Source organism: Streptomyces sp. NPDC006458, assembly GCF_040612135.1.
Lineage (GTDB): Bacteria > Actinomycetota > Actinomycetes > Streptomycetales > Streptomycetaceae > Streptomyces.
The window spans coordinates 1-41,698 of record NZ_JBEXPR010000046.1; the positions used below are offsets into that span (position 1 = coordinate 1).

The 41,698-nt window shown below is 70.0% G+C and carries 38 protein-coding genes; 25 read left to right on the plus strand and 13 right to left on the minus strand.

Annotated features, from left to right (window positions below; genetic code table 11):
- Positions 1–684: 684 nt before the first annotated feature.
- Positions 685–849, plus strand: coding sequence for a hypothetical protein (locus tag ABZZ79_RS36745; RefSeq protein ID WP_319657333.1), 165 nt, complete (start codon positions 685–687; stop codon positions 847–849).
- 115 nt (positions 850–964) lie between these two features.
- Here the strand turns inward: ABZZ79_RS36745 and ABZZ79_RS36750 are convergent, their stop codons facing one another.
- The 12 genes from ABZZ79_RS36750 to ABZZ79_RS36805 all read right to left on the minus strand — a co-directional run bounded on the left by ABZZ79_RS36750 (position 965) and on the right by ABZZ79_RS36805 (position 10,534).
- Entirely contained in the window at positions 965–1,513 is a 549-nt protein-coding gene (locus ABZZ79_RS36750) for a hypothetical protein (protein WP_356696525.1), read from the minus strand.
- Between the two features lie 351 nt (positions 1,514–1,864).
- On the minus strand, positions 1,865–2,854 hold the full coding sequence (locus ABZZ79_RS36755; RefSeq protein ID WP_356696527.1) for a hypothetical protein: 990 nt from the start codon (positions 2,852–2,854) through the stop codon (positions 1,865–1,867).
- A gap of 831 nt (positions 2,855–3,685) precedes the next feature.
- Entirely contained in the window at positions 3,686–4,210 is a 525-nt protein-coding gene (locus ABZZ79_RS36760) for a hypothetical protein (RefSeq protein ID WP_356696529.1), read from the minus strand.
- A gap of 40 nt (positions 4,211–4,250) precedes the next feature.
- Complete coding sequence (locus ABZZ79_RS36765; RefSeq protein WP_356696531.1) at positions 4,251–4,829, minus strand: hypothetical protein; 579 nt, start codon at positions 4,827–4,829, stop codon at positions 4,251–4,253.
- A 220-nt stretch (positions 4,830–5,049) separates the two neighbouring features.
- Positions 5,050–5,286: a hypothetical protein gene (locus tag ABZZ79_RS36770; RefSeq protein ID WP_319657258.1), complete on the minus strand. Its 237-nt coding sequence runs from the start codon at positions 5,284–5,286 to the stop codon at positions 5,050–5,052.
- Positions 5,287–5,564: 278 nt separating this feature from the next.
- Positions 5,565–6,392, minus strand: coding sequence for a hypothetical protein (locus tag ABZZ79_RS36775; RefSeq protein ID WP_356696533.1), 828 nt, complete (start codon positions 6,390–6,392; stop codon positions 5,565–5,567).
- Complete coding sequence (locus tag ABZZ79_RS36780; RefSeq protein ID WP_030841872.1) at positions 6,389–6,829, minus strand: hypothetical protein; 441 nt, start codon at positions 6,827–6,829, stop codon at positions 6,389–6,391. The genes ABZZ79_RS36775 and ABZZ79_RS36780 overlap by 4 nt, the downstream gene beginning before the upstream one ends.
- Before the next feature lie 8 nt (positions 6,830–6,837).
- Complete coding sequence (locus ABZZ79_RS36785; protein ID WP_356696536.1) at positions 6,838–7,848, minus strand: hypothetical protein; 1,011 nt, start codon at positions 7,846–7,848, stop codon at positions 6,838–6,840.
- Positions 7,845–8,015: a hypothetical protein gene (locus tag ABZZ79_RS36790; protein WP_356696537.1), complete on the minus strand. Its 171-nt coding sequence runs from the start codon at positions 8,013–8,015 to the stop codon at positions 7,845–7,847. Before ABZZ79_RS36790 ends, ABZZ79_RS36785 begins: the two co-directional genes overlap by 4 nt.
- 61 nt (positions 8,016–8,076) lie before the next feature.
- On the minus strand, positions 8,077–9,618 hold the full coding sequence (locus tag ABZZ79_RS36795) for a DUF2637 domain-containing protein (RefSeq protein ID WP_356696539.1): 1,542 nt from the start codon (positions 9,616–9,618) through the stop codon (positions 8,077–8,079).
- Positions 9,615–9,899, minus strand: coding sequence for a hypothetical protein (locus ABZZ79_RS36800; protein WP_356696541.1), 285 nt, complete (start codon positions 9,897–9,899; stop codon positions 9,615–9,617). The genes ABZZ79_RS36795 and ABZZ79_RS36800 overlap by 4 nt, the downstream gene beginning before the upstream one ends.
- On the minus strand, positions 9,896–10,534 hold the full coding sequence (locus ABZZ79_RS36805; RefSeq protein ID WP_356696579.1) for a WhiB family transcriptional regulator: 639 nt from the start codon (positions 10,532–10,534) through the stop codon (positions 9,896–9,898). The genes ABZZ79_RS36800 and ABZZ79_RS36805 overlap by 4 nt, the downstream gene beginning before the upstream one ends.
- 146 nt (positions 10,535–10,680) lie before the next feature.
- Between ABZZ79_RS36805 and ABZZ79_RS36810 the strand changes: the two genes are divergently transcribed.
- Both ABZZ79_RS36810 and ABZZ79_RS36815 read left to right on the plus strand, forming a co-directional pair.
- Entirely contained in the window at positions 10,681–11,457 is a 777-nt protein-coding gene (locus ABZZ79_RS36810) for a GntR family transcriptional regulator (RefSeq protein WP_030841859.1), read from the plus strand.
- Between the two features lie 1,027 nt (positions 11,458–12,484).
- Complete coding sequence (locus tag ABZZ79_RS36815) at positions 12,485–14,137, plus strand: hypothetical protein (protein WP_356696543.1); 1,653 nt, start codon at positions 12,485–12,487, stop codon at positions 14,135–14,137.
- A gap of 1,075 nt (positions 14,138–15,212) precedes the next feature.
- Here the strand turns inward: ABZZ79_RS36815 and ABZZ79_RS36820 are convergent.
- Positions 15,213–15,344, minus strand: coding sequence for a hypothetical protein (locus tag ABZZ79_RS36820; RefSeq protein ID WP_356696545.1), 132 nt, complete (start codon positions 15,342–15,344; stop codon positions 15,213–15,215).
- Between the two features lie 302 nt (positions 15,345–15,646).
- On the opposite strand from ABZZ79_RS36820, the gene ABZZ79_RS36825 reads away from it, so the two are divergent.
- From ABZZ79_RS36825 to ABZZ79_RS36930, 22 genes are all read left to right on the plus strand, one after another.
- A complete protein-coding gene (locus ABZZ79_RS36825) occupies positions 15,647–16,600 on the plus strand; it encodes a hypothetical protein (RefSeq protein ID WP_356696547.1) in 954 nt (317 codons plus the stop codon).
- 183 nt (positions 16,601–16,783) lie between these two features.
- Positions 16,784–17,050, plus strand: coding sequence for a hypothetical protein (locus ABZZ79_RS36830; RefSeq protein ID WP_031062204.1), 267 nt, complete (start codon positions 16,784–16,786; stop codon positions 17,048–17,050).
- A complete protein-coding gene (locus ABZZ79_RS36835) occupies positions 17,047–18,171 on the plus strand; it encodes a conjugal transfer protein (protein ID WP_356696549.1) in 1,125 nt (374 codons plus the stop codon). Before ABZZ79_RS36830 ends, ABZZ79_RS36835 begins: the two co-directional genes overlap by 4 nt.
- A gap of 16 nt (positions 18,172–18,187) precedes the next feature.
- Positions 18,188–18,532 carry a hypothetical protein gene (locus ABZZ79_RS36840; RefSeq protein WP_030841845.1) on the plus strand — a complete coding sequence of 115 codons (345 nt, stop codon included), beginning with the start codon at positions 18,188–18,190 and terminating at the stop codon, positions 18,530–18,532.
- Positions 18,529–19,089 carry a hypothetical protein gene (locus ABZZ79_RS36845; protein ID WP_319656710.1) on the plus strand — a complete coding sequence of 187 codons (561 nt, stop codon included), beginning with the start codon at positions 18,529–18,531 and terminating at the stop codon, positions 19,087–19,089. The genes ABZZ79_RS36840 and ABZZ79_RS36845 overlap by 4 nt, the downstream gene beginning before the upstream one ends.
- A 43-nt stretch (positions 19,090–19,132) precedes the next feature.
- A complete protein-coding gene (locus tag ABZZ79_RS36850; protein ID WP_356696552.1) occupies positions 19,133–21,739 on the plus strand; it encodes an ATP-binding protein in 2,607 nt (868 codons plus the stop codon).
- The gene (locus ABZZ79_RS36855; RefSeq protein WP_356696554.1) at positions 21,736–24,165 is read left to right on the plus strand and encodes a hypothetical protein; all 2,430 of its coding nucleotides are present in this window, start codon (positions 21,736–21,738) and stop codon (positions 24,163–24,165) included. The genes ABZZ79_RS36850 and ABZZ79_RS36855 overlap by 4 nt, the downstream gene beginning before the upstream one ends.
- Before the next feature lie 348 nt (positions 24,166–24,513).
- Positions 24,514–24,912, plus strand: coding sequence for a hypothetical protein (locus tag ABZZ79_RS36860; RefSeq protein ID WP_356696556.1), 399 nt, complete (start codon positions 24,514–24,516; stop codon positions 24,910–24,912).
- Positions 24,913–24,940: 28 nt separating this feature from the next.
- A complete protein-coding gene (locus tag ABZZ79_RS36865) occupies positions 24,941–26,362 on the plus strand; it encodes a peptidoglycan DD-metalloendopeptidase family protein (protein WP_356696558.1) in 1,422 nt (473 codons plus the stop codon).
- A 225-nt stretch (positions 26,363–26,587) separates the two neighbouring features.
- The gene (locus tag ABZZ79_RS36870) at positions 26,588–27,073 is read left to right on the plus strand and encodes a hypothetical protein (RefSeq protein ID WP_356696560.1); all 486 of its coding nucleotides are present in this window, start codon (positions 26,588–26,590) and stop codon (positions 27,071–27,073) included.
- A gap of 31 nt (positions 27,074–27,104) precedes the next feature.
- Positions 27,105–29,594: an ATP/GTP-binding protein gene (locus ABZZ79_RS36875; protein WP_356696562.1), complete on the plus strand. Its 2,490-nt coding sequence runs from the start codon at positions 27,105–27,107 to the stop codon at positions 29,592–29,594.
- Positions 29,591–30,625, plus strand: coding sequence for a replication-relaxation family protein (locus tag ABZZ79_RS36880; RefSeq protein WP_356696564.1), 1,035 nt, complete (start codon positions 29,591–29,593; stop codon positions 30,623–30,625). Before ABZZ79_RS36875 ends, ABZZ79_RS36880 begins: the two co-directional genes overlap by 4 nt.
- 36 nt (positions 30,626–30,661) lie before the next feature.
- A complete protein-coding gene (locus tag ABZZ79_RS36885) occupies positions 30,662–32,008 on the plus strand; it encodes a ParB N-terminal domain-containing protein (RefSeq protein ID WP_356696566.1) in 1,347 nt (448 codons plus the stop codon).
- Positions 32,005–33,120 carry a DUF4417 domain-containing protein gene (locus ABZZ79_RS36890; RefSeq protein WP_356696568.1) on the plus strand — a complete coding sequence of 372 codons (1,116 nt, stop codon included), beginning with the start codon at positions 32,005–32,007 and terminating at the stop codon, positions 33,118–33,120. The genes ABZZ79_RS36885 and ABZZ79_RS36890 overlap by 4 nt, the downstream gene beginning before the upstream one ends.
- 79 nt (positions 33,121–33,199) lie before the next feature.
- The gene (locus ABZZ79_RS36895) at positions 33,200–33,601 is read left to right on the plus strand and encodes a hypothetical protein (RefSeq protein WP_319656701.1); all 402 of its coding nucleotides are present in this window, start codon (positions 33,200–33,202) and stop codon (positions 33,599–33,601) included.
- Entirely contained in the window at positions 33,601–36,228 is a 2,628-nt protein-coding gene (locus tag ABZZ79_RS36900; protein ID WP_356696570.1) for a hypothetical protein, read from the plus strand. The genes ABZZ79_RS36895 and ABZZ79_RS36900 overlap by 1 nt, the downstream gene beginning before the upstream one ends.
- A complete protein-coding gene (locus ABZZ79_RS36905; protein WP_356696572.1) occupies positions 36,228–38,471 on the plus strand; it encodes a hypothetical protein in 2,244 nt (747 codons plus the stop codon). The genes ABZZ79_RS36900 and ABZZ79_RS36905 overlap by 1 nt, the downstream gene beginning before the upstream one ends.
- Positions 38,472–38,491: 20 nt before the next feature.
- Entirely contained in the window at positions 38,492–38,956 is a 465-nt protein-coding gene (locus ABZZ79_RS36910) for a hypothetical protein (RefSeq protein ID WP_319656698.1), read from the plus strand.
- Positions 38,957–39,106: 150 nt separating this feature from the next.
- Positions 39,107–39,535, plus strand: coding sequence for a hypothetical protein (locus ABZZ79_RS36915; protein ID WP_030841807.1), 429 nt, complete (start codon positions 39,107–39,109; stop codon positions 39,533–39,535).
- 255 nt (positions 39,536–39,790) lie between these two features.
- Complete coding sequence (locus ABZZ79_RS36920; protein WP_356696575.1) at positions 39,791–40,285, plus strand: hypothetical protein; 495 nt, start codon at positions 39,791–39,793, stop codon at positions 40,283–40,285.
- Between the two features lie 222 nt (positions 40,286–40,507).
- Positions 40,508–40,816, plus strand: coding sequence for a hypothetical protein (locus ABZZ79_RS36925; RefSeq protein WP_356696577.1), 309 nt, complete (start codon positions 40,508–40,510; stop codon positions 40,814–40,816).
- Entirely contained in the window at positions 40,809–41,579 is a 771-nt protein-coding gene (locus tag ABZZ79_RS36930; RefSeq protein WP_037832232.1) for a hypothetical protein, read from the plus strand. Before ABZZ79_RS36925 ends, ABZZ79_RS36930 begins: the two co-directional genes overlap by 8 nt.
- Positions 41,580–41,698: the final 119 nt, after the last annotated feature.

Sequence of the window (41,698 nt, forward strand, 5' to 3'; positions counted from 1 at the left end):
TACAAGACCGCGTAACCCCCAGAACCGGGCCCGGCGGCCCCCCAACCCCCCACAAGGGGCCGCCGGACCCCCACACCCCACACCAACACCCCCAGGCGCCCCGCACGCCCGGGGGCCCGGACCACCCACACCAGTAGAGATGAGCCGAGGATGACGCAGCGCAACAGCCAGCCTGAGATACCCACCACCTGCCCCGGATGGGGCGAGGAGTGCGGCAACGAGACGGAGAGGGGAGCCGACCTCTGCCCTGACTGCCTCATGGCACGGCTGGACGCGCAATCCCCCCGGCTCCCCCTGTAGCCCTCGCCGAAACGGCAGTAAGCCTCAGACCAGGGCCGGGCGGCCCCGCCCTCCAAGGGCAGCCCGCGCCCGCCACAGGCCCGGCCCCGGCCCCCTCACCCCCCGGGGCCGGGCCGCCCCGGGGGGCGGCATCCATCCGACCGCACATCTCCGCGCCACACTCACAAGCTAGGAAAGTGGGAGCAATGATGAACCACAGGACCGGCCGCCGGACTGGAATCTTCCTGGGTGTCCTGCTGGGTGTCTCCGCGATCGTCCTTACCGTGTTCAGCTTCAAGATCTCCATGGATGCTTCGCACGCGCTCTCGAACCCCGCCGCCGAAGCTCAGACCGTGTCCCAGTGCCGGTAACGGCTCACGCTGTTGCGCCCCGAAAGGACCCTTGATGACCGACAGCAAGATCACGGAGTTGCTTGCCCGCGCAGCGAGTGGCGACCCTGAGGCCGCCGCCGCGTTCGTGCGAGCGCGGGCACTGCGACTCCACGCGGCGGAACGCGTCAGCGCCAGCGGCCGGGCGGCCGCACGGCGGATGCTCCGGACCGCCTCCTAATCTCGCGCGCCGCGCCCCCCTTCCGGCGCCCCCTCCCCCGCCTCCCTTGTTCGCGCCCCGCTCAGCGTTCGCTGGGCGGGGCCGCTTGCGTTCCGCAGCCCTCGTCGCGACCTGCTCAACTTCCCGCCCCTCTCGATCCTGTCTCGGCTCTGCCTCGTGCTGACGGTGCGCCTGGTTTTCCCGCTTCCGTTCTCCCTGTCTGGATCTGTGCTTCGTGGTCTGTCTGTGTCTCGTCTTCGTTGTGTGCTTCGGCTGCTCCTCTGTCTCTTCGGCTCTTGTGCTCTTCGGCCTCTTCGTATTGCTCGCCGTTGTCGGTCCGCCTGTTCTCTCTGTTCGCTGCTCCTCTCTCCCTCGCTCCTCCCGTCCTGCTGCTCTCCCCTTCCGTCTCCTTTCCTCCTCGCTCCCCGCCGGCTTCCTCGTTCCTGTCGTTCGCCTGTGGCTCTTCGCTGATGTCCTCAGTGCCCTTGGGGGTCTCGTAGAGAAGTAGTCGGCGCACTCCCACCCCCTTGACCGTCGCCCTGAAGTGCAGGTTTCCATGTCGAGGGCGCAGCCTGGGGGCAAGCTGTAGGGCAAGTTGAAAGGCAAGCTGTAGAGCAAGTTGTAGGGCATGTTGTGGGGCAAGTTGTAGGGCAAGCTGGCTTCTGGCGGTGGTCTGCGTGGCCAAGTCCCGTCTTTCGCGGGGGGTGATTTCTCTCCCCTCCGGCAATCACGGAGGGGAGAGAAATCACCCCCTCCGCGCGAAAGACGGGATCTCTGGGGAGGGGAGGAGAAATCTCCCTCCTTCCAGGTCAGGGGGGAGATCTCTCAGTTGCCGCACTGGGGGGGAGACTTCTCTCCCCCTCGGGTCAGGGGGGAGATTTCTCAGTTGCTGCACTGGGGGGGGAGACTTCTCTCCCCCTCGGGTCGGGGGAGAGAAATCACAGTCCAACGGGGCGGCCCTGGGACGGCCGGCGCTTGCGCAGGTGGGGCGTGCCGCTCGGCGCCGGCTGTTCTGGCTGCCTGGGACGCGGCGGGGTCATGATCCCTGCGACGCCACGGTGGCCGTGCTGGGTTCGCCGTCGGAGATGCGCCCGTCGAGGCAGAGTTCGCGGTAGCCGGGCGTGTAGGTGAAGCCGTGTCCGCCGCAGGTGGCGCAGCCCGGGGCGTGGGCGGTGGGGGCGCCGAAGCAGAGAATCGGCTCCTGGTGGACGGCGGTGTAGGTGTCGTCGCCGTGGTGCTCCCAGGTGAGCACGGTGAGGACTTCGCCTGTGCCGTCGCAGCGCCCTGCGCAGTCGTGGGGGTGCGGGTCCTCGTCTTCGTTCTGGTCGTCGAAGTCGCGGAAGGCGTCCAGGAGGTAGGCGCGGGCGCGCAGATCGTTCAAGGCTGGCCGGCGGTCGAAGGCCCGCAGGGCGTGGCCGGCGGTGGCCGCGGCCACCGCTGCGGCGCTGTCGGCCGGTGCCGCGGTGGCGGCCCAGTCGAGTAGGAGTCCGCGGGTCATGAGGTGTCGCCGTTGTTCGCTGGCCACGTCGACGGCGGGGAAGCGGGAAGCGAGGCCGAGGTTGGACCAGGCGTAGGTGTCGAGCATTTGGCGAACCAGACGGGGGGCGGGTCGGAGGAAGGGGCGCTTGGGTGGCAGAGAGTCGTCAGTGGCCTGGGGGGCTCGGCATGCGTCGCCGTGGGTGTGCTGGTGGAGTCGGGCGTACTGGGCTCGCAGGTGGTCGAGACCGTTGCGGGGGTGGTCGTCGAGGGCCAGGCCGTCGACCTCGCGGAGGAGGGCGCCGTGGTCGCGGGCGGCTTCGTAGAGGTCGGGGTCTCGCGTGCGCAGGGCGAGGATGTCGACGAGTGCGCCGGCGTGCAGGAGGTTGAAGCGGCGCAGGGCGGGGACGGCGTCGCTGTCGGGGTCGTATTCCAGAGCGTCGGTGAGGCGATAGTGGGCCCAACGCGCTTCGAGGATGAGCCGGGTGATGGACGGGCGTTCGTCCCGGTACGCCTTTACGGTGTGTTCGGGGTGCTGGCCGTCGGGCACGAGGGTTCCCTTCAGGTGACTGGTGGCGGGTTAGCGGGGCCTGGTCGGCCCGGGCTTCATCGGGTCGTTGCAGGCGAGGTGACGATTGCGTCGGCTAGGCGGTGAAGGCTGACGCCCTGCGGAGCCGCAGCCTTGAAGACGCGGTGCGCCGCTCCGGCGGGGGCGTGGGGCAGTGCAAAGACGCGGCCGCGGTCGAGGACGGCGAGGAGGCGTGCGGCGTGAAGTTCGCATCCATCGGCGCCAGCGTTGTCCGCGTCGAGCACGGTCACGGCGACGGGGCCGGCGCAGGTGGTGTGATCCGTCGGGAGTGTGGCGGGGCAGCGGGCCATCGGTCCTCATCTGGTGGGCTGGGTGAAGTGGCTGTAGGGGGCTCCGGGCTGGTGGGGCGGAGCCTGGGCTGCGGCTAGCACCGTTCTTCGTCGAGGAGGTGTGCGTGGCCCCAGGGGTTCGGTTCCGGGATCGGGCGTCGTGTCAATGTCGCGGAGGCGCTCGCGGCAGCGTTCTTGTGCGTAGCCGCGGCGGTGCAGGGGGTTTGGGCCAGGTCGAGGCTGTGGCGCACCGGGGGCAGTGCGGTTTCCGGGTCAGGCGCCGGCTGAGGGCGAGCGTGAGCAGGGTGCCGGCGGCTCCGAGGATGGTTCCGAGAACGAAGGGGTGCGTCTGGTGTCTCCTACTGGATGATGCGGGGCCACCGGGTGGTGGCCCCGCATCGGCGGTCGTCGGGGGGCGGGGGTGCTGGGGTGGGTAACTGGTCGCGTGGCAACGGATCGCCAGGGAAGAGGGACAGGTGTGCCTCGCTGGGGCTTTGTGGCGTCGGTTTTCGTGCCGTTTCGATCACCACCAGTGCCGGAACAGGTAGTCACCGCGCGGGAGTTCGCCGCGTCGGATGAGGTCGGCGAGGATCAGGTTCAGCGACGGGGAGAAGGCGCGATCGGCGAAGAATCGGCTCTCGAACACGGCGTTCTCAAGGTCTTGCGTTTCGGGCGGGTTCGCCTCGACGGTGGCTGGTGTGTTCTCGTCGGCGACGCGGATGCTCAGCCAGTAGTCCAGCTCGGTCATGCCGGTCTTGTAAACGACCTCACCGATACTGGAGTCCCAGCCCAAGTACACCCTCGCGTCATCGAGCTGTTCGAGTGCCTCCTCGTAGTCCCCGTCGGAGGTGAGTTCGTACAGCTTCACGCTGTCATTGGGGATGTGTTCGTCGTCCCGCTGGCAGCCGCGCAGCGAGTTGTACGGCTTGCCGTAGACGCGCTCGGCGATGGCTTCGATCGAGATGTGGCCGTTCTCGGCTGTCGCATGATCAGCGTGTGGCTCCAGCATGTAGATGCTGAAGGGCGTGTACTCGGGTGCACCGGGCATGACGGATCCTCCTGATAGGGGTCGAGGTCTCCGGGGTCGGTCAGATGTGGTCGTGGAGATCGGTGTCGTTGTAGGTGGTCTCGGAGACCGTGATCCAGCCGGTTCGGTCGCCGTCGCGGAGCTGGAGCTCCCACTTGCCCGGTTGCCAGTGCTGGCCGGTCTGCTTCCGGCCGACGTGGTGGCGCTGGCACTGCTTGGTGGGCTGGCTGCTGCCGTCTGTGGTCGAGCCGGAGGAGCCGGGCTGGGTGGTGCCGGAGGTGCCTCCGTTCGTGAGCGACTTGCCGGGCGGGGTGCCGCCGGACGAACCGCCGGAGCCGTCGGGGGTGGTGTCGTTCTTCTTGCCGGTGCTGCCCGACGAGCTCGTCTTGCCGCCGCTGGACTTGCTGCCGCTGGAGCCGCCGCTGCGGCCCGCGAAGGCAGTGGTGGTGAACGAGCTGGTGCGGATGGTCGAGCAGTCCTGGCGGTACACGTCCTCGTAGTCGGGGATCCAGCGACCGGCGTAGCCGCGCTTGTCGATGACTTCGCCGTGCTCAACGGGCTTGTTGGCGCAGCCGGTGAGGGCGAGGAGCGCGGCGGCCGTTACGGCGGTGCCGAGCGTCATGGTGCGGGACGTGGTCACGGTGGACTCCAGGAAGGGTGTGTGGGTGCGCTCGTCTGTTACAGGTGTTGTGCGCGAGCGGCGTGTGACACAGAGGCGGAACTTTCTCCGCGAAGATCACAGTACACATTGAATTCTCAATACGCAACACGCAGTTGAGGTGTCGATCCGTCTCATCGTCGTGAGGCGTTGGGCAGCCCCGGCGTTGGGCGCGTCAGAGCGCTGAGTGAGCGCTTGCGCGTCAGCTAAAGGACTGGATGATCCAGGCGAGCAGGCAGACGACGGCGATGACCGCCCACATGCGCAGGGCGGCCGGATCCTTAGCGATCGGCTTGGCGTTGGACTCGAACACCTCGGCCGTCGGCATCATGCCGGGGTGGACGGTGTCCCGGTGCTCATCCCGCTTGGCGGCGGCCTGCCCCTTCGGCAGCCACTCGGTCGTGATCCCGCACGGGCCGCACTCGTACCGCCATGCCACTGCGGGCTCCTCTTCCGCCGGTCCTGTCGGATGTGGTTCGACGGTACCGGGGTGCCGCGCACTACGGGATGGGAACAAGCCGGTAGGGAACGGTAGATGGGGGCGGTAGATGCTTCTAGCGTTGGGATAGATGCGCAGGTCAGACGGTCGTAGATGTCACCGATAGATGGCTGGTGGCGCCTCCGTGGGGGAGGGGAGTGATGGCCGGCAGAGAGAGGTTTCGGGCGCCCGGGAGCTCCCTCTGGCCGGCGGCCGGAGGGAGCTCCCGGGCGGATGGTTCAGGCGCTGTCCGCAGGGGCCTCGAGGAAGGCGACTTCGGGGGGTGGAGCGGGGGGCTCGGCAGGGGGTGCGGCGGGGGCGTTCGGGGTGAGGTCGGGGACCAGCTGGGCTGGGATCCGTAGGGCCCGGCCGAGGGCCTGCTCGAGGTCGGCGATGTGCACCCCGAAGTAGTTCCTCCCCTGGATGCCCATCTGGGTTCGGAAGGGGATGTCGAGGGCTCTGCACTTCTGTCTGATCATGGGTTCCGTCCAGTCGGCCAGCATCCTCTCCCGGTGGATCCGTTCGAGGAGGGTGTCGGTGTGGACGCCCTTGCGGCCCTGGCGGACGGCGAAGGCGACGCTGTGCTCGACGAACTCTGCGAAGGCGGCGTCGGCTTCGGCCGATGTGGCTTGGGCCTGCGTCGTTTCGGGGTCCCACTCCCCCGCCTTTTCATGATCGTTTAGGGTGTCGGTCCCCTGAGGCGCTTCCTCCTCGGCAGTGGTGTGCGCGTCTTCCAGGTCCTTCACCGTGCGGCCGGCCGACAGTCCGGTACGGACGGCCACGGTCGTGACGACGACGAGTCCGGCGGCGCCGTAGACGTACAAGAGCCCTGGGTGCTTCTCCGCGAAGTAGAGGGCGATGTAGCCGGCGAGACCGAGTGCACTGAGTCGGACGAGGAAGCCCCCGCTCTCCTGGTCGCCGTCGCGCAGCCAGGCTCCCACGTAGCGCAGGGCGACCATGGTGGCGCTGACTACGACGGGCACCTCGCGCACGAACGGGATGTGCTCCAGCCTGATCTTCCGCCGTCCCTGCTTGGCGGGGTTCGTCTTGTCCGGCTTCCCGGTCATGCGCCCACCAGCGACAGCCCGGCGGTGGCGACGGCGATGACCGCCCGCCAGATGGAGCCTTGTGCTGCGGACATGGCGGCCGCGGTGAGCATCCCCCACAAGGCGCCGGTGAACGGCACGATGGGGGCGAAGGCGGACAGCACGAGCAGGATGATCACGACCGCAGTCATGCCGATGGATCCGAGGTCGGGGTTCGCAGCAATCTGGCGCGGGATGTCCTGGACGGCGGTGCCGAGGTCGTGAGGCCAGGAGCCGGCGCGCAGGAAGGCGAGCTCGGCGAAGAAGCCGATGGCCTGGGCCGGTCCTCGGGCCAGCTTCTTCTTTCCCTTGCCCCAGATCCCGTAGATGAGCGTGACGATCAGGATGACGCTGACGGCGGTGGCGGACATTGGGCCGAGGGCGCTAGTTCCGGCCCCGGCGGCGAGCAGGGTGGTCACGGGTGTCCTTAGAAGGTGGGGGCGGAGAACAGCAGGACGGCGATGCCGGCGGAGGCGACCGGAATGTGGGTGAGGAAGCGGACCGCGGCGCAGAACGAGGGCAGCCGGTACAGCCACTTCTCCACGAAGGCGGAGATGCCGCCGCCGACGACCGCGGCGATGAGGATCACGCCGCCGCCGACGATGAAAGGGGTGGAGGGCTCATTGCTGCTGGCCGCAGCGTCGTGCATGACGGCGAGCGTCCACTGGGGCAGGCCGGTGTTCCACTGGGCCGTGAACACGCCCCAGCTCCAGGCGCCGGCGGTTGCGGCGGCTCCGTTGTGGAGGATGAACCGCTGCAGCGGTGTGAGCGATGCCCACCAGGCGGTGAGGGAGCTGCGGTTGCGGCCCCGGCCTGCCGGTACCGACGGCTCCTGGCCGGTGCCGTAGTAGTGGTTGTGCACCTCGTAGGGGTCCGGATCCGGTGCCTGCGGATCGGCGGTCTTCTGTACGCGGAACCAGTCGGGCCCCTCGCCTTCCGAACCCGGGAGGTCTTCGTCCGTGTCCGCGGCCGCCGGGCCCCCGGCCTCCTCGGCCTGGTCGTCGTCCTTGCGCCGGCGCCAGGGGACACGAGGCGGCCCCGTGCTGTGCGCCGGCTCCCCTGCGGGCTCCGATTCGGCCGTGGCGTCCTGGTCTTCGGCGGGCATCGGCTCGTCGGCTGGGGTCTGCTGCTCGTCCGTGAGGTCGATGGTCTGACCGGGGACGGGCAGCCGTCCGCCGGGCGACATCGAGATCCGACGGGTGGAACCGGCGGGCTGCAGGTCCTGGTCGGGGCGGGCCGCGGCTGGCTCGGACTCGTCCTCGAAGGGCTGCTCGGCGTGGCCGAGTGGTCGGACACCGATGCGGGACAGGAGGCGGCGCAGCCGCGTCTCGTCGTCCGGCATGCCGTCGCCCGTCTCCGGGGTCTGGGGCGGTTCGTTCTCGGGGGTGTCGGTGTTTGCCTGGTTGGTCCGGCCGCGGGTGGAGGGCGTCGTGCTCACTGCTCGCTCCCCTCGTGGGAGGCGGGGCGCCGCACGAGGGCGAGGCTGGGCCGGCCGTGCTGTGGGACGCCGGCGGATCGGGCCGGCCGGGTGGAGGTCACCGGGCGGCGGGCCGGGGCGATGAGGGCGAGGGCCTCGGTGACGTGCTGGTCGAAGGTGGTGGACATGCGTGGTCCTCACGGTCGTGCTCGGGGGCAGCCCTGCGGGGGCGCCCTGCCGAGCGGGGCGTCAGGGTCGGCTGCCGGCGGCGGGGACGAGGAGGCCGCTGTCGTGCTTCTCGAAGTGGTCACCTGCGGTCGGGTCGAGGCGGAGGAGCTCTTCGAGCTGCTGGCCGGCCGGCGCCGGAGCGGGCTGGGGGTCTTGGGGGTGGGCGGCCGGCTGCGGCGACTCGTTGGCGAGGGCGAGGGCCTGGTCGAAGTGGTCGGGCTCTTCGCCGTCGGCGCCGTGCGCGACGGGATGGGCGGCCAGCGCCTTGGGCAGCCATTCGGCCTGGGTGTCCAGGAACTTCTTGGCCCGGCCGTTCCCGATGCCGAGGGCGGCAGAGATCTTGTTGATGCCCCAGGCGAACGTGCCGTCGTCCTTGCGTGGGACGGTCTCGACGAAGGCGGCCATGACTTCCTCGTCGGTCTTCGGCCCGGCAGCCGCGTCATCATCCTGCCCGCCGTCGACGTTCGGGTCCGGCGAGGCGGTGTCCTCGTCGCCGGTGTCCTCCCCTGGCTCGTCTCCCTCGCCCATCCCGGCCTTGACCTGCTGGTCTTCCTCATCGCCGGAGTGGGATGACGAGGCGGCATGGGGCTCGGCCGTCTGGGATGGGATGGTCGGGATGGTGCCGATCAGGGTGTTGAGGATGCCCTCGAACGCGACGGGATTACGCAGGTTCATCCCGGCGATGTCGGACTGGCGTACGCGCAGCTGCAGCCGGGCGACGACGCGCTTCAGGATGGCGGGGTCGGAGCATCCCGCTCGTTCGCTGGCATCCTGGGCACGGCCGTCGGCATGCATCTCGGCGAGGCGGTATGCCCAGCGGGTCATCCCGCCGGCCCGCTTGACGGCGTCCTGGGCCCGGCGCAGCCGGTACCAGCGGTAGGCAGCTCGGGAGATGCGGACCTCGGCGGTGGCCTCCTCCTGGGCCAGGTCCTGGCGGGCGGCGAGCAGCAGTGCGACGCGGAAGGCCTCGACGGGGTGGAGCAGGCGCACCAGCGCGATGCGGCGGTCGGGGCGTCCCCCCTTGGTGCGGGCGGCGCGGCGCTCTTCGAGCGAGCCGATCTCCCAGAGCACGGCCGCCAGGACCGGCCACACCGCGCGGACGGCGCCGCCGAGGAGGGAGTCGGCTTCGGACGCGGAGAAGACCGAGCTGATGCCGGCGAGGATCCAGAAGAGAGCGCCGGACAGACCCGATCCGTCGCCGTCGCGGGCACGGCGGCGGGCTCGGCGGCCGCAGACCATCGCCGCGACGTCGAGTGCGACGAAGGGCAGGAGGTCGAACGGGGCGTCCAGGCCCATCTGGTGGTGGCCGACCCGGCGCAGACCGGTGGCCGACAGGGCGGCCGCGGCTGCGGCGATGACGACGGTGAGGAGATCCTCGACCCGGCGCCCGCGCCGGTCGGCTGCCGCGGCGCGCTCGACGTCGGTGAGCGCGGCCATGGCCATGCGGCGTCGGCGCAGGGCGATCGCCGGGCCGAGGGTGAGGACGAGCGCCCCGAGGACGAACTGCCAGCTGCCGAGCAGTTCGGCGAGAGCCGCGCCGTGGGGGGCGAGGTCGGGTGTCACGGGGAGTCCCTCCGGGCGAGGTTGCTGGCCGCTTCGGCGGCCCGGGCGCGCAGCGGGTCGTCGCTGGGCGGGATGGGGTCCTGGGTGATCCAGTCCCTGTAGGCGTCGCGCTCGGCGGTGGCCTGGCGGAGCAGGACCAGGAGCAGCGCGGTGAGCGGGTTGACGGGCGGTACGTCGGCGCCGACCGGGACGAGGACGGGGAGTAAGAGGACGTCGTCGCGGCGGGCGAGCGCGCTGACCAGGGCGCGGTTTAGGGCGTGCGGGTCGCCGGCGGGGTTCATGCGGCCGCCGTCCAGCCCGCGGAGCGGCGGTGGGCGGCGACGAGCTCGTCGCGGTGACGTGCGGCCTTGCGGACGTTCTCGATGTTCTCCAGGCGCTTCTCGGGCTTCCCAGAAGTGCCGAGGTACTGGCCGGCGAGCCGCTGCACCTCGCGCGCCGCGGCGATGCGGGCCTGCTGCCTCTGGGCGGCACGCTGGTCCTCGGCAAGGGCCTGGTCGAGCCGGTCGCGCTCCATGACGAGCCGGCGCTTGAGCTTCTCGGGGGTCAGCCCGCCGCGGATGCCGACGGTGTCGCCCTCGCGGAGGGCGAGTTCGGCGCACGCGGCGCGCACCGGGCATACAGAGCAGTGGTCGCGTACGGTCTGGGCGCGGCGCCGGCGCCAGTCGGTGTCCGGCTCTCCGTCCTCCTGGTAGAAGTGGCCGATGTCCGGGTCGGCGGTGAGGCAGACCGAGTACTTCATCGACTGGCGCAGCTGCGGGGTGCGCAGCTCCTGCGCGACGTAGTGGCCGTCCTGCCGGTCGAGGAAGCCGCTGGCGACGAGGCTGTCGAGCGGATCGGTCGCGGCGACGAACTGGGCGATGCTGGCCTCGGCCGTCTCCGGGATGGGGCGGGAGGCCAGCGGGCAGGCTGCCATCATGGTGTTCACGCGTTCTCATCTCCTGTGACGCTCTGGTGGGTGGTGAGGCGCGTTCGCGGCCTCCGGGGGGACCAGCCCCGGGGGTCGCTTGCTTTTCCACGCGCCATCTGCCTTAACTGCCTTAATGCAGATGCGTCAGATGATGCATGCTGTTGGCGATCACGTCAAGGAAGAAGGTCCAGCGGATGAGCCGTGCGCTCTGGCGGGTGCGGCAAGATGTGCCCATGCCCATGACGTCCCATCACCCGCACGAGCAGGTCGCGGCCGCACTGCGCGCCGACATCCTGAGCGGCAAGCTGGCCCCGGGCGAGCAGCTCCCCGGTCAGCGCGAGTTGGGTGAGAAGCTCGGCGTCGCACCGAACACCGTGGCCCAGGCCCTACGACTCCTCGAGAAGGAGGGCCTGGTCGAGACGGCGCCGCGCCGCCGCAGTCGGGTACTGCAGCCGGCCTCCGCCATGCAGGTCCGACTGCACGAGGACGGGCTGCTCCGACCGACGGATCCCGGCGACAGCGGCCACGACGACATCAGGCGCGGGGATCCCGGCACTGATGCCGCAGCGGTCGAGGCTCTGGCCGTCGCGCCGGACGCCGCCCTGTCCGTCCGGCAGGCGGTACTGCTGCAGGCCGGCACTCCATGGGCACTGCAGACCCTCTTCACCCCGGCCGCGCTCACGGTGACCGCGGCCGAAGCCGCCACCGTCGCGCCGTTCACGGTTGGCCCGCTGCGGCGCGAGGACAGCCACGCCAGCAACTGGGACGCGAGGCCGGCCACCACCGAGGAGTGCTCGCTCCTCAAGTCCAAGGTCGGCACCACAGTGTTCGAAATTCGAAGAGCCGGTTTTACGGATGAGCGCCCAACTTCATACCTTTTGACGGTAGTACGGGCGGATCGCGTGACCATCCGTACAGGAAGCGCCAGTTAGAACACCTCCGAGTCAACTGCCCCTTTTGGCCGCACTTTTCGACGTCGAGTGGACAACCCGCCGAGTGCGTGTGCACGACGGGCGTCAGGGGATAGGGTGACTTCCGCTTGATCCAATACGCCTCACCTCGGGCCCCCGGCACACAGCGCCGAGCCCGGCGAACCGAGAAGGCGGTTCTCCCATGACCAGCACCGCACAGGCCCCGAGCGGATCCACCGCGGCGGGCGCGGAGCTGCCGTGGGCGCTGCCCGGCGCGTCCGGGCCCAGAAACGCGAAAGCCCCCTGGAAGGGGGAGTTGAGGATGTCGTAGGTCTTCCGGGCGGGCGCCTCTAGCAAAGGCTGCTCCTCGCCCCTCTCCGCCGGCTTCGGAGTTAGCAGCTCCTCTGCCGGCCGTCACCGCTCAGTCCTGGGTTAGCGGCCCAGCTTGAGCGAGGGCCAGACCGAATGGTCCGGCAATCACTGCCCTCCAGCAGCAATCCCCCCGAGGGGGTTTGTCGTTTCCCGGGGCGACCCGGGAGAACGGGGTCCATCTTGCAGTACACCCATGGCCTTTGTCAGCTCGGACGCCACCTAAGCACGCCGATCGCGGCTGTTTTTCGCCCGTCCGTGACTTCAGCGCCACGCTGCGTACCCGCTCTCGCGGTCGGCGCTCCGGCCGGGACCGGCCGCGCCGCAGCGCGGTCCGGTGGCCGGCCCTTGACCAGGTGCAGCCGGCACCCCTTGACCACCTCGCATCCGACTCATGCCGGACGGGACTTCGCGGCCCCGTCCGGGGGTCTGGTCAAGGGGGTCTGCCGCCGCCCCGGTCACCCCCTTGACCCGCAGGTCACAGGCTCGCCAGGGATTTTCTCGGCCGGACTGTCACACCGTCGGCTTTTTCGACACCCGTAGCAGCTGAAGGACCCGTTCCTTCAGCTTCCGCCCGAGTGCCCCTGGCCAGACCCCAGACCGCGCGTCCTTGCCGGACGCCGTCGAGACCCAGCGCACCCGAGTCGCCGCCCTGCGGCACCGGTGCGCCAGGAGAAGCGTGCCCCGCACAGCAGCAGTTCCCAGCAGCCCGCCGCCGGCGGGCGATCAGGCGCGCCCGCAGCGCCGCCAGCGGGTGAAGGTGCCCCTGCGCCTCGTCGCCAACCCGCACTACGCCGACGTCGCGGTGACCGTCTACGTGAAGGTCACCGCGTTGGCGTCGCGTCCGGAGGGATGCACGGCGGCGACCGTGACCATCGCGGAGTACGTCGGCCTGTCGAAGTCCTCCGTCGAGCGCGGGATGACGCAGCTGATGCGCCCCGGGCCCGACGGCGTCGTCGAGCTGTCCTCGACCCGGCGTTCCCTGCCCGGCGGGAACGGCACCTCGGCGGTGCGCCGTACCCGGCCGCTGTCCGCGACGGAGCGGTTCGTGTGGATCCCGGTGGCCGCGTCCGAGGACCTCACCCCGCGCCAGCTGCGCGCGTACGCACTCATCGCCTACGCCCAAGCCCAGAAGATCCCCCTCACCGAGTCGGAGATCGCAGGGGCGCTGCACCACCACAGCGGCCGACGGGCCGGCCAACCGCTCACCACCGCGGCCGCCGGCGAGATCGTCGACGAGCTGGAGGCGACGCGGTGGATCACCGTGGAGCGGCGGGCGGGCGTGCGCGGCCGCCACCACTTCGTCGCTCACGACATCCCGGCCGCCGCCCAGGACGCGGCCTGTGGACAACCGTCCTCCGCGGGCGTCGCGCCCTCCTCCACCTCTGGTCCTGGTGAGGGATCGGGTCCGTCGGCTGATGCGGGATCACTCGCGACTATGGAAGAACCTAGGACTGACCGACCTGATGACGAGCGCGCCCTCTTCTCACCCGCCGTAGGCGAGGTACAGGTAGGTGAAGCTGTGGAAAACCGCGGTGCGCAACCTCCGCACAGCGACGGCGAAGGCGGGCTCGCGCTGCGCGCGGATGACCACCAGACCCCCTTGACCAACCCCTTGACCAAGCCCTCGGGCACCCCCTTGACCAACCCCACCGGCGCCTACGGCGGGCCCGGGCTGACCATCAGCGCCCGCGTGCACTCCGTCCTCGAGCCGGTCCACCGGCTCTACCGGCAGACCAGCGTCTACATGCAGCGGCGCATCGCCCGGGAAGTCGGCCACCAGCTGCGCTCCGGCATCGATGACGCCCGGCTTCGGCAGCGCCTTCAGACGCGGCTCTGCCGCACCTTCATTGACGAGATCCGCGACCCCGGCCGGTGGATCCTCGGCGTCGGCCTGCCCCACTGGGGCTGCGGCATCTTCGACTGCGAGGCCGGCGTCCTGTGGAGCAGCGGCCGCCAGTGCTCAGTGTGCGAGGAGATCGTCCGTGACCGTCGCCAGGCCACCGCGCAGCCCGACGCCCCCACTCTCGCCATCGTCCACCCCACCCCCGTTCGCGTTCCCGTCCCGCGGTCCACTCCCGCAGCTCCCCGCGGCCGGTGCCCGGAGTGCGGCTGCACCGTCCTGGTGCTGAACCCCGCCGACTCGGCCGCCCCCCGATGCAAGCCGTGCCGAGAGGAACACGAGGGTGGACGTGCCAGCGGTCCATCCCCGTCGGCACACCCCGAGGTGTGCGCGGGGTGGGACGGCAGTGGATGCACCCGTCCGGCGCTCGGCTCCACCGGCCTCTGTGTCCGGTGCCGGACCCGCCGGATGGAGTGGGCCGCATCGTGAGCCGCCCACTCCACCCCATCGAGGCTCGCCACTGCCGGGTGGGGCCGGGTCCCATCCACCGGAGCGCGTTCCTCTCCGCGGGCACCCATGGGGCAGAGATCGGCCACCAACTGCACCGCTGCTTCAGCGGCCGTCCCGGACAACGGGGCGCATTCGTGGTCGACGCCCATGAACCGGACCCAGGTCCGAGGCCCCCTTGACCGGCCTCCCCGGCAGCCGGGTTCCTCCTTGACACGCAGTCCAGGTCAAGGGGAAACCTCAATGGCCATCGCCCGGCGCTGGGCATCGGCAACGCCGACGCGGACTGGGGCCGGGGGTGGAGTCCACCCGAGGAGTGGGCGTCTGCCGGGGTCAGTGCGACGGCCTCCTCCACCCCGGCCCACTCGCGGAGCCCACCATCCATCGCTGGCGCCGCGCACTGAGTGGGCTCCATCCCGGGTCCACCGCGTACACGGTGGAGCCCACTCAGTGGAGTGGAGCCTGGCCTCTGTCACCGAGTGGTGCCCATCGGTCCACTCCACTCGATGGGCAACACCCGATGGATCGGCCATGGTCCATCCACGCGGTGGACTCCGCTCGATGCTCCGATGCCACTCCACTACACCAGTGGCACCCACTCTCAGCCCGCCGATGAGGAGTGGACCGATGGGCGGGAAGAGACCGTCAGCCCGGAGCACGGACCGGTCGTGGGGAGCGGAGCGCGCCACCCACCCCGGGGTGTCCGCCGGCGGACACCTGCGGGCGATGCCCCCCCTTTCTCTCCGCGCCATCCCCTTGACCAGGTTCACCGCACAAGCAGCGCCCCCCTTGACCGGCCGCGCCTCCACCCCTTGACCAGGGGCCGGGGCACCTGCTGTTTCCCCTTGACCTCGGCCCGGGTCAAGGGGAATCCCGGCGGCCGCTCACCCTGCATCACCCGGTGAGGCCGAGGCGCCGCACCGATGCCAGCGGCAGCCGACCCGAGAGGCGCTGTCCGGTCGGCGGATGGACGGCGCGGCCGGAGAGGACTTCCTCCCGAGCGCGCGCCGGAGTCATACAGGAGACCCCGTGCGGAGGCGATGGCAGCCCGCGGGCATCAGGCCGAGTACGCGGTGGCGTCCAACGCGATGGACGGATGGGTGGGGGCGGTGGCCCACCGGGTGGCCAGATTGCGGGTGGACAGGAGCGCCCCGCGGCAGGGCATGTCCATCCACTCGGTGTGCTCCATCCAATCCAGTGGATGGAGCCGGGCCGGCGCGCCGCAGTCCATCCACTGCCAGTGGCCTCCACTCCCGCGCTCGGTGGAAGTGGGGCGCACCCATCCACCCCACTGGTTGCACACCCATCCCCCTTGACCACTCCACCCACCCCTTGACCACGGCCCCCTTGCCCAGCTGGGCCACCAGGTGGGCAAGGCCGGTTTCCCCTTGACCTCGTCAGGCCCCGACCCGCGGTCAGACCGCGGTCAAGGGGGCCGTCGGGAGTGTGAGCGCCATCGAGACCAGATGGCGCGAAAGGACGGACACGGACGTGGCCACCACCCAGCACACCCCGGCACTCGACTCCTCCGAGTCCACGCCCCGCTACGACACGCTCACCGTGATGAACCGCGACTGGGCCGCGCTCTGCCGCGACCTCCGGGCGGCGGACCGCGTCGCCGCATGGGCCGGGGAACACCCAGACCTCGCCGGAGCGGCCGGTCCCCAGGACGTGATCGACAAGATCTCCGCGTTCCACCGCCGCGGTGACATGGACAGCCACGACCGCGTGATGCACCTGCTGGTCGAGCGGGCCGGCGGGACCGGCTTCGACGCCCACCTCGCGTGGCGGGTGGCCGTGCGGGTTCTGCTGCCCAAGGCGGTCTTGATGGCGAAGACGCAGCGGAGGTCCTACGGCCTTCCGTGGGACGACGTCTGCGCGACGGTGCTCGGCGCCGCCTTCGAGGTCGTCCGCACCTACCCGCTCGACCGGCGGCCGCGGCGGATCTTCAACAACCTCGCGCTCGACACCCTGCAGCTGACCCGCCGCACCCTGGCCGCCTGCCTCGACGACGTGGAAGACGTCCAGGAGTTCGCCGCCGGCGTCGCGCCCCTGGCCGAAGCCGAGTCCCACACCCGATACGCGCACGTCGTCGCCAGCGAGGACCCCGACACCCCGCACCACACAGTCGAGCTCGCCGACCTGCTGGTGCGGGCCGCCCAGATGGAGCTCGTCGACGTCGACGAGCCGGCCCTGTCGCGTCACGAGACGCGGACGGAGGTCCTCGACCTGCTGCTGTGGGCGGTGGAGGTTGGAGCGCTGAAGGAGCTCGAAGCCCAGCGCATCGCCCGGTACTACCTGTCCACCTCGCAGCGCCCCGACCAGCGCCACATGACCACCCGGTCCATGGGCCACGAGGGAGATCTGCTGCGGCAGCACGCCAGCCGTGCCGTGCGCACGCTGCGCGCGAAGTCGGACCTCGCGCAGTACCGCGCGGCCGCCTGAAAGCGCCGGCGCCCCTCGGATCGGGCGCCGCAGAAGTCGCTTGAAAAAACCTCGGCCCGACTGTCACACCGCGCGCTTTCTCGACACCTGTAGCAGGCGAGAGGGCCGCCAGATCGGTCCCGCCCCACCTGAACACCCCCGTCCCCGCCCCTTCTCGACTCCGGGAGAACCGACGTGACCAGGATGTCCCCGGCCGGCACCGGCCGACAGCTGCTCGACGCCGACGAGGCCCGTGTGGCCCGTGCTTCGCGCGAGCTGACCAAGATCGCCGCCGCGCTGGTGAGCCGGCCGATGGACCGCGAGCTGCACGAGCAGATGCGCGCCTTCCTCGACAAGGAGTCGGAGGCCTCTCTGGCGTCGTGGGACGTGCTGCTGCAGCGCACCCCGGACCAGCTCAAGGAGCGCATCTCAACGGTCTTGACCGTCCAGGCCCTGCGGACGGCGTCGTGAAGCGGCAGCGCCGGCCGCGCACGGCGGCCAAGAAGCAGCTCGTCGAGGCGGAGGCCTGGGACGAGGAGGTCGACGAGCCCCAGGAGACGCCGGCGGACGAGCCGGATGAGACCGGGTGGACGACGAGCACGGCCCAGATGGCCGGCCTCTCCCGGCTGGTCCGTGCCGGTGTCTGGGCGCTCGTGGTCTCCGGCCCGGTCCTCGGCGCGCTCGCGTTCCTCTCCTCGTCCGCTCCCGCCCAGGGCGCGGCCAAACCGGCCGCCGCGGCGACGCCGGCGTCGCCCGTCGGACCGGCCGGCTTCGCCGAACTGTTCGTCTCCGCCTATCTGCAGGCCGGCCAGGGCACCGAGCGGGACCTGGCGCCGTACTACTCCGGCTCCGTCGCGCTCGCGGTCAAGCCCGGGACCCGCACGGCCACGCAGTCCACCGTGGTCGCCTCCCGCGAGGTCCAACCCGGCTACTGGTCCGTCACCGTCGCCGCCGACGTCACCGCCCACGACGACAAGGGCAAGTCCACGCGGCTGGGCGTCCAGTACTTCCGCGTCGGCATCCAGGCCACCGGCCCGGCAGGCGCCGGCGGCACCGAGCAGGGCGCCACCGCCGGCTACGCGGCGACGTCGCTGCCGGCGCAGGTGGCCGCACCCGCCGCGCTCAAGCCGGGCGGCCTGGCGTACGAGACCGACCGCGGGTCGAGCAGCGCGGACCCGTCGGTCGAGACCGCCCGCGGGTTCCTGGCCGCCTACCTGACCGGTACGACCGAGCTCGACCGCTACACCTCGCCTGGCACGCGGCTCCAGCCGATCAGCCCTGCGCCGTACGCCGCGGTGAAGGTGACCGGTGTCCAGGACGACTCGTCCGGCTCGGGTCAGCAGAAGGTGCCGGCCGACGGCACGGTGCTGCACCAGCTGGTCCAGGTCGATGCCACGGACCAGGCCGGCAGCCCGGTCTCGCTGAGCTACGCGCTCACCCTCAAGTCCCGCGCCGGCCGCTGGGAGGTCGCGTCCGTCGACGACGCCCCGGCCATCCGCGCGAGCAGCGCGCCTTCCGCGGCGCCGCACACCACCACCCCGAGCCCCGACGTAGCCACGGCATCTGACTCGCCGTCGCCGTCGAACTCCTGAGAAAGAGGAATCGTTCATGCGCACCCTGGCAGCAGCCAACCCCGACCACGTCGTCCTCGCCGGCGACGTCCTCGACTGGGCCAACACCAAGACGGGCCAGGTCCGCACGCTGGTTCTCACCGTGGCCACCCTCATGGCGATCATCGCCGTGCTGATGGCCTGGTGGAAGACCCGGTCCTTCGTCGGCACCCTCGTCGCCTTCGTCCTGGCCGCCCTCGTGCTCTGGGGCATCAGCAACCTCAACGTCCTGAAGACCAAGGTCGGCTCCGAGATCGATGACACCGGGACGGCCGCCATGTCCGTCGTCCACGGCCCCGGCGACGCCCCCGCTCTGGCCGGTGAGGGCTGGCGGGTCTCGTGAGTGCTTCGGAGGAGGAGCTGATCGGGCACTCGTACACGCGAGCCCGTAAGCACCCGCTCGTCATCGGCAAGCTCCCGGGAGCCGGTCGGCTCCCGGGAGGGCCCTACACGATCACCCAGGTCATGACGATGGTGATCAGCTTCGGGCTCCTCGTCATGACGAGGGACCTGTGGGCCCATTTCGGCGCCATGAACTTCATCCTCATGGCGCTGATCCCGTGGGGTCTGGCCTGGGTGCTGCGGTACGCGCGGCTTGACGGCCGGGACCCGGCGCGTGCCGTGCGCAGCCTGCTCATCTACTCCTCCACTCCGGCCCAGGGTCGCCTGGCCGGCAAGCCGCAGCGGGTCGCTCGACCGCGACTGGCGACCGCCACCTGCACGGTGCGCGTCCGGTCCGCCGAGCGGCCCGCCCCGGCGGCCGCAGCGAAGCCCGTGCCGCAGCCCGCTCCCGTGGCCAGGTCAGCCCGCCCGGTTCCCGTGCCGGCCGCGGCTGCGGCGGGCCGGGCGGAGCCGAAGACCGGGCTCCAGGCCCTCCTTGCCTCCCTCGACGAGCAGTGAGCAGCCGTCTCGTCATCACCACCAGCACAGAAGGAAGAACCCCATGCGTCTCCCCGTCCGGCACATCAGCGGCCACCTGATCTGGACCACTGCCGCCACCGTGTGGGCGGTGTGGCGCGTCGACACCGAGAACTACACCCACGCCAGCAAGTCCACGAAGCGTGAGCGGCTGGACTCCCTGGAGGCTCTCTTCAAGTCCCTGCGGGGCGAGGCCCTCCTGCTCAGCCTGTGCCCGAGCGTCGACGCCGCGTCGGTCGTCACCCGCATGACCGCCGGCGTCGACCTCGACGCCTCCCCCGAGTACGTCGACCTGGCGCTGAAGGTTCTCGACCAGCTCCAGGACCTCGAACTCACTGGCCGCGTCGACTTCCTCGCCGTCCCCCTGCCCCACCTCGACTTCAAGCAGAGCACCCGGGCCGTCTTCTCCTCCCTCCAGGTCGAGGTCATGGGTGCCCTCGGCCTGCCGGTCGCCCCGATATCCGTCTCGGAGGAACGCCAGCGCCTGGAGCAGGCCAACCGCCTGGCGGCAGGCTGGCCCTCCGGCATCAAGATGAGGCCGGCCACCGAGGCGGAGATCCTGTGGATCTACGGGCACAGCGCCCGCCGAGGCCTGAGCGAGCCGCTCCTTCCCGAGGACGGCGCGCCGCGCGCCCTGCGCGGACGCGGCCACACGGTGACCGCCCACACCCAGGTGATCTTGGACGAGGGCGGGCGCGGCACCCGGGCCTCCAAGGGCCCCACCAACCCCTTCAAGCGCCGCTACCTGCGCGCCACCAGCGAGCACGGCGACTCCTACCAGGCGTTCTGCGTGCTCTCCGAGATGCCGGAAGCCTTCCGCTTCCCCGGCAGCGAGTACTTGGCGGCGTTGGACGAGTTCAACTTCCCTGTGGACTGGGCCGTCCGGCTGCACGTCGAGTCCGGCTCGAAGGCCGAACCGAAGAGCAGGCGCCAGCAGCGCGAGCTTGCGCATCAGCGCGGCGAATACGACGGGGAGACCTCCGGCGTGCCCGCCTCGCTCGACAAGGCGAGCTTTGCTCTGGACGAGTACCGCGACCGGCTCACCGCCTCCAGCACCGAGGTCGAGATCCGTGCCACCGTCGCCACTTGCGTGTGGGGCACGACCCCCGAGGAGGCGGACGAGAAGGCGACGTCGCTGGCCAACCACTTCGGCGGCAACGACTACACGCTGGTGCGGCCCACCGGCGACCAGGTCGCGCTGTTCCACGGGATGCTGCCCGGCATCAAGACCCCGGGCCCGATGCTCGACTACACCCAGTACCTGCTGGCCAGGGACTTCGCCATGTCGATGCCGTTCTGCGGCGCCGGCCTGGGCGACGATTCCGGCAGCCTCTTCGGCCTCCAGCTCAACGGCGGCGGCGTCCGCCCCGTGCTCGTGGACTTCTCCCACGGCCCCCGCGTCAACGCCTCCGCGTCCGCCGCGTTCGTGGGCGAGCTGGGCTCGGGAAAGTCCGTCGCGATGAAGTGCGCGATGTACTCGATCCTCACCACCGGCCACCGGGCCGGGCAGAGAAACTCCCGCGGCCGAGCCCTGGTCATCGACCGGACCCCGCAGCAGGAGTGGTCGCGGTTCGCGAACGCCTGCCCCGGTACGACCCAGATCATCAACGTCGACGAGAACGCCGGCGTCTCTCTCGACCCCCTGCGGGTCTTCCGCGGCCCGCGCGCCGCCCGCTACACCGAGTCCTTCCTCACCCCGCTCCTGGACATCGGCTCGATGAGCATCGAGGGCATCACGCTCGCCGAGGCGATCGAGGCCACCCGGCTCGGGCCCAAGCCGAGCATGACTGCGCTGATGGACACGCTCGCCGAGCGGGCCCGCACGCCCGACCCGGAGGAGCCGAACGACGGCGCCGTGCGCGCCGCAGCCTCTGAACTCGTCCGCAAGCTGCGGTCGCTGGCGAAGAAGGACCTCGGCCGCGTTATCTTCGACCCCACGCTGCCGGTCGTACGGATCACGGACGCCGACAGCATCGTCTTCGCCGTCGACCGGCTGGGCCTGCCCACCAAGGAGGAGCTCTCCGAGCACCGGCTGCCGAGCCTGGAGGTCGAGAAGCGGTTCGGCTGGCGCCTGATGTACCTGATGACGGCGCTGTGCCGGGAGATCGCGTTCGCCGACCCGAACGAGTTCGCCGGCGTCTTCCTCGACGAGTGCTGGTGGCTCACCTCGTCCGCCGAGGGTTCCAACCTGCTGCTCGAGCTCATCGCCGACGGCCGCAAGCACAACGCCGGCGCCTTCGCTGGCAGCCATGACCCCTACGACATCGGCCCTAAGTCCGAGATCGGCGACAAGATCCGGGCACTGCTGTCCCACATCTTCGTCTTCCGCCACCGCGGCAAGGCCCTGGCCGCGCGCTGCCTGGAGTTCCTCGACCTCGACCCGACCGACGACGAGATGCTCAAGGTCATCACCGAGAACCTCAGCCCGCTCAACGTCAGCGAGACCGAGCGCGCCCTGCGGGCCGGCGAGGGCCTGTACCGGGACCTCCGCAAGCGCATCGCAGGAATCAAGGTGCTGATCCCGGCGGACGAGAACGCGGCCGCCGCGATCACTACGACGCCGGGGCAGGACACGGATGAGGAAGACGAGGTTGTGGAGTTCGCCGAGCTGGCGGACGGAGCCCTGGCATGAGCCGGATACAGAGAAGGGGCATCAAGCGGCGCCTCGGTCTGATCGCCGTACTGCTGGCCGTGTTCACCGTGGTGCTGGCCCCTGCCGCGACCGCAGACCCCTCACCGTCGCCCAGCACGTCCGCGCCCGCCAAGCCGGCGGCCGGCCCGCCGAACCTGAACCAGAAGCCGAAGGACGGCAGCGACGGCCTCCTCCAGCCGTTCAACGTCACCGACAAGGACGGCGTCCCGATCAGCTCCTACACCGTCAAGACGGACACGGGCGGCTGGAAGGACATCGACCTCAAGATCTGGAACATCGTCGCCCAGCTGCTCTTCGGCGTCGCCAAGTGGGTCATCGGCTTCACCTGCTGGCTGATCAAGTGGGCACTGAACTTCGGGCTGGCCAAGGTCATGGTCGGCCCCGTCGAGGACATCTCCAGCACCATCAAGAGCCAGGTCATCGACCGGCTCGGCCTGCCCGGCCTGTTCCTGACGTTCGCCGGCTTCTACTGCGGCTGGCTGATCCTCTTCAAGGAGCGCTCGCGCGGCTTCGCCGAGATCGGGGTCTCCCTGGTCGTCGCCGCACTGACCACCACCGTGCTCGTCTCCCCCGCGCAGGTGCTGCTCGGCCAGCACGACCAGGCGCAGCCCCAAGGCTCCACCATGCTGCTCTCCGAGGAAGGCCTGTTGGGGAAGTCCAAGGACTTCACCCTGGAGGTCGCCAGCATCGTGCTCGCCGACGATCCCGCGAGCGCCCAGGGCAGCGCCGATCCCAACAACGTGGCGAAGCCGATCACCGACGCCCTGGTGGAGGCGTTCATCGTCAAGCCCAACCAGCTCATGGTCTACGGGCAGACCTTCGACGGACAGTGCGACAAGGCGTTCCGCGAGTTCAAGCTCGCCGAGTACAACCTCGACCAGCTCGGGATGAACTACTGGGACGCCGCGATGATGGACTCGATCTACGACACGAACTTCATCGGGCAACTCACCGAGAACTCGAAGAAGTTCGAGGCCGCGTGCGGAGACGTGAAGCCCAAGGCCAAGCGGGCCTCCGCCGACCTCGCCTTCTCCGCTCTCTTCGTCGCGATCGCCGCCGTCATCGTCGCCATCCTCATGATCCTGGTCACCGGCACCTTCCTCACCGCGCAGGGCTGGCTGGCCTTCGAGGCGATCCGTGGCCACTGGGCCCTCACCGCCGGCATCCTGCCCGGCGGCGGCCGCGCCACCCTGTGGCGCTGGTGCTCCGCGATCACCAAGGCAGTCCTCGGCGTCATCATCTCCATCCTCTTCCTGGCGATCTTCATCCTCATCGTCCTGGCCCTCATCGACGCGGAAACCGGCGACGTCCTCGCCGTGAAGTTCATCGTCATCGACGTCACCGCCGTCGCCGGTCTGGCCGGCCACAAGCGCATCAAGCAGACCGCCCAGAGCATCGCGGTCAACCTCAACCGCAAGCTCGCCAACGCCCGCGTCGGCGGATCCCGCCGCTCGGTGTTCAACAGCCCCGGTCGCTATGCCGAGACAGCCCCCGGCCTGAAGCAGATGTGGGGCGAGGCCCGCGGCGAGGCACGGCGCGTGACCCAGCCCGTCGGAAAGGGCCTGAAGACCGCCCGCAACGCCTGGGTCGGCTCGCCGCAGGCCAACCGCAAGGCCAGCCGACTGCGGACCGCGGCCCGGCTCGCCACCAACGCCGCCGCAGCCGTCGGCACCGGCGGAGCGAGCGCGGCCGCAAAGGTCGCGGCACAGCAGGCGGCCAAGCAGACCCTCAAGAAGCGGTTGGCCACGGCCGCCGCGAACAAGATGTCCCAGACCCGGGGCGGCAGGGCCACCATGGCCACCGGCAAAGCGGCCGCCGCCACCGCCAAGTACGGCGCGAAGGCAACGAAGTTCGCCTTCATGGCCACCGTCGGCGCGCCGGTGGGCATTCCCCGTGGCGTCGCCGCGACCAAGCGGGGCGCAGCCGCAGCCACCGCCCGTGCCGGGCAGGTGCGCGATCAGCTCAAGGCCGTCAAGGAACGCACCATCGACAAGAAGGTCCAGGAGGCCAAGGACTTCGGAGCCGAGTACAAGCGCAACGTCGCCACGGCCAGCAAGTTCGTCGCGAAGCAAGGCACGAAGGCGCAAGTCAACCTCGGCCTGGCACAGATCCAGTCGAGCCCCAGGGCCGCGACTCCTCCCGGCCCCCGGGCCGGCGCCATCGCACCGAAGACCCCCGGGGGCGCGCCGACGGCGGCCGGAGCCAAGACGCCCGGCAAGCCCGCGCCCACGACAGCCGGCACGAAGGTACCAAGTTCGGTGAAGCCCCCGGCCACCGGGCCGACCGCGGTGCCGAAGATGCCGACCCCGCCCACCCCTGCACCGCCGGCCGCGTCGACGCCGGCGCCGCCCCGGGCCATCCGGCGCGCCACCCGACCGCCCGGCCCGCCCCGGCCCCGGTCGTAGCCGGACTGCGGCCGGGGCCCACCAGGCCCCGGCCGCCCAGATCACCGCACCAGAACCACCACACGGGGGACCCTCATGCCCAAACCCGATGTCGCGCGTGCCCGCGCCCAGCGCGGAACGATCGCGCTGTTCGCCGCTGCGGCAGTCCTGGCAGCTGTCGGTGTCGCCCTGTTCCTCGGGCTCGGTCGAACCGATCGTCCAGCGGCCCCGGACTCCGCTCCACGTACGGTCACACCCTCGGCAACCACCACCGGGAGCAGCTCAGGCAGCGCACATCCGACGACAACGTCGCCCGTCGCCGAGCCAGCCAAGTCTCCCGCCGCCTCGCCGAGTCAGCTGCCAGCACCCATGCAGGAGGTAGCCCGGGCCTTCACGACCGCGTGGGCCAGCCACGACGCCCGCCCGGGCCATGACACCGCGTACGGCGACGCGTCCCGACGTGCCGCCGCCTATACCGACGGTGATCTCGCCGAGGACCTGCGCACCTACACCAGCGGCAGCGCCGGTGGGCGGCAGTGGCAGAACTGGAAGGACCGCCAAGTCCAGGTCACCGTGACCGTTCTGCGGGTGTCGCTGCCGGACGGGGCGCCCGCCCCCACCGAGGACTCCGGCTTCGCCCGTGTGATCTACAAGGTGACGGAGACGCCGGCCAGCGGTCCCGCCGTCGAGTCGGAAGAGCACGTGGCCCTCAAGCTCCGCCGTGTCGCCGACGGGAGCTGGCGCGTCATCGGGCTGCCCAATGTCTGAGCAGGGCGAGTCCAAAACCCTGCGCCGAGTGCTGATAGCGATCCTTCTCTCGTGTCTGCTCGGTCTCGGCCTGATCATGGCCGCAGTGCTGGCGCTGACGTCGGCGATCGGTGAGGACAACACCAGCGACGCACTGGAGAACGCCGGGTTCGGCGGCGGCCTTTCGGACACCAAGGAAATCCCCGACTGGCTGCGTCCGATCATCCTGGACGCGGTGCGGGACCACGGCTGTGCGGAGGTCACGCCGTCGCTGATCGCCGCCCAGCTCTACCAGGAGTCCAATTTCCGCGTGAATCCGCCTGACGGCGGGGCTGGAGCGTTGGGCATCGCACAGTTCATCCCTGACACGTGGGCTGCCGAGGGCATCGACGGCAACAAGGACGGCAAGCGGGATCCGCTCGAGCCGAAGGACGCCGTCCCGTCGATGGTGTCCTACGACTGCAAGATGGCCGACGAGATCCGCAAGGTCCCCGGCGACGTCGTCGACAACATGCTCGCCGCCTACAACGCCGGCGGGTACAAGGTGAAGAAATACGGTGGCATCCCGCCGTACGAGGAGACGCGCAGGTACGTCCGCGAGATCCGTGATCGGGCGGAGAAGTGGTCAGCGCCGATGGACGGCAAGGTCTCCGGCGGTCTGGCCAAGGTCGTGGCCGGGGCCAAGGAGGCGTACAACACCCCCTACGTCCTGGGCGGCAGCTGCAAGCCGCCTTTCGTGGGCTCCACCGGGTGCGACTGCTCCAGCCTGGTCAAGTACGCCTGGAGCAAGGTCGGCGTGAACCTCCCCAGGGTTACGTACGACCAGGTCGAAATCGGCACCAAGGTGAACTCACAGAAGGACCTGCGCCCCGGCGACCTGATCTTCTCGGGCGGCAGCGCCTCCAGCCCGGAGCACGTCGCCATGTTCATCGGCGGCGGAGAGGCGATCGACGCGCCGCACACCGGTGCCCGCGTCCGGATCAAGCCCCTCTCATTCTGGAAAGACCGGATCCTGATCATGAAGCGGCCGAACTACACCGAGCCCGACTCGGGCGGCAGTTCGGGTTCGTGGGTCGCCCCGGTCGCAGACAAGCACATCGGCACCGGCTACCGGGTCTCGGGCTCGATGTGGTCGAGCGGCTACCACACCGGAATCGACTTCCCCGTGCGCACGGGGACCACGATCCGCGCGGTGGGCCCGGGCACCGTGGTGACGGCCGGCTGGAACAGCGCGTACGGCTATCAGGTGGTGATCAAGCACGGAGACGGCATGTACTCGCAGTACGCGCACCAGTCCTCGCTGAACGTCTCCGTCGGCCAGAAGGTGAACGGCGGCGACCGGATCGGATACTCCGGTGCCACGGGCAACGTAAGCGGCCCGCACCTCCACTTCGAGATACGCACCGGACCGGAGTACGGATCGGACATCGATCCGGTGGCCTACCTCCGCGGTCACGGCGTCAAGATCTGACCCGCCGGAGCCGGCGTCACGGGCCCCGGCAAGGGCTCGTGACGCCGGCCAGCGCAACACCGCGGAGAAATTCGGAGCGGAGTGTCACACCGAGCCGGATCCCGACACCTGTAGCAGGTGAAAGGCCCGTTTGCTCTCTGGAGGTGCCGCCGTGCTCCCGACTTACCCCGTGCCCGCTCCGGCCGCCGCGGCGCCGCCGTGCGCCTCGTCCTGGGACGGTGGGCGATGACCACGACCGACCTCGTCGACGGAGCGATCGGCTTCATCGGGGACCTTCCCGGCCACGCCGAGCGGCTGGCGGACACGGTGGTGGCCAACGCTTGGTGGGTCGCGCTGCTCGCCCTTGCTGCCGGCGGTGCCGCGGCCGCGGTCCGCTGGGCCCTCTCCCGCGGTCCGATGTCCAAGCGAACGGCTCTGGAAGTGCTGCCGACCACCGGCTTCGACCCGAAGCCGGAAGAGGTCATCCGCTTCGGACACCAGATGGCCCGCGCGCACAAGAGCGTGTCGCGCTGGCTCGTCTCCTCTAACCGCACCAGCGCCCTCCGCATCCGCTTCACCTGCTCCAACGGATCGCTGTCCATGAGGGTCGAGGGCCCGGACCGAGCGATGTCGGTGCTGCGCCACCAGGGCTACGCCCAGGTCGAGATGCGGCCCGTGGAGGCCGACGGCCGGGCTGCGCGCGAGCAGCCGCAGATCCGGCTCGGCTCCTGACGCCCCGACGCACACCACAGACAGGTAGACCATGACCATCGCACCAGACACGACCGCCGCTCCGCCGGTCGATCTCGCCAAGCCGGAAGCGGACGGCCGCGGCAAGCCAGCCACCCGGGAGATGCACTACGCCCGCGCCGAGCTCGCTCTGGCTCTGCCCGACCACCTCGCCCTGCGCGAAGTGCCGCTCACCCCGGACCCGCTCGAGGCGCTGGCCAACGCGGTAGCCGACGTCCGCGAGGACCTCGGCGAGAGCGCCGACGTCGTCCTCGACCTCGTGCCCGTCGCCGCGAACCGTGTCGGCAGCCGCCGTCGGCGCCTGCTGGCCCAGGCGCGCCGCAACCCCTCCGACGGGCCCGCCATACCCGGCATGCCGCAGCAGCGCACCAACCGGTTCGGCTTCGATCTCGGCCAGGTGATGTCCGAGATCGCCACCGAGATGAAAGGCAACCAGGGCGGTAGCGCCCGCCAGCGGCAGCACCACCAGCAGCAGCGCACGATCCACCGCATCACGGACATGAAGGCAGCCATGGGCAAGCTCGTCCCCGGCGCCGAGCCCGTCTTCTCCATGCAGCTGCTCGTGCGCACCTGCGCTCGCGACGAGTACCGGGCCCGGATGCTGCTGGACCAGGTCCTCTCCGCCCTGGAGCCGTGGTCCGGCGACAACCACCTGCGTCCCGTCGGTCTTCACCTCGGTGTCACCCGCGTCCGGGCGGACCACTGGATCTACCGGGGCAGGTTCGACCGCCGCTTCGAGACTGGGCTCTTCGTACCACGCCGGCACTCCTGGGTAACCGCTCAGGAGATCGCCGGGCTACTCAAGCCGCCCACCAAGAACAACATGGCCCCGAACATCGCCCGCTCGGGCGGGGTCGTCCCACCGCCGCCCGCAGCGCTCCCGACGTGGACGGGCCAGCGCGGCCTGCTGCCCCTGGGGTGGGTGGCGAAGGCCGGCGGCGGGGAGCGCCTCGCCGGCGTCCCGCTGAAGTACCTGCTCTTCGCCCTGTTCCTGGGTAAGTCCGGCTTCGGAAAGACCGAGATGTCGCTCGTGCAGGCCATCGCGCTAGCCCACGGCGGGTTCGGCGTGCTCTTCCTCGACCCCCACGGTGACGGCTGGACCCGTGCCCGGCCGTACCTGGCCCACAAGGAACTGGCCGACCGGATTTGGGAGATCGACCTCACCAGCCCCGAACTCGACAAGATGGTCGGCTCCTGGAACCCGCTGTCCATGGAGCGCCGGCGTGAGTCCGAGATCCCCGACATCGTCCAGTACATCGTCACCGGTTTCGCCGCGGCCTTGAACTGGTCTGACTCCGCCGGCCGTGCGAAGACCATCCTCACGCGCGCGGTCGAGTCCTTGGTGTACCTGTCGTGGCACGTCTGCCGCGCCGGCCGGCCCGACCTGGCGCCCACCGTCTTCCAGATCCGCACGATCCTCACGGACGCCGTCTGGCGCACCAACGTGCTGCAGTACCTGCCCAAGGACATCCGGGACTTCTGGGAGAACGTCTTCCCGGGCTACAGCAAGGAAGCCATCCCGGTCGTTACCAACATCATCGAACGCCTGTCTTCCAGCAACGCGATCAAGGCCTTCTTGGGATCGAGCCGGTCGACGTACGACATCCGGCATGCCATGGACACCGGGAAGATCGTCTTCGTCTGCCCCGCCGGCACCGGCGACGTGGACCGCATCATCTCCAGCCTGCTGATCTACGACCTCTTCCGGGCCGGTCTCTCGCGGCGGGACACCCCGCCCAACCAGCGGCGCGACTTCTACACCTTCATCGACGAGCTGACCAGCGTGGACGGCGCGTCGAAGGGCACCCTCGCGCAGATCACCGAGCAGCTGCGGAAGTACAACGTCAAGTTGCTCGCCATGACGCAGATGGCGCAGCGGTTGAGCGCCACCACCAGACAGGGCCTGCTGCAGAACCTGTCCATCTTGTCGACGACCGCTTCCGATGTCGACGAGGCGACGCTGGTCACCCGCCGTTGGGGCAAGAAGGTCGCGCCCGACACGATTGTCCAGCTCAACCGGTACAGCTACGTGATGTCCGTGACGCTCAAAGGCGGCACGACCGACCCGTTCCGGGTCCGCGGAGCCTCGGTGGAGGACCTGTACGGCGACTACTACCGGCCGCAGAACGAGGAGCGGCTGGCGCGGGCCATCGACGAGAACCTGCAGCGCCGCTCGGTCCGCGACATCCTCACCGACCTGCGCCGCCTGGACTCGCGGCTGCGCCGGTTCATCGTCACCCTCCCCGTCCCGCCGGACGACGACGACCCGGCCAGCGCCGATCTACCGCCGGACGAGCCCGACTTCGACGAGGCCGCACCGCCCGACGCCGAGGGCCCGGACGGACCGGTCGACGGCACCGCGTCCGGCGGCGGGGTGGCCAAACCGCGAGTCCACGACAGCGAAGGCCCGGTCATCAGCGGTGCGGAGCCGGCCCCGGCCGATGAAGCCCCCGACAACGTCCACCCGATCAACCCCCACCAGAACCAGTCGAGGCTCGGATGACTACGCCCCCTGTCGAAGCGGCCGCCGCGGCGGCGCCCACGCGTCGCTTCGTGTCACCCACGCGCAGCTTCCACGCGATCGGCGGCGAGGTCCTGGAGTTGCTGTACCAGCACCGAGTGCTCTCCACCCAGCAGCTGCACGTGCTGCTGACTCTGCCCGAGAAGCGGCCGGCCCGCCCCGTGTACCTGCGCTGGCAGCTCGGCGAGCTGCACCAGGCCGGGCTGGTCGACCGGATCCGTGCCCAAGGGCCCGGCGGCCGCGGGCGGGTGCAGAGCCAGCCGTTCTTGTGGTTCCTCACCGAAACCGGTGCCGAGTCCGTGGAGGAGGCCGGCGAATTGCCCGCGCGGCCGTACCGGGTGACGCCCGAGTCCGTCGCTGGCGCCCGGCAGGCGCACACGCTCGCGGTGAACGAGGTCGGGGTCGCCTTCGTCGAGTGGGCGCGCCGGCTGGGGCACGAGTGCGGGCCGCTGGACTGGACGCCCGAGGTCGCCAACCGGATCCGTGACGGCCAGCGCCGCTTCGAGGATGACCACGTCATCAGCGACGCCGTCCTCAACTACGTGCACGTGGAGAACGGGCGGCGCACCATGCTCAGCTTCTTCGTCGAGCTCGACCGCGCCACGATGACCTCGGCGCGGCTCGCCGCGAAGTTGCAGGCGTACGGCCGGCTGTACGAGTACGTCCCGCAGAGCGTGGACCGTACGCGGCGTACCCCGAACGCGACCCGGCCGGCGTGGATGTACAACTACCCGGTCTTTCCCCGGGTCCTGGTGGTTCTCGACGCGGCGCCGCCGAAGGCTGGGGAGCCGGACCGGCGCCCGCAGCGGCTGGCCGCGCGCACCGAGGACCTCTACACGCGCGCCGGCGCGGATGTCCGCCTCAGCCGCCTCAAGGGCGACATCAACATCGGCGTCACCACCCTGCAGCAACTTCAGGAGCACGGGCCGTTCGCCCCGATCTTCACGCCGCTGCTGCGCGGCACGCCGGCCGCCCGCCCTGCCCCCACCGACCTCTACCTCGCCACGAAGTGACCGGCCGCTTTTCGCGGCCCTGAAGGAAGCAGCGCCATGACCAGTACCTCGTTCGAGGCTCCGCCGGACGGCGGGAGCATGATCCGGCTCACCGAGATCCTGCACCGCAGCGTCAAGCTGCGGCAGCGGCGATTCGAGATGCTGCCGCTACGCGGCCAGGGCGCACCCTTCACTGAGCCCCACGCCCGCAACCCCTCGGACTCCCTGCCGCCGTCCGAACTCGCCGACCTCATCTCCTCCATGTCCGTCATCGGCCTCCTTGAGCCGGTCCTGGCCGAGGAGATCGTCGTCGACGGCAAGGCGCCGACGATCCGCCTGGTCACCGGGGAGCGACGCCTGCGCGCGATGCGCTGGGGCGCCGTCAACAGGCCGGACAACCCGCACTTCCAGGCCCTGCCGGCCGTGGTCTGCCCGGGACCGTTGTCCGAGGAGGAGCGTCACATGTGGCGCTTCGTCGAGAACTTCGCCCGCGAGCCCCTCCGGCCCGGGGAGCAGGCCGCCGCGTTGCTGTACCAGCGGTGCGCCATCCTCGTCGGCAAGCTCCTCAAGGCCGGCAAGCCGGTGCCGCAGGAGGTCTACGCGATCCCCGATCCGGCCGAGCGGTTCCTTGCCCTGGAGAAGATCCGTGGCACCGACAGTTCCTGCGCCGCGCCCTGGAGCGAGGTGCTGGACCGCTTGGGGCTGCAGCTCAACGAGCGCAAGGCCGGCGAGCTCGTGCGGGCCTTCCGCGCGCTGCCTCGGGATCTCACCGAGGAGATGGACGAGGCCGCGGTACGCCTGAACACGAGGATCAGGTTCGCCGAGCTCCGCAACGGCCGGGCGCAGGCGGCCGAGGGCATCTGGGCCGCGCTGAAGTCCTCCAAGCGGCTCCACCTGCTGCCGACCGCCGTGAACGTCGGCCTGGAGGAGCCCGAGCTCGGGCCAGAAGAGATCATCAATGAAGCCGAGGAGCGGCAGGACGCGGCGAACGCGGGCCGCCGGGCGAAGCTCACTCGGGTCCCCACCCAGACTGAGGACCAGGAGGAGAGCGAGGAAGGCGATGACGCTGCTGCTACTTCGGCCTCCGGCGTGGATGAGGTGGCAGAGGTATCGGAGCTGGGCAATCTGATGCAGCCGGCTGTGCCGACAGCGGAAGCCGCCACAGAAACGGTGCCGGCCGACGACGCCCCGAGTCGTCCGGCGGTGGAGGCGAACACGATCCGCACGGCGCTGGATGGGATTCGCGGGCTGCTGGCCGAGGTCCGGGCCGGCAAGGAGATCGCCCGGTACGACCGCGGCTCCCTGCGCCTTGCCCTGCGCGAGCTCCACGACCACCTCGAAGGCGCCACCGCCGACGGCGCGACGGACCACGATGCGACCACCGAAGGAAGCGAAGCAGCATGACCAGTGTCTCCCTGCCCATCCCGACCGTCGGCGTGCCCCTTCCGGGCCGCGGCTGCGACTGCAACAGTTGCGCCTTCTACGCCGGGCCCGACGGCCGGGGCGGCCCGGCGACCGTCGAGCCCCTGTGCACCGGCCAGAACTCCGACTGCCGGTTCTGCGGGTGCTCGGCGGCCGAGGCGGACGCTCCGGCGAACGCGTGCGTGACCCGCAAATGCCCGATCCGGTGCGGGAGCCGGACCGACATAGCCGGGTGGATGGCGGACGTCGGCGGCACCCTGACCTTCGACGACATCACCGTCGACAGCACGCTGCCCGACGGCCTGCCTGCCTTCATCCCCATGACCGACGGCTCAGCGGTCACCAAGCTCGACGCCAGCCTGAACTGGCCTGCCTACGGGGTCGGTCTGCGGCGCGTGTTCTCGCCCGACACCCACACGCTCTACAAGCGGTTCACCGAGCAGACCGCCCGCCAGGCCCTCGCCCTCGGGGACCACCAGAAGGCCGTGCTGGTCGGCTACGGCGAGGACCCGCTCGTCGAGGCCTTCTGGACCCGCCGCGGCCGGGACAGGCTCGTCGAGCGGATCGCGGAGCAGGAGTGGGACCTGGTCCTCTCGTGCAACTACAGCATCTACGGGGACTGGCCGCGCACCGAGCACCTCCTCAACATGCGCCGATCGCTCCTGCTCGCGCAGGAGTTCGCTGAGGCCGGCGTGAACGTCGTGCCGAACGTGTACTGGTTCCGGCTCGAGGACCTCCAGCGCTACCTCTCCTGGATCGAGGACACCGAGCCGGCCGGCATTGCCATCAACGTGCAGACCGTCCGCGACAACGCCGACTGGGACAGCTGGGAGCGGCCCGGACTGCACTTCCTGGCCGAGAACCTCCCCGACGACATGCCGGTCATCCTCACCGGCCTGTCCCGGGCCAACCGCATCGCCGAGATGGCCCAGATCTTCGGCCCCAGGCTGACCCTGATCTCCCAGAACCCCCACCAATACGCCCTGCACGGCGCGGTCATGACCGCCAACGGGCGCGAAGACGTCCACGCCCGGACCGAGGACGCCTTCGCCGCGACCGTCCAGTACATGGCCTCGCTCCTGCCCAGCCGCTGAAACTTCTTCGCCCGCACTGTCACACCGGCGGCTCCTCCCACACCTGTAGCAGGTGAAAGCACCTTCGGGAGGAGCCTCCGTGACGACTGAACCCAACCCCACCGATGCCGAGACGGCGGAGCCGTCACCGGCCGCTCCGGCCTGGCGACTGTGGATCCTGCTCGTCTGGCACCCCGCACTCGGCCTCCCCGTCGCCCCCGTCGCCGTGCTCGGCTTCGACGAAGGCCGGCAGCCGGTCGAGCGGGTCGTGCGCTGGGTCCCCCTTGTCTACGAGCAGGCCGATCCCTGGCGCGAGCGTCTAGGCGAGACCACCACCAGCGAGGACATCGAGCGCTGGATCGCGCAGTCCGGGGGCGCGTGCTCGCTCGAGCCCGCCGACGTTCCGGAGGGTGCGCTCGACCTCACGCACGCAGCCGACCTCGTTCTGGACGAACTGCTCGCCGAGGTCATCCCTGCGCTCCCGCCGAGGGGTGACGGCTGATGGGCACCGGCAGCAAGTCTTCGCACGCCTCCTACGCTGTCGGGCCCACCACGGCGTCCGAAGCGGACGACGTGGTGGCCGAGGCGCCCGCAGAGCCGATGTCCGACGAGGAGGTCCAGGCCAAGGCCGACCTCCTGGTGGCGATGAACCTCATGGAGGAGATCGCCGACCCGCCGTTCGGCGTCGACCCCGAAGATGAGGTCCCGACGGATCCCGTCGAGCGGTACGACCTCTTCGTCGGCCAGGTCGAGCAGGCTCAGGAGGCCATCGAGAAGCTGAAGGAGGCGGGTGCCTCCGACGAGGAGATCGAGGCCCACGCCAAGGCGCTGAAGGCTCAGACGCTGGCCTATCTGAACTCGCTCGACGAAGACGACCTGCGCGAGATCGCCGAGGCCAAGGGCTTCGAGCACCCCGCGCTGGTGGGCCTGTCCGGTAAGGGCCAGCACCCCTTGGTCCACTGGCTCGACCCCGCATACCCGAGCGACATTCCGTCCAAGGCCAAGATCCAGGCCGCCGCGCTCAGCCGGTACAACGAGTTGCTCGCAGGCAAGACGGTCGGCGGAATGACGCTCGCCGACCTGCACGAGATCGAGGGCACCGAGCCGCCCCTCAGCGGCGGCGCCTGGAAGGCCACGCCGGACGAGGTCGCCTCCTCCGCCCAGGCGGTGACCGCGTCGATCGACGCCTGGAACGAGGCGAAGAAGACCTACGGACCTCAATCTCAGCAACAGAGGGCCGAGGCCCTGCACACGATGCTCGCGGCTGAGCAGAAGCTGGCGTCGGCCGACTGTCCCGAGCTCGGCGAGGACCTGGCAACGGCCAAGGCCGAGGCCAAGTTGGCGGTCGACGAAGCTCTCCAGCACACGTACGTGCATCCGAAGGATGTCCAGCCCCTGGTGCAGGAGGCTCTCGCTTCGGGACAACTGAGCGAGACCGAGGCGATGCACCTCGGTGGTCACCAGCTCGTGGCACTGATGCGGCCGAGCACACCCGAGAGCGAAGTGGAGTCGCTCAAGGCCCTGGCGGTCAAGCGGCAGGAGCAGCTGGCGAACCTCGACGCCGGCTACGCCGCCCACGTCGCGATGGCTCCCGGTGGCGACCAGCCGCTGAACCTACCGCCGGCGGGCGACCCGGGCGCGCCGCAGGCGATCGCCGCGTGGGCGAAAAACGCCGGCGACGTCCGGGACATGCAGACGGACGTGAACGCCTGGTACCCCTACACCCAGCAAGGCGGTGCCAGCGACACCCCGTACGCAGAGCACCCAGCTCTCGGACCGGGGAAGTACATTCACCCCGGCGATCTGACCAGCGACTTCAAGGCGTGGGCCGCGAAGCAGAAGCTCTCCGACCTGCGTACCGTCGCGGCCGAGCTGGGCATGGACAACAACGCCAAGGCCACGCGCGCCCAGGTCCAGAACTACATCGCCGCGAGCTTCAACAACAAGTACGACCAGCAGGCCATCAAAGACAAGGTCACCGCGGACATCGCGAAGAAGGAGGCAGCCAAGGCCACCAAGGCAGCAGCAGCCACGGCCCCATCGGCGACGCCCGATGGCGGTTTGGCGTCGGACGAGGCGGTCCAGGCCCTGGCAAGCAAGCTGCCAGCGAACGGCGCCGGCTCCGTGGCGAAGCCAGCCGCGCCTGCGGCGAAGCCGGTGAAGGCACCGAAGCCGGGCTCGTTCAACGCCAACGTCCAGGCCATGATGGCCGCAGTCCAGCACGCCAAGGCGACCAACCAGGACCTGCCGGCCCGCGTCGACGCCAAAGAGGTCGCCAGCTGGAGCTTCGGCCCCGGCACCACAGCGTCGAACCTCGGCGGGACGTACGCCAAGACCGTCCACGCTGCCCCCGACGGCTCGCAGTGGATGTTCAAGGCCGACCACAACCACGGCGGCGCCCTGGGCCACACCGAAGCCGCCGCATCCCACGTGCTGTCGCTGGGCGGGGTCCCGGCGGTGCCGGTGTACCACCACAAGAAGGCCGACGGAACGGCCGGCTCCATCCAGCCGCTCCTCAAGGACGCCAAGCCGTTCACGTCCAGCCCTAGCCAGTGGACGCAGTCCCAGGTCGACGCGATCGTCCGGTCGCATGTGGGGTCGTGGCTCGTCGGCGAGCACGACGGCCACCAGGACAACTGGCTTTCCACGCCTTCCGGCGGGCTCGTGCAGATCGACCGCGGCCAGGCCTTCAAGCACTTCGGCGCGGACAAGCTGTCGGTCGACTACGCCCCCAGCGGCGGAGGCGGTTTCACCCCGGTCCACCAGAAGCTCTACCAGGCCGCCCTGGGCGGTGGCCTCGCCAACGGAGTGAAGATCAACCCTGCCGCGGCACACCCGGTGATCAAGCAATTCGAGTCCGTGCCGGACGCGCAGCTGCGCTCCATCCTGCACTCCACCGCACACGAGGGCGCCAAGGCCGGCGTGGCGTGGGTGCCGCAGATGCGCAGCCGGGCGGCCAAGGCCCTGAAGATCCCGCAATCCCAGGTGACCCACGAGCAGATCGCCACGGCGTTCCTGGACCACGCCGTAGAGAGGAAGAACAACTTGCGCCAGAACTTCTCCGACTTCTTCGTCAAGCAGCTGGGCCTGCCCTCCGGCGCCTCCCTCAAGCACGGCGGTGGTAGCTGATGGGCACCGGATCGAAGTCGAGCCACCAGAGCTACGCGGTCAGCCCCACCGCACTCGCCGAGGCCCCCGCTGCCCCGCTGGACATCACCGGCGCGCCGGCCCCGGGCGAGGGGACCGACCTCACGGGCGCGGCCGCGGGAGCTGCGGGAGAGCCGGCGTTCGAGGTGCCCGAACTCCCCGAGCCGGTTGTCGAGCCAGCTCCCCCTGCAGAACCTCCGGCCGGCGAGGATCCGCTGGCGGAGCTCGACGCGCTCCTGGGCACCGAATCCGAATCCGAGCCTCTTACGGCCGCCGCGCCGCCTGAGGAAGAGGCCCAGGAAGCGTCCGCCGAAGGCGAGTTGCAGAGCAGCAGCGAGGAGCCGTCGGCGGAGGAAGCCGCGCTGCTCCAGGCCGAGGACAACGCGGAGGCCCAGGAGGAAGAGGAGGAGACGGACCCGCCGCTGACGCCGGTGCCGGCGGCGCCTCCAGTAGGCGAGCCCACGGGTACGCCGATCCTGGTGGGCGGGGACGACTTCATCAACTCCGAAGCCACCCTGGTTGCCTACAACTCGCCGGACGGCCCGCATGAAGTGCTGCTCACGCATATATCCGAGGAGGCCGAGGAGAAACTCCTCGACGCGCTGAGCATCCCCGGCACGCACATGGAGGAGATCCAGGTCGAGGAGGAGGTCAAGGAGCGCCTCGATCTCGACAAGGAGAAGAAGCTGGCCGAGCTGACCAAGACCGCGGTCAGCTCGGTGCAGCACAAGCTGAAGACCGGCTCCGAGATGTCGGACGCATCGATCGCCAAGCACCAGGCAGCCGTCGACGCCGTCTCCGCCGTCCTCAACGACCCGTCGATCAGCGACGACGAGAAGGCCATGGCCCAGCACTACATGGACCAGCTGAACGTCGTGAAGGACAAGATCGACAACGGCGGTGCGCCCATGCCGTGGATGGACGCCTACGAGGTCACCGCGACCAAAATGGTCACCAAGCAGATACCGGTGCCCAACGGGGATCCGGAGCCCGGCACGCTCGCGGCGACGGTCCGCAAAGCCAGCAGGATCCAGGCGAACCTCGACCCGGCCACCGGGCAGACGTCCTGGGACGGTGTCAGCCGCTCTTCCGCCAACGGCACGGAGTACGAGATCGACATGGGCGACGGCTGGAAGGCCGTCTACCGCCCGTACAAGGACAACGACCCGAAGCACACGGAGTACTCGCTGCGAGGACAGCTCGAAGTCCACGCCCCTGCGGGCGCCGGCCACGGCAAGGACCTCGTGGAGCGGCTGGAACAGCTGCACCTGATGAACAAGCCGATGACCGCGGCCGAGGGCGAGTGGACGTACCTGGCGAACAACATCCAGGCCCAGGGGCTGGAGGGCTCCGCCGGCGTGAAGGCCGCCATGGACACGGCCCAGGGGCTCCAGGACCTCCAGGTCCAGGAGATCGTGCACCAACGCATGGAGTCCCTCATGGGTCTCGACAGCGACGCGCTGCAGACGGCCATGAAGAGGATCCACCTGGAGGCATCCCACAAGGTGCTGCCGATGAAGGTCGAGGTTGTCCGAGACGCCGTCGCGAAGGCCTCCGGGTTCTCCAGCGGCGCCGAACTCGCGGCCAGCCCCGGCTACGAGCCGACGCCCTCCACCGGAGGGAAGTGGCTGACCTGGTCCCGCTTCGACGTAACGGGCAAGAAGGCGGAGATCCAGAGCGCGTTCAAGGGCCGGTCACTGAGCCACAACCTCAACGGCGGCGATCTCGCCAGTCTCCTCGGCGTCGGGGTCCTGGCCTCCACGGAAAAGCGGGCCGTGATGGGCATCGGTGGCGGACTGGGCTTGAGCGAGCAGGCCGACAAGATGACCGGCGGCGCCAACAGCGTGTTCCTGCGGGTCAAGAAGACGCCCAGCTCCCCGGGTGGGGGCCGGCTGATCTGGGACGACCCGAGCGTACTCATGCAGCGCAGCGACTACTACGCCTACAACAGCGACCACTACGGCGCCATCAACCCCGCACACCACAACTACAACGCGGGGGCCATCACCCGGGACCCGATGAAGATCGCCAAGTTCACCGGCAGCAGCAACGAGATCATGTTCCGCAATGGAATCGATCTGCTCGGCGCGGAGGCCCCCAGCCGGATCGTGTGCCACACCGCCGCGGAACGCAGCAGCATCCTTGCCTCCCTCACCGCGCGGGGCATCACCCAACTCGGCGGGAAGCCCGTTGAGGATGTCCTGTGCACGGAAGCCGACTACTAAAGCTGACCAGGAGCGATTCGATGACAGGAACACAGCAGCAGTGGCGCCGACGGTTCTCCGACCTCGTCGCAGGCAACCACAGCCCGACCGGGGACCCGGTGGACGCCGGCGCGCGTTTGGTCGTGTCGGACCCCGACGGGACGGAGGTCTTCCGCGCCGCCCTCGCCCGCCACCACCGCTTCGAGGACGACGACAACGTCATATGGATCCGCCCCCTGGTCGGTGGCCAGGACACCGAAAGCGGCTACCTGTTCAACCTCAGCCTGGTCCGGCGGCGATCCCTTCCGGTGGCGCATGCCGACCTCGTGGACGACGGCGTGGAGATGGAGCTGACAACGGGACAGAAGGCACGGATCGAGCCGGCCGACGGCCCCGAGCTCGAGCAGGTGGCCCGCTGGGACGACTTCACCAACCGTCTCACCCCGGACGAGGACGCCGCACTGGGGCAGCTGGACGCCGACTCCTGGCATGGGCGCTATGCGTGAGCGGTCCCGTCGCCGATGGCAAAGGGCGGCCGCGGGGCGTGTTGGCATGATGTCCCCGCGGCCCCAGGGCCGCGAGAGGACCACTGGCTGGCCCCGAACGGGGACAACGATCTTGACGGAAGAGCCGGACCGCACTCGAGAGGAGGAGACATGGCAGATCGAGCACACCCGGTGACCGAACAACGGCACGCTGACCTGCGGAGCCCGCTGACGGAGCAGGAGCGCGACCTTCCCGTCGATGTGAACTGGCTGCGCCGGCGCGCCAAGCTGTTCGCGGCAGTGTCCGGTCGAGAGTTCCACGTTGTCACCGATCTCTCGGCGTACGCCTCGGTCAGCGGCATGCCCTACCTCTCGCACTATGCCGCCCAGGTCTATCTGGGCCCGAAGTCCGCGCGGCTGAGAGTGCCGTTGATGGCCATCAACCTCGCCCTGGTGACCACGCGCGAAGAGGCCGATCGCGCCCTCGCGCACGAGACCATGCACTTGGTCGTTCCTTCGTACGGTCACAAGGCGGCCGCCTTCGCCCGGGCCCAGCTCTTGCTCGACAAGGTCGGACAGCTCACCGCCGCGCCGGTGTAGGCCACGTCCGCGGCAAGTGCCGGCCGCCGCTGTTTCCCCGTACGACTTCCCAGGGAGCAGCGGCTTGCCGGCCGCCTCTTCTCCCAGCATGTTGCGTATTGGTACTCCAATATGTACTGTGATGATGTCGGTCGGGATGATCCCGCCGATCGGAGCCGCTGTTCGCGGCCTTCGAAACCAGCCCCGGTGACCATGACGCGCGCCAGCGTGCCGATCACGGGACCGATCCTTCTCGGAGACCCCATGCCGAGCACCATGAGAAAGCCCTTCACCCCCGTCGAGGCCACAGCCGTCCAGGCCGCGGTGGAGCGCGCGCAGACGGGGCAGGCCAGCAAGATCGGCCCGGACCCGACCCTCCACAGCCAGACGTCCGAGCTTCACTGGGTGGAGGCGGTACTCCGCCACCGCCTGTCGCTCCACTCCCTTGGCCGCCCGGTCGCCATCCGCACCAGGCACGACGACACCCACCCGCTCGTAGCGGACGGCGTGCACTTCCCCGCGGTGGCGCTGTCCATCCCCTTCACGGACGGAACGCTGGACTTCCTCGCAACCTACGACGACCGCCGCCGCCTCACCTTCGACCTCCTCGCGCCGTGCGACCTGTGCGGCAAGCCGGTGCCCACCGAGGAGATCAACTCCCTGGAAGACCTGGGCGACTACCTCCTCCAGGCCCGCGACGGGCTGGGGGGATCCCCCCGCCTCCGCACCTCCCCCGCGCACGCCGCCGACTGCCTCGCACGCGGCGACTGATCGCGCTTCCCCTTTCCCCACTGGCGCCCCCGGCTGATGCAGCCGGGGGCGCCCTGCATGGAGCGACACCTCACCATGACGACAGTCATTCCCTTCGCCGGCGCCGGCAAAGAGCCTGTGCAGCACGTGCCGGCCCCCGAACCCACCCCTGACACACACGGCCCCTTCGGCCGGGTGGTCACCGCCCCCGAAGACAGTCCAACGTCGGCGTCGACGAGGTGGGTGACGTGGCTGCTGTTCATGGTCCCGCTGTGCATCGCCGAGTTGCGGGACCTCTCGGAGCCCGAGATCGAGCGCGTCTCGGCGCGGGCCGCAGACCTGATCGCCAGTCACGGCGACGACGCCCAGTACGGCGGCCACCACCAGCGCAGTGCGCGCACCGCCATCGCCCAGGGGCTCGCCGTGCTCGCGAGAGCCGACGGCGGCGTGACCGCGCTCGGCATCCACGCGTGCGTCCGCCCCCACGCCTACTGCCCCGGCACTTCACCCGCCCACTCCTCCCCTTCGAAGCACGAGGAACGAGATGTCTGAGAGCAACACGACCGGCCGCACCACGCCCAAGCGGCTCCTCACCCAGAACTCGGACCTGAGGAGGATCGGCGTATTCAATTGGACACTTCCGGCTTTCGTGATCGAAATGCCTGACGGAAGCCATTTCAACGTCTGCCCTCAGGCGGGCGTGTGCGCCCAGCTGTGCTACGCCCGAGTCGGCACTTACCGGTTCAAGAATGTCCGCGCAGCCCATATCCGGAATCTCCTCCTCTGCCGGGACAATCCGGAGGAGTTCGAGAGGCAGATGACAGAGGAACTCAGGCACAAGCGGTACGGCGGCAAGTGGATTCGCGTGCACGATTCAGGCGAATTCTTCTCCGACGAATACCTTCTCACCTGGATGCGCATTATGCGCAGCTCGCCTGAGGTTCGCTTTTACTGCTACACCAAGGAGATCTCTCGTTTTAAGCGGCTGGTCGTGAACGACGCGCCCGAGAATTTTCTCTGGTGCTACAGCCTCGGAGGAAAGGAGGACCACCTTATCGACCTGAGTACCGAGAGGCATGCGGACGTCTTCCCCGACGTGGAAGCGCTGATCGCAGCCGACTACACCGACCAGACAGAGTCCGACCTCCTGTCGGTCCTCAGCGAGTCCCCTCTTGTCGGAATCCCGGCGAACCGGATTCCGCACCTTCTCAAGAAACAGGGGCAGGAGACATTCGGCAGCCTTCAGCGAGCGCGCGACGAGAAGTTGCGCGCGAAGAACGCCAGCGCGGGCCAGGGGTTCGCGCTGGCGCACTGAATACTCGCGGGGGTGTCTTCGGGGCCGGGCGGACATGCGCCCGGCCTGCTGCCAGGAGACCGACGGCGGCCAGGCACTGGTCGTCACCTCGCTCGACCGCGCCCGCGACCTGCCCCGCC

Bases quoted from the DNA above. Each gene is read 5' to 3' on its own strand.
- ABZZ79_RS36745 (WP_319657333.1), top strand. From the start codon at position 685: ATGACCGACAGCAAGATCACGGAGTTGCTTGCCCGCGCAGCGAGTGGC.
- ABZZ79_RS36760 (WP_356696529.1), bottom strand. From the start codon at position 4,210: ATGCCCGGTGCACCCGAGTACACGCCCTTCAGCATCTACATGCTGGAG.
- ABZZ79_RS36775 (WP_356696533.1), bottom strand. From the start codon at position 6,392: ATGACCGGGAAGCCGGACAAGACGAACCCCGCCAAGCAGGGACGGCGG.
- ABZZ79_RS36790 (WP_356696537.1), bottom strand. From the start codon at position 8,015: ATGTCCACCACCTTCGACCAGCACGTCACCGAGGCCCTCGCCCTCATC.
- ABZZ79_RS36800 (WP_356696541.1), bottom strand. From the start codon at position 9,899: ATGAACCCCGCCGGCGACCCGCACGCCCTAAACCGCGCCCTGGTCAGC.
- ABZZ79_RS36805 (WP_356696579.1), bottom strand. From the start codon at position 10,534: ATGATGGCAGCCTGCCCGCTGGCCTCCCGCCCCATCCCGGAGACGGCC.
- ABZZ79_RS36810 (WP_030841859.1), top strand. From the start codon at position 10,681: ATGCTGTTGGCGATCACGTCAAGGAAGAAGGTCCAGCGGATGAGCCGT.
- ABZZ79_RS36820 (WP_356696545.1), bottom strand. From the start codon at position 15,344: ATGGAGCACACCGAGTGGATGGACATGCCCTGCCGCGGGGCGCTCCTG.
- ABZZ79_RS36830 (WP_031062204.1), top strand. From the start codon at position 16,784: ATGTCCCCGGCCGGCACCGGCCGACAGCTGCTCGACGCCGACGAGGCC.
- ABZZ79_RS36840 (WP_030841845.1), top strand. From the start codon at position 18,188: ATGCGCACCCTGGCAGCAGCCAACCCCGACCACGTCGTCCTCGCCGGC.
- ABZZ79_RS36850 (WP_356696552.1), top strand. From the start codon at position 19,133: ATGCGTCTCCCCGTCCGGCACATCAGCGGCCACCTGATCTGGACCACT.
- ABZZ79_RS36855 (WP_356696554.1), top strand. From the start codon at position 21,736: ATGAGCCGGATACAGAGAAGGGGCATCAAGCGGCGCCTCGGTCTGATC.
- ABZZ79_RS36860 (WP_356696556.1), top strand. From the start codon at position 24,514: ATGCAGGAGGTAGCCCGGGCCTTCACGACCGCGTGGGCCAGCCACGAC.
- ABZZ79_RS36870 (WP_356696560.1), top strand. From the start codon at position 26,588: ATGACCACGACCGACCTCGTCGACGGAGCGATCGGCTTCATCGGGGAC.
- ABZZ79_RS36875 (WP_356696562.1), top strand. From the start codon at position 27,105: ATGACCATCGCACCAGACACGACCGCCGCTCCGCCGGTCGATCTCGCC.
- ABZZ79_RS36880 (WP_356696564.1), top strand. From the start codon at position 29,591: ATGACTACGCCCCCTGTCGAAGCGGCCGCCGCGGCGGCGCCCACGCGT.
- ABZZ79_RS36885 (WP_356696566.1), top strand. From the start codon at position 30,662: ATGACCAGTACCTCGTTCGAGGCTCCGCCGGACGGCGGGAGCATGATC.
- ABZZ79_RS36890 (WP_356696568.1), top strand. From the start codon at position 32,005: ATGACCAGTGTCTCCCTGCCCATCCCGACCGTCGGCGTGCCCCTTCCG.
- ABZZ79_RS36900 (WP_356696570.1), top strand. From the start codon at position 33,601: ATGGGCACCGGCAGCAAGTCTTCGCACGCCTCCTACGCTGTCGGGCCC.
- ABZZ79_RS36905 (WP_356696572.1), top strand. From the start codon at position 36,228: ATGGGCACCGGATCGAAGTCGAGCCACCAGAGCTACGCGGTCAGCCCC.
- ABZZ79_RS36910 (WP_319656698.1), top strand. From the start codon at position 38,492: ATGACAGGAACACAGCAGCAGTGGCGCCGACGGTTCTCCGACCTCGTC.
- ABZZ79_RS36915 (WP_030841807.1), top strand. From the start codon at position 39,107: ATGGCAGATCGAGCACACCCGGTGACCGAACAACGGCACGCTGACCTG.
- ABZZ79_RS36920 (WP_356696575.1), top strand. From the start codon at position 39,791: ATGAGAAAGCCCTTCACCCCCGTCGAGGCCACAGCCGTCCAGGCCGCG.
- ABZZ79_RS36930 (WP_037832232.1), top strand. From the start codon at position 40,809: ATGTCTGAGAGCAACACGACCGGCCGCACCACGCCCAAGCGGCTCCTC.